The following is a 57671-nucleotide window of genomic DNA, read 5'->3' on the forward strand; positions in this document are numbered from 1 at the left end:
GCTAAGATGGGAGTAGCTCATGTTGGGTTCTCCTGTGAAAAATGGTGTTGTGGTGACTTCCATTTTACACGAATCCATTCATGGGCTTCTTTGTTTTTAGTTGTCGCACTTCATATTACAATCCGTCAAATAAATTCTTCGTAGGATATGCGAAAATATCGAATTATTATGGTTATCGTAAAATGACGTGGAATATAGGGATTACAACTTTTAATTTATGAAAGGAGATTAATATGAATACACAAAATAAAGCACAAAATGCACTGGAAGACATCAAAGTCAGTTCGAAACTGAAGATTGCTACGCTGTGGGCGAGTTTTATGTTTCTCTATATTTATGTTGATTATTTCCACTTATATATGCCGGGCAAAATAGAAGATATTCTGGCAGGAAAAGTATTTACATTTGACATTTCATATGTCTTTCTATTGATAGCACTGATTTTTGTAACAATTCCAGCTCTTATGATTTTCCTTTCTGTTGCCCTGCCGGCTAAAGTAAATCGCTGGGCAAATATCATTATTGCCGCGGTGTATATTCCCTATATGTTGTTTAATTTGGCAGGAGAGGCTTGGGCGCACATGGTGTTTGGCGCTGTTGTAGAAGTCGCTCTTCTTTGTCTAATTATCAGGTATGCATGGAAATGGCCTTCTTCATAATAAAAAGGAAAAATGCTACGCCCCTGAAATTACTTTGACCTATATTCTACTTCATTTTACGATAACCCGAAAATTGCTGAATATTTCGTTGCAGTAGAGCACACATCACGGAATTCGAGAGCACCTTTCTCGGAGATATACGGCTGTGTCAGATACACCCTAGTCAAGTAATCTCTTGGGATGCCTGGGATTGTGGCAGGGGAGGGGCTTGGATCTCCCTTTCTCTTGCTCTATTCTCGAACATGTGGAAGGTGTGCATCAAACGTTAGGTGTTGGTGTGTAAGCAAGTGCTCGTGAACAGATAATGAACGAGTTCCAGTCGCCACTGATGGCATCCGAGAACTTGAACGCATCAGCCATAGTTCTTAATCGTGCTCAGCAATCATTACGAGCCTTTTCCATAAGCTGTTGTGAAATCCGCCATCTGGTAAGTGCGAAGTACGCCATCAATGGTTAATTTTGCCTCGCCCCAGTCAAATTCGCATACATCACCTTGTTCATACGACGCTTTAATCTTGATTTGTATATCGTTATTTTCCAAACGGCTGTCACCGATGTATACACAAAAGGAAACCAGGTAATTGTCGTTGGTACTCCCGAACGAAAGAGGAGCTGTCCTTACGGCAGCTCCACGCTATCGTTCGCCGTTAGTTAATCGATTACGGTTGCCATAGTTCAAACCGATTCCCGTCTGGATCACAAAAACTAAAGTTTGGTCCGCAGGGTCTGTTTTCTGGGATGTCTGATACGATATTCACACCGTTTTTCTTGAAACGATCGTACATTTCTTGAATACGGGGAGTAATGAAACAAGCTACGGCTTGTCGATAACCATCGCCATATGTAAAACCGTAACTCCCGGCTGCTTCTGTTGCAGTACCCAGAAATAAAGCCGGTACCGTACTCCTAAGACCCGCTTCTATTTCGAAATTTCCATTATGATCGGGAAATCTCAAGATAGCTATTTCCATCTCAGGTTCATGTTTGTTGTGATGTGTGTTTTGAACCCCTAAATTTTTTTGATACCATTTAACAGACTCGTAAACATTACTCACCGGAATATAAATACACGTGATGCCTGTTATGTCCTCCAGTCTTTCCTCCACTTTGATTTCTTCATTCTTTTGCATTTTCTCATTTCTCCCTTCTCATTTCACATTAATCTCTAGAAGAATTTCACTTACAATTATTTTGATGCCACATGATGTCGCAAACCTGACTTACTGAAAAAAAATTTATTAATAATTTCGTTTCCACAACCACATTATCCTGCCCGTTACTTCAATGAAGAAGGGAGCAGTTGCCGCGGCGTCTGCTCCCTGTCTAATTCCACTATCGTACCCGATACTTAAGTAAAAAATAAACGGTTATTTGTTTTTATCCTGAACAAATCCATGCATTCTAATCATATTCCCATCAGGATCCCATAGAAAAAACTCATGATAAATCCAGGCAGGGTTTCGAACTTCAGCATCTAATCTTACTCCCTTTTCCATAAGTATTCTGTGGGTATAATATATGTCATCACATTGTAAGTCCAACATCTCATTATTTGAGGAACCTATTTTTTGATCATTCATTTGGGATACACTCAAAGCTAATGTGGTTTTTTCATTAATAGGGAAAAAGTATGCATGGCCAATATTGTCACTACTTTTTATTCCGAACGTATCGGAATACCAATGAACCGCTTTAGGTAAATCTTCCACAAACTGCCACAAAACTACTCGACCATTTAATAATTGATTGGATAAAATTTGTTCACTCATATTGATCCCTTTCCTCCTCAATTATCGTTCATTAAGATAGTTTTTTTTCGAGAATATATGCATAAGTCACAATAATAAGTATGCCGAAGCTATCGTCTCCGTTAGCGTAGCAATTTTTGTTCGTTGAAAGGAGTCTTCCGCAAAATTAACCTTTATTTACGTAACCACCCCATGCTTGGAATCGATTTCCGTCTAAATCATTAAATAAAAATGTTTTACCACAAGAAGAATTTTGCCCCAACATATCCCCAACTTTGACACCTGCTTCTATGAGGTCACTAAACAGTTTATCAATATCCTGAACTAACATTGTAATTGAATAATGTGGATTTTCTTGATAGTTATTACCAGCAAACCAACAACTATCTTGTTCATCGTCAGGTATAAAAAGTGTAATTATCTGCTGTGGGGTAAGTTGCAAGTCAGCCACTCCTGAGATTGGCGCTATTAATTTGCATCCAAGATTTTTTTCATACCATTCTACTGACTTTTGCAAATCTGTTACAGGTATCCCAATGCTCATTTCCTTCACCACAAAATTACTTGAAATAGTTACAGCATTAGTAAGTTCACTCATTTCATAAACCTCCATAACACGGAATAACTACCTATTATGCCAGTTCGCTTTAGTTTCTCAATAATCCTGCCCAATCGCTTAATGGAGTTGCCCACATCGTACCGCAGCAACTCCATGGTGAAAGTGTATTCAGCTCTTGTGCCCTTTAGCGTAATCTATAAACTTGCCTGCCAAATAGTAATACGATTTCCATCGGGGTCATATAACTCAAAGTGCCAACCACATTCGCCTTCCTCAATAATCTCCTCTGTACGAACTCCCTGTTCGTTTAAATACTTGTGATACCCGTTAATGTCATCTGTAAAATAAGCAGTTCTAGGAAGTGCTCTACCGTCTACCATGTTTTGAACCACGGGCGAGTCCGTCCTAAGCAATTGAAGGTCAGGTTGCAATATGGCATGTGTGTCAAACACGAGGTCGGGTTTAAAACCAAGCACCTCTTCATACCACGCGGCGGAACGTCTAACGTCTGTTACCGGAATGTACGTAAAACAAATGCGAGCTATTTTACTAACGACTTTTTCGCGGAATACCTCGCCTAATTTGTTCATGGAGATTACGTCAACAGTCACATCAAACAACTCCTTTTTTAATTTTTCACGGGTCCTTCTTAATCGACTTTCAATGGCCTTCAGTCCGCTTCCGGAATAAACCGGCTCTCGCTAACGTTACATTCAGGTATAAGGTACCGGCTTCATAACCAGCGAATGTATCATTTTTTCGTAATTGGAATATAGACCGAGATCGTTTTATTTCCGTCCTCGCGATCCGCAAAGCGATTATCATAAAGCTCAAAGTCAGCGGCTTCCGCCCATTTGTAACCCGATGAGGCAAACCACTTATCCGAATACTCCCATACTTCACCAATACGATGACCTGTGTAGACAAAGAGAGCATACTCCTGCATCGGAATCGTTCTTCCGACCATTCCATCCGGGATATGATCCAGATTTTGTACGGAATACCCTATAATATAGTTGAAGCTTTCTCTCAGATTTGGGCTATATTCACTCAAACCAAATGCAAAATACGGATCAACCCTATTCATGATTTCATTCTTTCTCCGTCCGAATTCGCGCCATAAACCTCCTCTATCTCCGTTACTTCAATCGCGCATGCCACTAATCGGAATATTCAGAAATATTTCAATAAACCGATAATACTTATAATCATGTCTCACCTACACGACACCACTATAATGGGCATTTTTAATCATTTTCTACGTTTTCCCGCCCATTACTTCAATAAAAAAAGAACAGTCTTATTCTATTAGTTCTATTGCATGCTCTGGATATTCTTGATTAAACTGTTCCATTGCTAATTTGAGCTCCCTAACTGCATCTGGATCAATTTTCCGTAAATACCAAAGTACAGATGCATCATCATTAATAATTTTTACTTGTCGAAACATTTCATGGCGTCCTTCTAATGCTTTTGTAAAAAACGTATCGATATCAAAAACAAAAAAAGGAATCATCAGTACAATTCGGTCTTTCCAATTCGGGCTATCCTTAAATCTGGGTCTCCCGTAAATTTTTATGACTCCCTCAGCGCGTTCGGTATGGGGAATAAATATTTCTCTATTATCAGCTACGTGCTCCATTGCTGTGGGCTCTATAGCGTCGATCGGACTCCAATCACGCTTTATGAATTCAAATGGATGCTGAGGATGTTCCAAACTAAATTGATGCAGAGTTTCTAAAAGAGATTCCAACCCTTCAGGATCAAGTTTTTGTAATACATTATATCCCGGAATCACGATGCGCCGATGGTACAAATCGCTTTTTGTCACTCTTGCCAAAAACGTATCAATATCTTCTCCTGCTATTTTATATTGTTGTTTCCAATTATAAGCACCACTATCAAGCTTGAAATCCTTACCTATCATCGTCTGCGTTTCCCATATATCCAGCATATTGCCGTCGGGATCATATAGCTGGAACTGTCGCCCACATCCGCCTCTGTCACTTATACCCTCAACCTTCTGTCCTTGCTCCAGCATTTGTTTGTGCATCTCACCAAGATCATCCACCGCAACATTGATGATTGAATATAAAGTAGATGGCCTGTCACCCATTACTACATTTTTATGAAAGTTTGTCGTCTGCCCTGGAATCAGAGATCGGTAGAAGCAAATTTCTTCTCCATTCCTCGTCATCGGCCATCCTGAAGCATTCAATACCAAACCGAGCAGCTCCGAATACCATTTGCGTGTTGCCTCCGGATCGCTAGCCGGGAAAAACAGTGCGGATGCTCTGATTAATGCCGGAACTCCATCACGTAAAGCTTGAGTCTTCGTTTCGGGTTGTTGCCGCACCTGAAACTTGTTCCCTTGTGGATCAGTAAAAACAAACGTGATACCCTCATGATCCGAATGCATCGGCTCCAATGGAACTCCTGCATTGGACAAACGTTCATACAACGCTTCAATACAATCCGTTTCAAATCGAACTGCAAACATTTCATAAGGTTTACCCGGAATGTATTCATCCGTCATGAAATTACAGGTAGCCCCTTCTTCATTTGCCTTTTCCCAAAAAACTCCATACTCTCGTGTCCCAGGTGAATTGAAATGCTCTTTATACCAGTTTGCCAATGCTGGCGGATCATAAGCCGGAAGATAAAGACAGATAAATTTATTAAATGCAGATGTAGTGGTTTGTAACATTTTACTCATACAAATCCTCCTCCTCGTCTAATAATTGTTTAATCGTTTTCCTGAAATCGCTTTCTAGATTGGATACTGATTATTTCATCAACTTCCTTTAAATTATCAACTACTCATATGTAGCTTCCGAAAGTCCTTTAGAGAACTTTTCAATGGTTATATAACTACCATTATGGTGAATATATCCATATTACCTCCACCAAACATCTGTTCGATTGTAATGTGTTCACTAAACAATCATTTCTCTTCTTCCTTTCAAAATATATTTCCAATAACTGGATGGGTACACCTATGAGTCGCTACTTCTTCTCATCCCTCCAATAACAATACTATATCCGTCTGGATCCTTAATTCCCGCATCTAAAAAAATCCCATCCATCTTCTGACCATACATATGGTTCCATTCCAATCGTACCGCCTTTTCCTCGCACCTCTTCAATGATTAGAGTTACATCTTCCCATGTGCCGTTATGTATTAATTGAGCTCTTGGATCCTTTAGTTTAATAAATAGAACAACAAAAAATGTTGCATAGACCAATATCTAAGGTTGCCAAATTTCCCACATGTTCCCGTCAGGGTCGATGAAAGTTACATTTGGACCGCAGGTTACCCGTTCGCCTATAATGTTCACTCCATTTTCCTTAAAACGTTCGAAAAGTTCTTTAATATGTGGGGTAACAAAACAAGCAACGGCTTGGCGTTTCCCCCCGTCCTCTGTCCGGTTAAAGCCTAATCGACCGCCTTCTTCCTCCGATTTGAGAAGGAATATCGCGGGAATTGGTCCTGTAGCTGGGTGTGAAGGGTTTCCGTTCTCATCAAGAAACCTCAAAATTGCCATCCTCATCCCAGGCTCAACAGAATGTATTTTTGTAGGTTGGCATCCTAGATTTTTCTGATACCATTTGACGGATTCATAGACATCATTGACTGGAACGTATATACAAGTAATTCCTGTAATGTCCCGCAACCTTTGCTCCACTTTGGTTTCTTCATTCGTTTGCATATCCCATCACCTCTTTAGAAATATTTTCCACAATTTACCTTCTATTTCCGAAATCATTTTCCTGCAACTAAAATAAATGTCTCCGTTAAACTGCTTGTCAGCGGAGTGAGGCCGCCAATCGATTCATCGACAGCCTCGTCATGTTGTATTATTGAGCTCTAGTACCCGTTTAATTTAGTAATTGTTGCTGCGTACTCTTGAATTCGTATTCCTAATCCTCAAACCGTTTGTACCAGTCTTGACAGACTGTAATTTCCGACCGTCCGGATCGTATACATCAAAGTACCGTCCACATCCCGGGTTATCGTATCTTTCACCCACAAGGACATTTTCTTCTTTTAATTTTTTATAAAATTGCTCGATGTCTTTCGTGCCGACTTCAAACCAATGCATCGATAATTCATTCGATTTATCTTTAATATCTTCGATTTGGTGCAGCCAAATTTTAGTACTCTTGTTTATGCGTACTTCTCTCGACCCCGTTTTCTCAAAACCCAAACGATCAACATAAAATTCAAAGGACTTTTCTAGATTGCTGACTGCAAAATTGATAACATGCATTCCTACTGCTCGCGCATTATTTGTTGACGTAGAGTCTAGCATAGATCCCCCGTCCTTCCTGGCACTTCATCGTAATAAACTAACTTAAAACTCCATAATCGATAATACATTTCCGTCCGGATCAGCTACTTTAAAATACTTTGCACAAGGTAAGTTATCAAACCTTTCGAATACATGAACTCCTTCCTTTAGGAGCTGTTCATAAAATTCATCTATATTTTCCGTCCGCAATTCAAAAATGGAACCCATTGATCCGTTACTGTGAGTGTAGTGAATCTTAACTCGGTCAGACGACTCATGAAGAAACACGGTTTGCACTCCGATTTTGATTTGTGAATTTGCACTTCCATCCATAAACCTTTGCGGTTCTCTAACAACTCTGCAACCAAGATGCTTAACATACCAGTCTGTAGAAACAAATACATCGCTCACTGTCAAGTTAAAGCACGCAAATTCGATTACGCGTTTGATTACGTTTTGTTCAAACTCTGTTCGCATAATTAACCTTTCTCCTCCCAGTCGCTTTTTGGATGCTGATTAATTCATCAACTTCCTTCAAATGTCTGCTACTCATATGTCTAACTTCCGAAAATCCTCTAGGGAACTTTCCAATGGTTATATAACACCGTTATGGTAAATGTATCCAAAAGAAATTTTACCAAACATATGTTCGAATGTAAAGTGTACTTTCATTAAACATAACTGCCAGTTAGTTGCGCAAAGACAGCCGGTCATTTCGACTCCCCCTACTTCAGACAATGTGTATTGCCGAATCCCATGCGAATGATGCGATAGTGCAAAAAGAAACCCGCAGGCTTACAGGCCGCGGGCAAATTTATATGAAAAAAGGGGGTCAACTACATCTTAACCGCGGAATGTTAGCGGAATATAAACCGACTGTTACATTTCGATTACACTCCAAATTAAGAGGCCATCGAAGTAATCGAGGTCTTTCTGGTGAAACTATCGTCTCCGTTAGCGCAATCAACGATGGACTATAGAGTATTCGTTTAGAGCCTGCTCAACAAGATTACCAAACCTTTGAATATCAGCAATGTAATCGAAACCATTCTTTCCACCGAATGTCCAGAGACTATTCGTCATTCGAACAACTACCGCTTTATGATTAGGGATAACTGTGCAGGAGCATCCTGATGCTCCAAAGATTTGATATGTTCCTTCAGGAAGATCAGGTCCTATTTCAGAATTTGAAACATTTTTGTCCTGAATCCACCAAAAATATCCTAGCCTTGGTAAATGGACAGGTAGTGTGTTGGGAGTCATTATGGAAGACACACTTTGAAATATTTCCTTAGGCAGAATCTGTTTACCTTTGATGGCTCCCTTATTCAAATGTAGATTTCCCCATAAAGCAAGTTCCCTAGCGGTTATGTATAGATTGCGGTCACTGCCTTCGTTTGATTCAAGCCTTAAGGTGGGATAGCTGTTTGGATCGTTTATATCACATACTAGGGTTTCTTTACCTTCCGTCCTCCACTCTGTTCGGGTTAATCCTAATGGTTTCAACACACGTTCATTAATGATTTCAGCAACTGTTTTTCCTGTTGCATTTTTAATAATTGTGGCGAGTATTTCAGGTTTTTTCCCTTCAAAAGAAGTACCTTCTTCAAACTTCCGTACTACGCCGCCATTACCTTGAAATTGTAACCCTGTTGTTCTTGTAACCAGATGCCTTAAAGTCGTGTTACCTAGAATGTCATTGTTATAAATAGATAGATATTTACTAATTGGATCATCTAGGTTTTGAATTGCACCATCGTTAATAGCGATTGCAGCGGCAAGCCCAACATAGGTAACCCGCGTTGAATAAACGTTAAACTGTGAAGATGCATCTACCTTTCTGGCTCCGCTATGGAAGTGGTGGTTTCCTGAGTACCATTCATGAATGATTTCATTGTCTTTTATAACGCATACTGCCGCTGCTGATGCAGCAATACGATTTTTTATTTGTTCAGTATATTGGTCTAGACTGTTAAAGATATCCACAGGCATCACCCCAATACAGAATATTTGTTCGTATTTTATGATACACCTTTGGTAATTTCTGAAAAGAGTTTTGACTAGTCTGCCCGTTAGTCGAGAATCGGCAGCTGATCGTTCAGACCGGCTGCCGTCATGTATTCATTGAGCTCTTGTGTCCGTTAGTTTAATCGTCAGTTGTCTAACCAAAGCAGCTTTCTAGAGAAATTCTTATGTCTTTGGTGGGATTTTTGAACAAATCCTGTCGGTGGATACCCCCAACTTGACAAGACATCTTGCATTTCAGAACTTTCAATTTCCTCGGTATAGGGTCCTATCATAAATCTACCGCCCTGTTCAACATAGTTCTCTATTAAATGTATAAAGAAAGCCTTTTGCTTGTCTCTTGGCACATAATTCAGTTCTTTGACACAAACGAAGTCAAACTTTCTCTCTGGAGTCCAATGAAAGGCGTTGCCTGTAAATAAACGTTGCTTCCAATGAGGTAATCTGTTTTTTGCAAGTTGTATAAGTTCCTCAGAAATATCAAGACCATAAAACTCTAGACGATAATACCCCAGACTTTGAATCCATTTATCCAATGATTCCAACAAATATCCATTGGCACAGCCAACATCAAGAAAGGTTCCGTTATTATTGATTGCTTCGAGAAGCATAATATGAGAATGGAAGTAGTGATATTCATCTCCAGAATGCCCCGACTGCGCTCTAGGGCTATCGCTGGTTAAATAACTTGTAGTAAAAAACTGTTTATGTATTTCATACCATTGGTCCTCAGTAATTTTCCCTTCGTCTAAAGCTCTCTGTTGCTCCTCTACAAATTGGTAAGCCCGATTCATAATTTTTTTTATTTCCTTGTTAGTCATGACCTTCCACCCCCTTTATTTATCCATATAATACCATACGGAGGAGACGAAAATTGGGGTTGATTAGGTATAATTATATTGTCTGATAATTAAATGATAACTGAGAGCCCCTCATTATTGAACATTACTGCCCTTTACTTCAATGAAGAAGAGAGCAGTTGCCGCGGCGATCTGCTCCCTGTCTAATTTACTAATTCGATAGAACACTTTAAACCAAATAATTGGATTCCCATTCCCTTAAAAATTGTATTGTACGATTGAAATAGTTATCATTTATCCAATCTAATCCCCAAACATCTCCATTACTCATGTGTAAACCCATCCACCACAGTTGTCGTATTAAAACAAACAAAGGGATAACATCCAAATCGATTGCTTTTAAATACTTGATTTCCTTATATCCTTTAAGAAATGCTTCCCATATTTTATCCTCTTCACTATTTGGCTTCCCACTTCTTTTTGTATCCCATCTATATACTGCGATATCATAGCCTCTCCATCCAACTCCACAGCAATCAAAATCAAAGAAAGTCATTTTCTTTTGGTATACATGAACATTTTCATTACCTAAGTCACCATGACAAATACCCCAATCTAAATGATCTAGAGGGAGTTTTAATACTTGTTCTTTAAGTTTCTCTCCAAGACACTCCAAATATGTCCAATCAGACGGACGTTGCTTTAAGAATGGCTTAATGGTTGTGAGAGGTCTATCTATCAAATGCTCTAAATCTAAATAAAATCGATCATAATTACTTTGAAAGTCTTCAGTCAACTTATGAAATTCTGCCACCTTTCTTCCAAATAAATAACTATTCTCCTCATTTACTAAAAAAGGCTTTCCAGGCACAAAGGTAAATAATACAGCAACTCTGTTTATCCCATTTACTTTGACTTCATTTATTAAGGTCCCATCTTTTTTAGGAATTGGTGTGGATAAAGCAAAACCTTTTCTTTTAAGGTGCATTAAAAGTTCCAATTCGAAATTAATTTCAGTAACATTCCTCCACTTTGGTCGATACACCCTTAAAATAAATTGACTACCATTACTAAAAGATACTAAAAAAGTATCATTTAATCCTTGATTAATTAATTGGAATTCATTATCATCCTGAAAGTCATATTCAGACATAATTATTGAAATATCATTTTTATCTAATACCATTATAGATTCCTCCAAAACTTATCTGACCTGATTGAATTGCCTTTTCAACCTCCCGCTCACATCATTACAATTTTACTTTACATACACAATTCAGTACATGAAAGGTAAAGGTTTTCCTAATAGAAGATCTACCGCCACAGTAGTAACTTTTACGTTTCCCCATTAGCGATATCTGCACGTTAGCGCAACGACGGCAGCCGAAAATTTTTGGCCGGCTGCCGTTGTGTAACAATGTTAGTCGTTTATCGCAGGCATAGATTCGACTGAGTAATGCATAACCACTTCTCCATTGTGAATCTTATCTGTTTTGTAGAAGCCTACAGATTCATAAAGCCTTTGAGCTGCTATGTTATCCGGTTTGATTGTAAGCGAAATCAACTTACAGTCTGGTTTCTGGGAAACGATTAATTTGATTATTTCTTTCATTCCAGACTTCCCATATCCGTTTCTTTGATACCTTCTATCAATCATGAACCGCTGAATAAAATAGATACCCGTATCCCCTAACGGGATTTGGTCCCAGAGCAAGAAGCCTACCATTTGATCATCGTTATAGATAGCGAGCGGAATAAAAGAATAGGTATCGGTTTTTAAATAAGCAGCCTGTGCAAGAGAAAAAACGTTAGAGGCCACATATTGTTCTTGTCCTTGATCCAGTTTAAGATTTACACACTCTTCCCAGTTCTCGTGATTAATTCCTACAAGAATAATTGACATTTATTCACACCCTTTGTTTTCTTAATCATATATAGTATTAGGGCAGCATACAGGGATTTATTGGCTATAGTTGATCTATACTGCCCGTTACTTCAGTGAAAATCAAAAAGGAGCTGTCTTTGGGACAGCCCCTGCACTATCGTCTCCATTAGCGAAATCGATTCAAACATAACTGTTCGGTTGAGCCGCTCAGCGGTTCACGATTTGATTGTACGAGTGTACGGTGAGCGCATAATAACCGCAGTAAATCACGATATAAACGAGCATCGCGCTGACGATCGGCACAGTGAGATTTACCTCGGAGACGCTTCCGTACAATGTCGTGACGGCCTTCAGGATGGCGCCGCAGTGCAATAGGCCGATGGCAAGCGGAAGGACGAACACGAAGCCCGTTTGCTTGGCGATTGAGAGACTAATCTCTTTCTTTTTAACCCCGATTTTGCGCAAAATGACGTACCGTTCTTTATCCGAATGCGCCTCCGTCAACTGCTTGAAATAGATGATACTCCCGGTAGCAGCCAAAAAGACGAGCCCGAGGAAGCCGAGAGTGAACAAATTGATGCCTGCCTTCTCCAACCCTTCTCTATATTGCGTGTAATAAGTAGGCACCCGGCGCAGCTCCTCGTCCAGCGCATACAATCGTTCGGTAGACTGCTTCATCGACGCTTCGCGGTCGACTTTATAGGCTTTGAACACGATCGGGGCTGTCTCGCGGGCTATTTCTCCGAACGCCTTGTCGCTGATCACGACCATAAAATCGGGAAAGCTCCAATTCAGCACCCGCTCCTCCGTCATACCGGTAAAGATCAAGCCTCTCGAGCCGCCCGGAAGCTCGAGGGCGAGCCGTTCCCTACATAATCCTCGTTCGTGAAATTCGTATACAACGGTTTGATTCCGAACACTTCCTCTCCGGCCAGCCGCACGTTTCCTTCGCGTCCCAGCTCCGTTACGACCCGGTTATAGGTACTGACCGAAACGAGCTTGATCGGATGATCGTCCCTGCTCGCATATCTCGGGGGAAGAATGTCCGGGCGGGTCATCTCGCCTTTCGCGCGGATGACGGGTATATCCGCCGATAACCGGATCGGATGCTCCGTATCCTGCTCCAGAATGGATCGGACCGCGGAATCGTACGCTTCTCCCTTGGAGATGGCTTGCCTACATTCTCGATCAGCTTGTAGCCAATTCGCTCAAATATACCGATGCCGGGGGGACGTGACGTTTGCCTTGGAAGAAGACGATAGAGGAAAAAGACTGGTCATACGCGATTCGGGAATCGGCATCGCCGCGGAAGATTTGTCCCGGGTGTTCGATAAAGGCTTTACTGGTCAAAACGGCCGAACGCACGCCAAGTCGACCGGCATGGGACTTTATTTGGCCAAACAGCTGGCGCTTAAGCTTGGACACGATCTATCCGTTCGCTCCCGAGAGTGTGAGTTCACCGAGGTTTCCATCCATTTTCCAAAGCTGCACGATTATTATGTACTATGAATGATACGCGGGTACAGATTTCTCCACATGCAGGTATATTGGGGCTCTTCCCGCGACCGATCAGAAGATGCGTGCTTCTGGTCACACAGTATAGCAAAGGCTGCCATTTGTGCCGGCAGCCTATTCTGGTTGTTTATTGAGCCCTCGTATCCGGTTAGTTCAATTATCTTATAGCTCGTTGGTGAAATTTACCTAGTGCAGAAACGACTACTTTATTTATTCTTGTACGTAGAGTGAGAAAACTAAATCAACCCGAGAGAGCTTAATAATCAAGATTCTTGACTCAAATAGTCCAGCAATTTAGCTTTTACGCGTTCCCACTCTTTATCAAGAATACTATATACATTTGAGTCTCGAATGTACCCTTCACGAACCATCATCTCTTGCCTCAACGTTCCTTCGAACTGTGCACCAATTCTCTCGATTGCGCGGTTGGATCTTTCATTTCTTGTATCTGTACGGAACTGCACTCGAACCAGATTCATTTCTTCAAACCCATATTCCAATAGTAAATACTTGCACTCCGTGTTCACCCTGGTTCTCCAAACTTTAGGATTCAACCAAGTCCCGCCTATTTCAAGTTTTCTGTTTTGCAGCGAGATATCCAAATAACTGGTGCTGCCCACAATCTCACTCGTGCTCTTGTCAAAAATCACGAACGGGTATCTAAGTCCCTGCTCTTTTAACCTCATCCACTGATTGATTGTGGCTTCCATGTCTTCTATCTTGCTGATGCTTGATGGACTGTACGTCCATATATCGTGATGATTACTTGCCTTGAGTAAACCCTCGATATGTCCATCTGACACCGGGATCAACCTCACTCGATTGCCTTCGAGTGTAATGTCTCCTTTTATCAACAGCCGTCCCACCTGTTCATTCTTGGAATTCTGGTCCAAACAATTAAACCATTAATTGGAACCCGCCTGTCCGTTAACAATGAAAAAAAGAGCAACTGCCGCTGCAATCTGCTCCTTTTTCCGTTCAGCTATGGCACCCGATAGCGCAACGAAGGCAATAATACTTCAGTATCACCCACCCAAAATGGTAAGGATATCTTTATTTACCTCTGCAATATCCCTAGAACCATTAATAATTTTTAAAATCCCTCGTTCGCTGTAATAGTGAACAAGATTGTTCGTGAGTTCCGAATTCACTCTAAGGCGTTCTTTAACCGTTACTTCTCGATCGTCTTCTCGCTGTACAAGAATACCGCTGCATAAATCACAACGATCCATTACTTTAGGTGGATGACTCGATAGATGAAACGTCTCCCCGCAACCAGAACAAACCCTTCTCCCGGTCAATCGTTCCAAAAGTATACGACTATCTACTTGGATATAGAGGACATGATCCACTTTTTTCCCTCCAGAGGCTAGGTACTTTTCCAGAGCTTCCGCTTGTTCTAAGTTCCGTGGGAATCCGTCGAGTAAAAATCCTTTACCGCAATCGGGTTCATTTAGTCTCTGCTGTGCAATTCCAATTGTCACATCATCAGGAACTAATTCTCCCTTACTCATGTACTCATTTGCAAGTTCTCCGAGTGCTGTTTTTGCCTTATAAGCTTTTCTTAATAAGTCCCCTGTGGAAATATGCGGAATGCTCTGATTTTCTACGATGACTTTAGCCTGAGTTCCTTTCCCAGCTCCCGGCAAACCAAGTATTATAATGTTCATGGTAGCCTCCATATATAAAAGTAAATAAGGAAATTATAGAATACCTATTCATTTTATTCCATTATTTTTGTTCAGATTTAACTCATAGCAATCTCTAGAGGCAAACCATCTATAACAATATACTTTTTCCAGCTGTATACCTTACAATAAGAGTAAGAATACCGAATTGTTTCAAAAAAAAGAACTGACATCGTTCGCGCAACGACGCCAGTTTCAATCCAAGTTACGATTTCTGAATGGAATTCCAAATTTCTATATAATGCGGGCTATGGATCAAGCCAATGATGTTTCCAAAAGGATCTACGACCGATGCCGTAATCCAGTCGACACCACGCTCCGTTAGAGGCTCATACAGTGTAGCGCCCAGTTCCTCTAACTTGTTCAGCATACCGGCAACGTCATCCACATGCCAGTACAACGTCGCTCCTCCCGTTCCAGTCATGGTAGCTGCCTTGGGTGCATACTTCTTATCGATGATGCCAAGCTCATCCTGTAGATCGCCGATCCGATATTCGATATAAGCAGGGTTCTCGGGGCTCGGACTTTGAAAGTACGGCTCCATGCCCAATAGCTTCGAGTACCATGTTTTCGCAGCGCCCAGATCTTCCGCCCAGAAACTCACATTGGCCATGCCTCGTAAAGTAGGTGTGTTTGTCATCGTATTCAAGCTCCTTTGATGTTTATTGGGATTTACTTTTTCTAATAATAGGGGTTGATTGCCATTCCTGTATTACAGAAATCCGCAGACATTTATCGAACAGGCGGGAAACTGGACCCTGCCGGCTTCGAGCAGCATATTACTTTTGAAACCTATGTGCCGCCAGTCAGCCTATCTCCATTCATTAACCATTTTTGGACCATTCGTTGGGCGATCACAACGGGGCAGCCCTACATCTCGGAGCAGGTTATGCACCGCCCCTATGTCGATGTATATGTATCTGCGCACGAATCAGGTATCCAGTGCACCTTCCGGGATAAACGGAATTACGAGGCTGCGGATAGCGGCAGAATCATCGGCGCTCGGTTTAAGCCGGGCGCGTTCCACACTTATTGGCGCAAATCACTGGCAGGCTTACACAACAAGACGATTGAATTACAGCAAGTGTTTGCCGAGGCGGATCAAGCTTTTATTGAACATACGCTGTCCTTACAGGACGACGCTGCCGTCGGCGCCCTTGCCGAGCTTCTGCAAGCGCAAAATCCGAAATATGATCCTAACATCGAGCTCATAAATCGAATCATTACTGCGATCGAGACAGAACGATTGCAGACCGTCGGTGAGATCGCCGAGTGGGCTGGCAAAAGCGAGCGTTGGCTCCAACAGCTTTTCCAGACGTATATCGGTATAGGGACAAAATGGCTGCTCCAAAGGATTAAATTGCTCGAGGCAGCGAAACTTATCCGTGATTGCGATACTCCCGATTGGGCGGATATCGCCTACGATCTTGGCTATAGCAGTCAACAGCATTTCATTACGGACTTCAAACGCGTGCTTGGCGAAACACCCGTACACTACAAGAAAAAACTAAGCTCCCAAGCATCCGAATAACTCATAATGTCCTGCCATCGGCAACAGCGAAATTATAAAATGGTTTGCAATTCCGTTATCGCTTTTTGCAATTGAGCCGCTCTGCTCTTTGCCGATGTTGCCTTCAGAAGCGGAAGGAGAATCGCATATTGTGCGGTCTTATTGAGCCGGCTGTAAGCTTGTTTAGCCTGATCATGGTGTGCAAGCGCTGCTGCAAAATCCTGCGGAATCGCAACGTTCTTCTGCGATTCATAGGCAGCGCCCCATCTTCCATCCGCCTGTGCTCGGTGGATCTCAGCATAGCCCGGTGCTTTCATTCGTCCGGTCGCCATTAATTCCTCTGCTTTTCCCACGTTAACCATGGACCAAGGGCTTTTGGAGCGCCTCGGCGAATACCGTTGCAAGTAATAGGCCTCATCGAATGCTCTACGGTGACTATCGATCCATCCGTAACAAAGAGCTACATCAAGCGCTTCCGGGATCGTCACCGACACGTTTGGCGAACCCTTCTTAGCTATTCTGAGCCACACTTCATCTCGTTGATCGTAGTGGCTCGAGAGCCACTATTCCCAGCCCGCAGCGTCAGTAAAGTCAAGGAATTCCACTGAATTGGTTGTTGCCACCTTGCACCCCCTCCTTAAACTTCCGTTATTATCCCTTCCCCTCCCTTACTATACAAAAGAAAATAAACGCAGTATTACAAAAAACCGCAGTAACCGGTATGGTTGGAAAAGAGTTCCCCTAATGAATTTCCGATTGGGACTCCCTGGTGCAGGAATATTTGAAGCGCGGCGGCTCGCAGTGCTTGGTTACATTTCCGATCCCGAGTACGATGCTTTCAGCAATGCCTGCTGCAAAGTACTTTCGACGACCAGCTTGTCTTTGACCGTTTCACTTAAATCCAGGATGATTTTCGCCAGCTTCGCGCTGATTCCGGTGACGACGGCCTGGCAGCCGAGAAGATTGATTCCCTCGATAATACGGACGATTTTGAGAAACACGTCAGCGCTCGTCAAAGCGGCTCCGGACATGTCAATAAATACTTTTTGAATATTTCGCTTTTCAATTTCTTCCAACATCTTCTCTTCGATCGTATGGATCCGCATCTCGTCCAGAGTACCAATCAAGGGCAGCACGGCGATCTGGTTATAGATAGGGATGATCGGAACGGTGAGCTCGTCGATGATGGCCTGCTTCGATTTGATGACACCGTCCCTGTATTTGGTGAAGACGACGTTAAACTGGATAATAAAATTGTCCAAGGCGTCGTTGATACGTTCGGATAAATCAAACACTTCCTCCGGCGTAATGCCGGCGGCTAAATGATATTGGCGGAGCAGCGACCATATTACCTTTCTCAAAGCATAAAACCACTCCATCTTCGTCATGATCGGCACGTCGGACTTCGCCCAAGCGATCCCTCTTTCTTGAGCCAGCTGTATGATTTCCTGCGTCATACCGTCATGGACGAGCGACAAAATCTGATTCGCATGGTCCAGCAAATCCTGCGTCGATACAAATTTAAGCGAAGCAACGATTTCGAAGCTATTTTGCGCTTCTATTTCCAATGAACGATTGAACAGTTGACGATTGGCCTCAAAAAACTGCCTTACATCCATAGTTTTATCGAAAACCGGCTTCATTTGCTCATGACTCTCCAAACGATCCGTCGTTGGAATCCGAATTGTAAACTTAGTGCCTTGGTTTTCCGTACTATCCACATAAATAGTCGCTTTATGCTCATGAAAGGTACTGTAAACTTGTGATAAGCCGAGCCCGGTACCCGAATCCGTTTTCGTGGTGAAAAATGGGGTCCCCAGCTGCGACAATTTGTCGCTCGGGATTCCTTTGCCCGTATCGCTAATCGAAATACATACGACATCGTTCGACCGGTAATGTTCGACCGTGATTGTTCCATTTCCTTCTATGGCCTCATACGCGTTTTTCAATAAATTAAAGATTGCCCGCTTAAGCTGATTCCGCTTTCCGAAAATTTTGGAACTCGTATTATAGAAACGCTTCTCCACTTGAACCCGGTACATCTCATGATCAAACAGCGACAGCGTATTTTCAAGAATTTCGCACAAATTGACAACTGTAAAATTCTCTTCGTTCGTCTCCGGCTTGGAAACGGATAGCAAGTTTTGTACCGTGGAAATGGCCTGCTCCAATTCGGAGTTGATGATTTCCCAGTAACTGCTTTCGTGCTCCTTCTGCATGAGCTGTAAAAAGCCTTTGACTGATGTGAGCGGATTGCGGATCTCGTGAGCGATACCGGCGGATATTTGACCAATTGCAGATAGTCGTTCCAGGTCGCTTACTCGGTTTATCTGTTCCTTCTTGTCAAACATAGTTGTACCACCTTCCTCTCCAATGTTCACATTTTGTTTTTTACAACAATTTGATTATATCTGTGAACCTATTGGTTTACGAGAGGATTGCTTTCGCCGCTAGGATCATTTCATTGGCGAAAATCATGGCTAGGCGCGAAAACAAAAAAGCTTCTCCTTAGCGGAGAAGCCTTATGTTCAGAACATTTTGTAGCCGCGCACCCGCAGCATCTGAATCGTCTTGCCGCTCAGAATCGCGCCGGCCAGCCCGCTGACAAACAGCAGGTATTCGCCGAATTTGAGCCCGACCAGATGCCCCCATAGCGATTCGGAGTTCCAGGCCCAGTACACCAGCATACCGATGACGGCAGCCACGTACAAATAAATGGGAAAATGGGTCGTTTTCAGCAGCATGTTGAAGATGAAGCCGATCCCGTACATGAGCACGAAGACGAGCACCAGCAAGATGACCAGCTGGATGATGTCGATCATAGTTTGAGCCTCCCGAGCATTGCAAAATCATCACGTCCATTGTAGTGGAAAGCAGCCGCGAAGTAAAGAGAGCTTCGGCAATCGTCAGGAAAACGTCAATTGTTCGAACCCAAAAGCGCAGACAGCGGGATCAGGTGAATGATTTCGCTTCCGGATATTTGCCCTTTGGCAAACGATTCGCTACAATAAATGCGAAATCCGAATTACGGAAGCGGACTTACGAGAGGAGTGGCAACTGTGAGTGAAGCGGTACAAACGTTAGACGGCTGGTATGCCCTGCACGATTTTCGCGCGATCGACTGGAATGCATGGAAGAAGCTCTCTGCCGAGGAGCGCGCCAAAGCGGAGGACGAGCTGTACACCCTACTCGGTCAATGGAGCGAGACGGAGCAGCAGAAGCAAGGCAGCACTGCCTTCTACTCCATCGTCGGCCAAAAAGCCGATTTCGTCTTTATGCATTTGCGTGAAACGCTGGAGGAGCTGAGCGAGCTCGAGAATGCGTTCAACAAGTCGACCTTCGCCCAGTATACGATTCCGGTTTATTCTTATGTGTCCGTCGTGGAACTGAGCAGCTATATGGCGAAACCCGGCACCAATCCGATGGAAGATCCGGAAATTATGGCCAGGCTCAAGCCGATCCTGCCAAAAGCGAAGCATATTTGCTTCTATCCGATGAACAAGCGCCGCTCCGGCAGCGACAACTGGTACATGCTCAGCATGGAGGAGCGCCGCGGCTTCATGCGCAGCCATGGCATGATCGGTCGCAGCTATGCGGGCCGCGTCAAGCAGATCATTACCGGATCGGTCGGCCTCGACGACTGGGAATGGGGCGTTACGCTGTTCTCCGACGATCCGCTAACCTTCAAAAAGCTGGTGTACGAAATGCGTTTTGACGAGGCGAGCGCCCGGTTCGGCGAATTCGGCGCCTTCTACGTCGGCAACCTGCTGGATGCGGACAAATGCAGCGTCATGCTTCGCGTTTGACACTCCACACGGCCTTGAAAGCTAGCACCGCTCATGCGAATATGCAAATAAAGCCCGATCCGCGAAGGATTGGGCTTTTATCTTTTCCTGTCCGGACGTTTCATCCGCCAAGGTTATCGCATCGGAATTTCCAGCTTGCGCTTTTCGATCTCTTTGCGCAAAATCTGGATAAAGTCTTCGTCCAGCTTCCACTGCACCGATTGAATGTAACATTCCACCAGATGCTCATCTTTGAGCAGTCTCATCGTGTACCCTCCCATTGCCAAGCATCCGGATTGCTCTCCATTTCCCGGATGGCCGTATCCGTAATTCGTTTGAACGTTTGTGCTTTTTCCAATATTTCACGGGACATGTTCTGCAGAAACAGATCGCGTTCCCCGTTTTCCGATGACAAGGCAAGTCGATGCTTGTTATTATGCAACACGGTTTGAATCGCGAGTTCAAAGAAACGTTCATTTTCATGATTTACGTCCATCGTTTGTCACTCCCTATCCGGTCATCGTGTAGCAACACATTTGCTTTCACCAATTCCATATTTATACACCTATGTTAACCAAGATTAAGCCGGACGTCAGCGCAAACCTGTTGCATTCGAACGCAAATCGGTTTGCACTCGAATGCAAACCGGCTCCCAGCGCGGGTTCCAAGGGTGGGAATGCCTCCGGGCGCAGAAAACGAATAACGAGCATCCCGCTCACCCGGCAATCGACACAACCGAAAAACGCATGGCAAAAAACAACCTATCGCCCTCGAAAACGCGATATAATGTAACTATGGCATCATTAACGAGCAAAGGATCGGGATAACGATATGGCAAAAGCGGATCAGTTGCTTACCGTGTTATGGCTGCTTCGATCGAGGAGCCGGATGACGGCAGAGCAAATAGCCGAACAATTGGAGACTAGCGTAAGGACGGTATACCGGTACATCGACGCCCTGTGTATGAGCGGCGTACCAGTAGAGGCGGAACCTGGACACGGGGGCGGGTATCGTCTTCCTCCGACATTTCGGGAAGCGCCGCTTTTTTTCAGCATAGACGAACTGAAAGCGATGGTTCATGCGGGGCGTTTTGCGGAGCAGGCCGGCTATCCGTACATCGAGCCGCTTCGGCAGGCTACAGGGAAAATGCAGAGCCGGCTCAGCGAGGAGCAGATGGAGCAGCTCCAGCGGCATACGGCCGGTTTCGAGGTTATGCAGCCCAGCGCCCGGCAGACGGATGAGCGCACCCTGCAGGAGTTGGAACAGTCGGTGGCGGCAGGCCGCACCGTCACGATCCGATACGGGAAGCCCGACGGCTCGGAGCCCGAGGAGCGCAAAGTGAATCCGTACGGGCTCGTGCACCGGATGTTCCGCTGGTACTTGATCGGACATTGTCATCTTCGCGACGATATGCGCATCTTCCGGGCCGACCGCATCGACGGTGTCCGACAGACAGACGATACATTCACGAGGCCCGCTTCGTTCTCGTTGCGCGACTTTGTCAAGGAGCGGTTCGAAAGCGGACCGGAAACGGCGGACGGCGAAACGCTGCTGACGATCCGGCTGCAAGGCGAGGAGCACGCAATCTCCATTTTGGCTGACAACTGGTATATGCGCAGCCGCATCACCGCACAATCGGCTACGGAACTGACGTTTACGCTGGACGAGGCGACCATGAACGGCTTTATCCCGCGTTACCTGCTTTCGTTCGGAACGCAGGTGCGGATTATGGAGCCCTTGGAGCTGCGTAGGCAAGTGGCGGAGCTCGCGCGCGAGCTGGCGGAGTTTCATGGGGATTAGGGAGTTTGAGGCTAATAAAGAAGCCGGGTCCAATGAAGGACCCGACTTGAGCTCAAAATTGCTTATATCCAGTAGCTCATTGTACCTACTTCTTGTTTTTGAACCTTTACTTCGTTGAACAGTTTGTGTTTAATGGCACGTGTTTCTTTCTTCGAAAGAGAGAAGCTTTTGGATACGCTATCAACGTTGATAAGACTGCGTTTGACAGACTTGACAGCACCCATCAAATCTTGCGACCAGACAACCCCTTGCATAGATCCAACCTCCATATATTTATTTACTGTATTAAGTATATCTCAGTCCCTATTTTATTAAAAGATGGAGGATTAGAATGAAGAAGAAAATTTTTGCTGTTATAGTCCTATTTGTTTTAGTCACACAATCTTGGTTTGCTTATTTAATGATAAAATATCCCTATATAGGCGTAAACGTCCAACTGAAGGACGGTCAATGGGTCATTACTACCTTAGATACCGATAGTGGGTCCAAATATTTGGACGTGAGGCTTGGGGATATTGTACTTTCCATAGACGGGCTACTTCCAGAAGAACACTCTACCATCAGAAAATGGGATGCCGTAGAACAAGTTAATTCGTTTGTCGTACAACGAGGAGAGGAGATTCATACCCTCTCTACTTCACATATTGCAAATGCAGTACAGCTCGACATTGTCACTTTATTTTACGAGGTAATTTGCTTCACAATCGCAATTCTACTATACAACAGGGTTTCTTACTCCAAATCGGCTATTTATCTTGCACTTGTATTCTACAATATAGGCATAACGTTTATGGGAATAAGTGCTTCAGTTAGAGGTGATGTATTAGGGAAGTTGCTCGTCACCAACTCCCTCCTACTTATTCCTATTGTTTTTTTGAATTTTTTGATCGTTTTTTTCAAAGAAAGAAAACTTGTTTCAATATCTGAAAAACCGATACCTTACTTGTATTTTGTGACTTTGCTTGGATTTACAGCAGAGCTTATTATTTGTTACTTTAATGATTCGATAGCAAAAAACACGTACGCGATTATGAGAAATTCCAGTCTTATTCTATTCCTGGGAGGAATACTGGTCAATTTTGGCATTTTAACAAAATTATACTTCAAGCATAGAAATACCTTGTCCGATGAATCTACTGTCTTACGTTCAGTCTGGATTGCTTTGTTCGTGTCGTTTTTCCCAATCATTTTCTTGTCGTTTATCCCCAAGATTTTGTTCGATGAAGAGTTTATATTTTCAATTTATACAGGATTCTTTGTATTGTTTTTCCCTCTAACTTTTGCCTATTTAATAGTTTCGAAAAAGCTTTACGATATTGACTTTATTTTTCGTAGAATGCTATTTACCGTCATTGCCTCACTATTACCCAGTGTTTTAATAGTCGCCGTTGTCCTGGCTATTTTCAATAGCAGTGTTTTCCATAAACAGACGCTATTTATGTTTGCTGCCATTGTAATTATTTTAAGTTTTGTCCTCTATTCTATAGAACACATGTACACACGATTGGAAAGATTCATGTTTCCTCGAAAGCACACCCTACAAGCCGCGTTGAAACGAATATCCAAAGACCTTACCTCCACATCCAGCTTTCGTGAGTTGAAGGACTTGATTCTATTAGATATCGTCAACACCCTTCAGGTATATGGAGGAGCGATCGTATTCAAATACAGAGATAGCACAGAAGTTATTAGCGAGGGAGAAATCGACCGAGCCAAGATCGAGAAAACGATCGGTTTGGATCAGGCTGGCGAACACTCCGAGCTGATGTTCTTTGAAATTACGAACCACGAGGAGTATACAAGCTTTCTCGTCATGACCCGCAAAAAATCGAATACCCGGCTCGGGCTCGAGGAAGTGCAGTGGCTCAATCTGATCATTTCGTATCTCGCCGTCAGTCTCGAGAACGTCTACTTGATCCGGAAGCTAACGGACAAGCTTAACAGTCTCGCCTCGCATCTTCCCGGCGAACAGGGTGCGAGCGACTTCAACTGGTTCCGCAAGCTCTCGTTCGAGCTGCAGGAGCGCGAGCGGGTGCGCATCGCCACCGATCTGCATGATACGACCATGCAGGATTTGTTCTTCCTGAAGCGCAAGCTGAAGGCGCTCGGCGAGAAACACACCTTGTCTTCGGAAGTGAATGACGGCATACAAAGCTTGATCGAATATATCGAGATCATTAACGTCAATTTGCGGCAAAACTGCTTCGATCTACATCCTTATTTGCTTCAAGAAATCGGGCTCGTGCGCACGATCGAGAAGATCGTCGAGCGAGAATCGTACTCTTGCCCGTTTCAAATCCGTTTCGACGCGGTTGGCGTGCAGATGATCGAACGGAAGGATTTGGAATTTAAGAGGCATTTATTCCGAATCGTACAGGAATTGCTTAATAACGCGAAGAAACATTCTGAAGCGACACTTGTGAGCATCCGGTTAACGGCCAGCATGGGGTATTATGTGCTGCATTACAGGGACGACGGCGTCGGCTTCGACCCTTCCAAGCTCGCCGCGCCCGATATAGGGACCCCAGGTGTCGGGATGGAGCAACTGCGCAGCCGTATTCTACACATGGGAGGGCATCTCGAGCTGGCAGCCGCTCAGGGCTCCGGCGTCGATATCCGCATCTCGTTTCCGATGAAGGAAGGGTTGATTGCATGAAGAATACGGGGATTATGGGGGTGTACAGTGAAGAAAAAAAATGTCGGAATCCCGCGAGGGTTTCCGACACCGTAATACTAAATTCCAGCTTCTTTGCGATGGTCTTACATCCAATGACTGAGTACTTCTACCTTTTGTGCTTGTGCTTTGTTGGGTACGCCAGCTACGAGAGCTTTCGTTTCTACTATTGAAAGAGATGACCCATTGATGTTTCTCTTAGATGTATTTTCATTTTTGAATTGCTTTACAGCTTCCTTAAGATTACTCGACCAAACGATACCCTGCATCCTTCAGTCCCCCTCAGAAAAATGATCTTACTATAGTAAGTATAATCCATTTTTCCTATTAAATGAAGGTGGTAGAATGCAGCAATGAATAAAAAAATACGTTCATTATTTCTATTGGTATTCTTTATAGTAGCTCAAAGCTGGTTTCTAATCGTGTTGATTAAGTACCCGTATATAGGTATAAATGTCCAGTACGATAACGGCCAATGGGTTATAAAAAATTTGGACATAGACAGCGGTTCTACACGACTCGACTTAAATGTCGGAGATATTATTGTGGAAGTCGACGGCAAACCGCCGGAAAAAAACGTTTTAGTAAGAAAATGGGACACGGTCGAACAAGCATTTTCACTTGTCATAAAACGAGACGGAATTTCTAATGCCGTTGATATATCCAAGACTAGGAGCGCCATCCAGCTTGATCTGATTCCCATCGTTTACGAGATTATTTGCTTTACGATCGCCTTACTGCTCTACAATAAAGTTGCAAATTCTAGATCGGCTAATTACTTAGCCTATGTTTTTTATGTAATTGGCGTAACGTTTATGGCCTTGAATCCGTCAGTTCGAGGCGATACTCTAGGAAAAGTGTTGATCGCGAACGGGCTACTACTCGTCCCTATCGTGTTTTTGAATTTTTTGATCGTTTTTTTTAAAGAAAAAAGGATCGCCAACATTTCGTCAAAACCGTTAAAGTACATCTATTATTCTATTTTGATTGAGTTCTGCTTATGCAGTGCAATCATATTCCTATCTGACAATTATATCGCCAAACAAACTTATTTCTTTTTGCGGTTTACTTGCCTGCTTCTTTTTTTAATTGGTATTTTGTTCAATTTTGTTATTCTGACCATACTATATTTCAAACACCGAAAGAAAGTATCCGACGAGTCCACAGTCCTTCGTTTTGTGTGGATTTCTTTGTTTGCCTCTTTCTTTCCGATTCTGTTCCTTTCATTTATACCAAAACTATTAATCGGTGAAGAATTATTTCTGTCAACATATTCAGGATTTTTCGTGCTCCTATTCCCGTTAACCTTTGCTTATTTGATAGTATCCAAAAAACTTTACGATATAGATTTTATGCTTCGCAGACTTCTTTTTACCGTTATTATATCCATTTTGCCGAGCTTCGTCGTGGTTATGGCCGATATTGCTGTTTTTCAAAAAGAAATGTTTCATAGGCACACGTTATATATGTTTATCATCGTACTGATCATTCAAACGATCGTTCTATTCTCTGTCGAGCACATGTATACCCGGCTCGAACGCTTCATGTTCCCTCGTAAGCATTTGCTGCAAGCCGCTCTTAAAAAAATATCAAAAGATCTGATGTCGACGTTCAGCTTTCGCGAGCTGAAAGACCTCATCCTCCTCGATATCGTCAACACGCTGCAAGTATATGGAGGGGCGATCGTTTTTAAATACAGAGACAGCACGGAGATTATTAGCGAGGGAGAAATCCATCAAGCCGAAATCGAGCGATTGATCGGCCAGGCTTATCCTGAAGAACACCCCGATCTGATGTGCTTCGAAATTAACCGCCACGAGGAGTATACGAGCTTTCTCGTCATGACTCGCAAAAAATCGAATACCCGGCTCGGGCTCGAGGAGGTGCAGTGGCTCAATCTGATCATTTCGTATCTCGCCGTCAGTCTCGAGAACGTCTACTTGATCCGGAAGCTAACGGACAAGCTTAACAGTCTCGCCTCGCATCTTCCCGGCGAACAGGGCTCAAGCGACTTCAACTGGTTCCGCAAGCTCTCGTTCGAGCTGCAGGAGCGCGAGCGGGTGCGCATCGCCACCGATCTGCATGATACGACCATGCAGGATTTGTTCTTTCTGAAGCGCAAACTGAAGGCGATCGGCGAGAAGCACGCCCTGTCTCCGGAAGTGAGTGACGGCATACAAAGCTTAATCGAATATATCGAGATCATTAACGTCAATTTGCGGCAAAACTGCTTCGATCTACATCCGTATTTGCTTCAGGAAATCGGACTTGTGCGTACGATCGAGAAGATCGTCGAGCGGGAATCGTACTCTTGCCCGTTTCAGATCCGTTTCGACGCGGTCGGCGTGCAGATGATCGAACGGAAGGATCTGGAATTTAAGAGGCATTTATTCCGAATCGTGCAGGAATTGCTTAATAACGCGAAGAAACATTCTGAAGCGACACTTGTGAGCATCCGGCTGACGGCCAGCATGGGGTATTATGTGCTGCATTACAGGGACGACGGCGTCGGCTTCGACCCTTCCAAGCTCGCCGCGCCCGATATAGGCACCTCCGGGGTCGGGATGGAGCAACTGCGCAGCCGTATTCTGCATATGGGAGGGCATCTCGAGCTGGCGGCGGCTCAGGGCTCCGGCGTCGATATCCGCATCTCGTTTCCAATGAAGGAAGGGTTGACTGCATGAAAACATTCAAGACGATCATCGTGGACGATCACCCTGTCGTAGCCCGTGCGACCAGGCACATTTTGGAGCAAATCGAGGGGATCGTCATCGTAGGCATCGCCGGAAACGGAGAAGGCTGCCTGGCGCTTGTCGAAGAGCATCAGCCTGACCTGCTGTTTCTCGATTACCATCTGCCGGACCATTATGGCAGTATCGTGGCGGAGCGGGTCAAACGGATTTCGCCGCATACGCATATCGTCATCTTTACCGGCATCGACGTGGCCGACATGTACAACCATTTGATCGAAATCGGCGTCAGCGGCATTTTGTCCAAAGAATCCGGCGAGACGACCATTCAAAATATCGTTCGCTGCATCCTGGACAACCACACGATGATTCCGCTCCCGATCTACCGGCAGATGAGGCTGGCGGGCCGGCAGATCGGCCCGGACGATGCGGAGCATATCGAGCTGTCCGCCGACGAGGTCGTCATCATGACGCTGCTCGTCAAAGGTTATACGCACGAGCAAATCGGCGAGCATATTCATGTCAGCAAACGGTCCGTGGACAATTATTTGAAAAAAATATACGACAAGCTCGACGTTCCGACCCGCATCCAGGCTATCGAAAAATTCGTGCGGAGTCCGCTATACACCGAGCGGCAGGAGGACCATTAATGCAGGCAACGCTGTTGCATGAAATCGAACAAACGATCGATCGTCTCGTCCCGGTGCCTTCGTTTAACGAATTGCTCAAAACATTCGTCCGCGACAAAGCCGGGGAAACGTCGCGCTGGGGCGAAATGACGCGGCACGTCCATCACATGTTCGGCGGCTCCTCCGCCTATATCGACCGGGTTGCCGCCCTAACCGAGCTGCTCGTGCTGGCGCTGGACATCGCCGACGACTTGCAGGATCAGGATAACGCCGAGAAAAGCTGGATGAATTGCCCGCCGGGGCTGTCGCTTAACGCCGTCATGGGTCTGCTGATGGGAGCTGTTGGCGAACTGGGACGTCTTCAGCAGGAGTATCCTGAACAATCGTTTCCTTCGCCTGGCGAAGTCGGCCTTATCGTTATGAACGCGGTTAACGGACAGTACCGCGACCTGGTGGGCGACATCGTATCCGAGCAGGATTATATCTCCGTCGTTCAGCAAAAGTCCTGCATGCTGCTGAAGCTGGCGTATTATATGGGCTATGGCGGGCTGCCGGACGCCCCTGCCATCGAACCGCAGATGGACCTCCTGGCCGGTTATATCGGCGTCGTTTCCCAACTCTCGAACGATCTCCGCGACGTTCTCCGGTACGACGTCAAGAACGATCTGCTGCACAAGAAGCAAACGCTCCCGATCTTGTATTTGCTTGGCGACGAAGAAGACGAATTTACGCTTATCCGCGATTATTACCAAGGCCTGGTTGAACGAGATGTCTTCCTGAAAAACAAGATCGCGTGCCTGGATTACATTCGGGAATCGGGCTGTGTGGAGTATACCGAAGTGATCAAATCGCTATTCCTGCAAAAGGCCGAGGAAACGTTCGATTCGATCGACGCCCCCGATCCGGAATGGAAGGAACGGTTCCGCACGCTCATTCTGGGCAGCCGGGAAGCGGAGCTGGCGACGGAAACCGCAGAAGCCGAAGCAGCCGCCTCCCGTGAGGTGGCGGGTGGCGAGTGATCCGCTTCGCAAAGTAACGGCGTACATAACGGCGAGGCGGGCGGGTACACGCTCGCTGCTCGTCTTCGAAGAAGAAGGCTACGAGCATCTCGGGCTGCAAGTGCCCAGAGGAACGGTTAACGAGGGCGAATCGCTCGATAGCGTCGTGCTGCGGGAAATCCGGGAAGAATTTACCGCCCGATCAGTAAATCCGCATAACCGAAGGGGCGGGCTCATGCCTGCTATCCCTGTACTCCGTAGGTGTGCCCCCGACGAGCCGTTTGAACACTTTGGCGAAATAGCCGGGCGTCTCGAAACCGGTCAAACGGGCGATATCGGCAACGGGGAGCGAGGTCGTCGACAGCAGCGAGACGGCCTCCTCCATCCGCACTTTGTTCAGATACGCGATCGGCGACATGCCGATTTTGCGGTGAAATTGTTTACAGAAGTGATATTTGGACAGCTTCTCTTCGTTCGCGATGTCCTCCAGCGTAAGCGGCCGGTGATACTGTTCGTTCATGAATAAAACGGCTCGCGGAAAAACAGCCTCATGATGTGGCAGCTCGGGCTTGCCCGGCCGGGCGGCTTCGTCCCACACATGCAGCAGCCACTCGTAGATGCGCACCGACTGATCGACCGCCCCTCCCAGCCTCCCGCCTTTGACGTCCCCGTACAATTGAAACAGCAGCCGAATCGGCTTGCTGTCCCTCTCGAACGAAAGTACCCGTCCGCGGTTGCATAACTGCTCCCAATAGGTAGCCGCCAGCTCCCCGCCGAAACGAATCCAGAGCACCTCCCACGGCTTGCCGCTCGAAGGCTCGTAATAATACCGGTGATCGCCGGGAATCTCAACCAGAAAAGCTCGATCCTTCGGAACCGGAAACAGCCGTCCCTCCGCCTCCAAATAACCGCTGCCGGAAAGCGTGTATTGAAACAACATCCCTTCCGCGTTTCGGCGCAAGCCGTGAAAATCGTAGCCCGGTTCCTTCACGACCTGATAGCCGATCGAATAAATGCGCAGCAGCCCCGGAACGGGATCCGTGTAACGAAATCCGAACGATGATAGCACAATATTTTACCCCTTTATGACGAAATATCGTTCTCTTGTTTGCCGCATCGATGTTTCATACACTTTCCTTATCGGCTATATGAGCAATATTTTAGCATAAAGGCGGGGATTATACATGAAGTTTACAGCTTCTTTACCAAGCTACGCTGACTATGAAGACGGGATTCTGGCGGTCGGCAATTCGCGGATCGAACGAAAATGGGCGCTCCGGCCAAACGGCGTTTATCCGTTATCGCTTGTGGATCGTAAGCGCAATACGGAATGGCTGGACGTCAAAACTGCCGGTGCGGCGACGTCGTTTCGCCACCCGGCGCTCCAGGAACGAGCAGACGCGTATTCCAATTACGCCGTCCGGCAGCAGAACGTCTCGGCATCGGGACGAACGCCCGAGCATCTGCTCGTCGAGGTCTCGGCCGACAACGGTCCTGTTCTCGTCAAATGGCAGATTCGCATTTATCCGGATATTCCGGTTATTCGCCAAACGATGTATTACAAAGCTTCGACGCGCGGGAGCGAGCCTTCCTCCGGCGATGCTGCTGCTTCCGGCGAATCCGCTCCAAAAGCGAAGCACCCGGCGGACTACGCCGACTATATTCCGCTTGCCGCGCTGCACTGCCGCTGGCAGTCCGCAGAGCTGCTCGACGTGACGGATACGCATAACAATCTCGTCCGCCTCGAGGACGGGCTGCTCTATACGGACGGCGAGAAGCATTCGCCTTCCGGCAACTTTATGACGGTCCGCAACAATCTAAGCCGGGACGGACTGCTGCTCGTCAAAGATAGTCCGACCCCGTTCGGTCAGCTGAACCGGACGGACGGCGACTATTTCATAGCGGGCAAACGGTTCTGGGTGACCGGCTCCGGTATTGCCGCAGAGGATCTCGCCCACGGCGAATGGGTGCAAAGCTACGGCAGCGCAGTCGGCGTCTATCACGGCGGGGAGCTGGAGCAGTGGCGGCTTATCCGGCAGTACCACGAATGCCTGGAGGTACGCCAGGGAGCCGGCGATACGTTTGTTATGAGCAATACGTGGGGCGACCGTTCCCGCGACAGCCGGGTGACGGAAGCTTTCATGATGCTGGAGCTGGAGCAGGCTGCCCGGCTCGGCATTACCCACGTCCAGATCGACGACGGCTGGCAAAAAGGCACGACCGCCAACTCGTTCATAACCGGCGGAACGTGGGCCGATTATTACTCCAAAGTGGCCGACTTCTGGGAGGTTCATCCGGAACGTTTCCCGAACGGGCTGAAGCCGGTCGTGGAGCGGGCTAAGCAGCTTGGCATCGAGCTTGGTCTATGGTTTTCCCCCGACTCGACGAACGATTTCACATACTGGCAGACCGATCTCGAGCTGCTGAAGAGCATGTGGGACAAGTTCGGCATCCGCTCGTTCAAGCTCGACGGCATCTCGATTCGCAGCAAGCTAGGGGAGGCACGGTTTCTGCGCATGTTGGATGAGATGACCGCGCACGCATCCGGCGACGTTTATTTCAATCTCGACACGACGAATGGACAGCGGCTCGGATACTTATACCACACGTCGGGCGGCAACCTGTTCCTCGAGAACCGCTATTCGGACTTCCGCAGTTATTACCCACATTGGACGCTGCGCAACATCTGGATGCTTGCGCCGTACGTACCGGCCGGCAAGCTGCAAATGGAGTTTCTCAACCCGGGAAGAAACGAAGCTCTGTACGGCGACGATCCGCTGTCTCCTTCGGCTTGCGGCATCGCTTACGGCTTTGCGGCGACGCTGTTTACGAGCCCTCTCGCCTGGATGGAGCTATCCGGCTTGTCGGAAAGCGATGTCCGGACGCTGACGCCAATGATCGGCCTGTTCAACCGGCTGAAGGTGGAGTTGAGCGGCGGACACGTCCTTCCAATCGGCGAGCAGCCGAACGGCGCGGGATGGACCGGGCTTCAGTGCATCACCGGCGAGCGGGAGGGCTACCTGCTCGTATTCCGCGAATATACCGAGGAAGCAGCCGGCCTGTTCCGGCTATGGGGGGACAGCTTCGGGGCGATCACACTGGAGAGCCTCGTCCGTTCCGAAGGAAAGGAACGGTTTGATTTTGCCGCAGAAACGATCCGTCTTACACCGGATTCCGCCGGACGCGTGAGCGTATCGCTGCCTAAGCCGCTTAGCTTCGGCTTGTTCCGGTACATGCTGGAACGGTAACCAGCTCTAACACAAGACAACCCCGAGCTCCGACGCTAATGCAGCCGGGCTTGGGGTTTCTCTTACATTCCCCATTTCCTAAGCGCCATATTGCCCGCAAACGCGATCAGCCCGAGACATATGTTCAACCAACCGATAAAGCGGCATACGCCCCGCTCTTTGACCATCCCTGTCAACTCGTAAATTTTGACGTCAATCCACAACATGGCGACCCCAGTAACGAGCCATAGACTCACCGCGTAACCCAGAAAACCGACATAACCTACTCCGCCCATAACAGGCAAGCCTCCTCCGACGTACACCGCCTAAATCGCCTTCATCCCGACCCTGCGAATGCGGACATCGACCTTCACATCGATGGAAACGTCCTTGTACATTTCCTGCCATTTCTCTTTCGTCTTGACGTGCTCGTTCCAAAATTTCGATTGTTTCGCCCGCACATACTCGCCGAAGCCGAAAATGTCGGCTCCTTTTTGCTGCGTTTGTTTAATCAAGCCTTCATGAAATTTTGTAGACCATTTCTCGTCCTCTTGTTCGATTTTGCGAATCATATCGGAAGTGTTGATCGGAAAACGCTCGTTCATTTTCTCCTCGATATTCAAATCGATTAAGATAGAAACCGTAAAATGCGGGAGACCGTCCTTAATATCCACCTCGATTTTCGACTGGCGGCTGGACGCATACAAGGTAATCGTATCGGACGAACCGTCCAGGCTGATAATTCCCCGATACCCCGCTTGCTTGATTCCTTTGACGCCCATATAGGCGCCGATCTCTATCGGTTCCGTCGTACCGATCATTTTGTCTCCTTTAAAATAAGCAATCCCCATAATTTCGACGTTTTGTTCCTTCATAATCCCGACATAAGGAAGAAAACCTTCCTTCCCTTTTTTCGACAGATCGCTCCAAAAATTGCCGACGAAATCGTTTGGGAATTTCCCCATTTGGACAGCGCTGTCCATCGTCGAGATGAGGTACAGGGTCGGGACTCGTTCCAATTTCGGCGCGGCCTTCATGATGTCTTCCGCGTTTCCTTTCGCGACGAGCATCCAGGCCATCCGGCGCACTTCCGAATTGCGCCTGAAGTAGTCGTTCACATTTTGCAAGCCTTTCTTCGCCACATCTTCCGAAATGACGATGACGCGCAAATGACCGAAAAACAGCTTGGCCGAAATTTGCTGCTGCAAGTTCATGATCGCGTCGTCGATCGTATGGCCGACTACATTGATCACCCATACCGTTTGCCCCGCGCTGCCTTTACCCCCTCCGGCCTCCCCCGGTCCGAGCGGAATTCTTCCGGGAAGCGCGATTTGCACCGCAACTCGAATCAAATCCTTTTCCGGCGCCGGAAACTTGTTCCGCAGATGGGAAACCTGGTCCTCTTCCTTGACATCCTCGTCAGCCGCCGTATCCACGGAAATGCCCAGCACGACGGCCCGCTCCTCGATTTCCAGACGGTCCCAGCAACCGGTCAAAATCGGCAGTACAAGAAGAAGGACGAGCAGCAGTTTACACGCCGGGGTCCATCGGTTTATCGCCAACAGGATCCCCTCTTTTCTTGCGAATGAGCGAAATCGCCAGCAGCACCGCCGGATATGCGATCGTGATGAACAGTCCGATTCGCCCTACGTTTTGAATGATTTCATACATATGGATCATGTTCTGAGGCAGCATGGCGAGTACAAAGACGATCGGCAGCAGGAAAAAAGAAAACATCCGGTGATCGCGCAAGCGAAACAGCTTGCTCATCGAGTGAATGGTCAAAAAGTAGCTGGAAAACAACGTCGTAAACACGGCGGTTACCCAAACGGCCAAAAAAGCGGCGTCGAGCCGTTCCAAAATGTTTGCGGGGAGCGACGTCGCTTTGGCAAGCTCAAGCGTTGGCCACAACAGCAGCTTGCTCTCTTCGGCACCGAAAACGCTGACCGTCGCCACGACGATCGTAATGTACAGCCCTCCGGCAATGAGCATCCCCCATACGCTTGCCTTCATCGCCTTCTCGGGGCGGCGCATGGCCGGAATGATCATCGTCAGCACGAACGAGCCTTGAAACAAAGCCGCTATCGTAAACATTCCTCCGACCATGCCGCTCGGCTCATTCCCCCAGATCGGCTCAAGATTGATCACCTCGGCATTTTTCAAGGAAAGCGCGACGATCAGCAGACCGGGGCCGAGAAGCGCCGGGAAATAGAAGTTATGGATGTAGGCGAACGTCGTAATATCGTTTCGCGTCGATATGGCTGCGAGCAGCAGCATGACGATAACGGTCACTTCCAGCGGCGTCTTCTTCAAGACGGAGGTAACGACGACTTCCCCGAACTCGCGGGCCGCCAGCGCCGTCAATTCGGCGAAAAAAACGATGATGAACACGCTGCCGATCCAGGCGAGCCATTTGCCGATAATGTCCTCGCTGTATTGGATAATCGACTTGTTCGGAAATCTCATGCCAAGCCAGGCGATCAGAGCCAGGCCGACAAAGGCAACCGCCGTACCGAGCAAAGTAACGAGCGGAGCGCCCGAATCCGCTGCGCGGACGGCAAATAGCGGGAGCGGCAAAACGCCTACTCCGATGATCGTGCTGACGAGTATGGCGGCCGCCTGAATGACGGTGATTTGACGTGATGTCTCCATGCGTCACCGCTCCTTTCTGTATCAGTAATTACTCCTGCCGTCGCTCGGAGTCGTCCGTATACGATTTGAATTTTAACGGGTCCATTACGTTGTCCGGCGGCTGCTTCAATTGATCTACGGTACTGTCGCTCAGCTTCGTCAAGTTGGGTGTATGTAGAAACGATGGGCGATTGGTCATCCACCATAACGGGCCGCGAATGAGCAAATCTTTCATCCCTTGGAAATTGCCGGGTACGAGCGGACTGAGATAAGGAACCCCGAAAGATTTTAAAGAAAGCAGATGGTTGGCGATCAGGATCAGACCGATCATTACGCCGTACAAACCGAAAATGCCGGCCATAATGATGAGCGGAAACCGCAGCAGCCGCAGCGCGAGTGCGGCGTTATAAGCCGGCGTGGCGAACGATCCGATCGTCGTGAGCGCGATGATGACGACCGTGATCGGACTGGCAAACCCCGCGGCGACGGCCGCTTGGCCGATAACGAGCACTCCGACGATGGAAAGCGCGCCGCCGACCTGCTGCGGCAATCGAATCGTCGCCTCGCGCAGCACTTCCATCGCAACTTCGATGACGAGCACCTCGATAATGGCCGGGAAAGGCACCCCGGCTCTGCCGCCGGCGACCGCCACGGCAAACTCCGTCGGAATGAGCTCCGGATTGAACGATATAATCGCCACGTACAGCGACGGAAAGACGAGCGAGAAAACGAGAGCGACGAGCCGCGCAAGCCGAATCGCGCTCATTAGCACAAACCTCTCGGTGTAGTCTTCCACCGTTTGATAGAACTGGCTGAAGACGGTAGGCACGACCAGCGCCAGAGGGGAGCCGTCGACAAGAATGGCCACCCTTCCTTCCAGCAGGTTCGCCGACACCTTGTCCGGCCGTTCCGTGTATTGCACCTGAGGGAACGGGGATAGGTGGTTATCCTCTATAAACTGCTCCAGGTAGCCCGAATCCATGATTCCGTCAATATCGATGGCGGATAGCCGCCGCTTGACTTCTTTAAGCAGATCGGGGTTCGCGATGCCTTCCATGTAGCAGATTGCGACCTTCGATTTCGTTCTGCGTCCGATTTCCATCGTGTTGATGCGCAAATCCGTCGTTTGCAGCCGGTAACGAAGCAGAGCAATGTTTGTCGCAATCGGTTCGATGAACCCTTCGCGCGGCCCGCGAATCACTTGCTCGGTCTGCGGCTGATCGATCGCCCGCTGTTCGATGTTGCGCGTGCCGATGACGAAAGCTTCTTCCATGCCGTCAATGATGACGACCGTTTTCCCGCTTAACACGCTGTGGACCAGTTTGGAAAATTGGATTTCTATCGCCACATCGCTGTGAAAGATCGAATCTTGAAGCAATACCTCTTTCAATCGGCGAAACTCTATGTCTTGTTTTTCCAGATGAAGCGGCACATACATAAACGGCTTTAAAATATGTCCGTTGACCATGGTCTGATCGATCATCGTAGAATAATAGAACATGGCGGCCGGATATCGGCCGAAAACATGAAAACGGCGAATGCTGAAATCATCGTTGCCGCCGCAAAGGCGCATCATCGCATCAATCGTTTCATCCAAACGGCCGTCCAAACTTATATCCTGAAAAGGTTCCGAGGTCCGGTTCGGAATAGGCCGGGTCGAACGTTTTTTGTTTTTTTTGAACCAATTGAAGATCGACATCTTTGGCACCTGCCAATCAAACTTAATATTTAGTAGGTGAAAATAAACAAATCTAGTAACAAGAATTGACAAAAAACAAGCATCTTAAACTACTTGCTTGGAATATTCCGATAGACTTCCTATGGCGATCCAATAGATAGCGGGGAATCGGAGGATCAATGAGGACGAAAAAAAGACCGCTCGGGCACGGTCTGAGGCAGGGGCAACGCCGCCAATACGGGCGACCCTGTACGTTTTCAAATCGAAATAACTCGCAGTGGCGCAGGTTTTGTTCTCCGGAATTAGGCCCGCGCCCTTTTACCCCACGGCTTGTAAACGGACAACACGAATATCGCTGCGAGCGACACGATCTGGCAGACGATTCCGCCGACCAGCATATTCCGGTTCGAGCGGAACACTGCGTCGTGCAGTACGTCCATCCCTTGCGCCGCGGATAAGTCGGCCGTCTTCACCGACCAGATGCCGATGCCGACGATCCCGATGCCGATGGCGACCAGCGTGAGCAGCTCTTTGGCGATAATCCAGTAATAACGCAGCAGTCCCCAGTGGGTCCAGACGGACAGCAGGACTCCGGTAACAACCGTACCGATTGTCGATGCCCGCACCGACGTTTGGGCGAGCACGCGCATAATCGCGAAGCACGATTCGAACAGGCGCGGATCGTTCGTAGTCGCGGCGGTAATGCTCAGGACAAGAAAGATGACCATGCCACCCAACATGATCGCGGAAAAGATCAGATGAGCTGTCACGAGCAGCTTTTTCTGTTTCATTGTGATTGGTTTCACAAGTATCTCCAGCCCCCTTCCTTCCGGAGGGACGGGTACCGACTCTCCCGCTTATAGGTTGAACCGGTACCCGACTCCCCAGATCGTCTCGATATATTGCGGCCTCGACGGGTCCGCCTCGATCTTCTCTCTCAGCTTGCTGATGTGCACCGTAACGGTCGCGATATCGCCGAGCGAGTCGTAGCCCCATAGTTTCAGAAACAGTTCGTCCTTACTGAACACCCGGTTCGGATGCATGAGCAGAAACAGCAGCAGGTCGTATTCCTTCGACGTAAACGCCACTTCCGCCTCGTTCACGAACACCCGGCGGGACAGCTTGTCGATCCGGATGCCGCGCAGCCGAATCTCGTCGGGCTTCGGCTCGCCGCTGCCGACAAGCCGCTCGTAGCGGGCCAAATGCGCCTTCACCCGCGCCACCAGCTCGCCGAGGCTGAACGGCTTGATCATATAATCGTCCGCGCCGAGACCGAAGCCGCGGATTTTATCGATCTCTTCTTTTTTGGCGGAGACGATCAGAATCGGGACATTTAAAACTTCGCGAACTTGCCGGCATATTTCGAAGCCGTCCATGTTCGGCAGCATCAGATCGAGAAGAATCAGATCGTAGCTCCCGTTTAAAGCCATCTTCAGTCCGGCGTCGCCGGTCGCCGCGATATCCGTCCGGAAGCCCCCGGCTTCCAAATAATCGCGCTGCACTTCCGCAATCACCGGATCGTCCTCGATAATGAGCACGCTTTTCATGTCCGTCCTCCTTCCGTATTCGCGGGTGCCGTTCTCGGCAGCGTCAGCGCGATAACCGTCCCTTCGCCCGCCATGCTTTCCGCCCACACCCGCCCGCCATGCTCCCGGATGATCTGGGTGACGATGGCTAGGCCGAGGCCGCTTCCGCCCCCGCTGTCGGTACGCGAAGGATCGGCGCGGTAAAACCGCTCGAAAATAAAAGGCAGCGCCTCCGGCGCGATTCCCGCGCCGTTGTCGCGGACGCGCACGATGACCTCGTGCGGGGCGACCGTCAGCTCGAAGCCGATTCGTCCTACCGGTTTATCCAAATATTTGATGCTGTTGTCGACGATATTTTGCAAGACGCGATGCAGCTTCTCACGGTCGCCGCGCACGTAAGTCCGCTCCCCGCCCGGAGGCGCAAATGAAAATTCGATGCCGGCGTTATTCGGCTGCAGCCGAAGCTCCTCCACATGCTCTAGCAGAAACGAAACCAGCTCCATCGCTTCGAAATGAAACGGAACCCGTCCTAAGTCCAATTTGGAGAACAGGAACAGCTCGTCGATCTGGCGGTCCATATCGGTCGCTTTTTTGTAGATCATCCGCATATACTTCTCCCGCTTCTCAGGCGTATCGGCGATGCCGTCCATAATGCCTTCCACACAGCCTTTGATCGCCGTTATCGGCGTTTTCAGATCGTGGGAAATGCTCGATAGCAGCTCCTTGCGGTTCTCCTCGTACTGAAGCTGCAGTCCGATCGAATGTTTGAGCCGGACCCGCATCTCCTCGAACGCGCCGCCCAGCTCGCCGAATTCGTCATTGCGCGACGCCAGCCTCAGTTCCTGACCCAGATCGCCGTCCTTGATTCGTTCGGCCGCGCGCTTCAGCGCATACAGCGGCCTGATGAAGCTGCGCGACACGATTAGCGTCAGCACGCCGTTCGTAATGACAAGGATGAGCAGCAGCGTTGCGGCCGCAACCGGAACGATTTTCGGCACCAAGCGAGCCATCGGGCTCATATCCGCCAGCAAATAAACGGTGACGCGGCTGCCGTCCGCGAGCGCGCCCTGTTGTCTCGCTACCGAATACTGTATGTCTCCCGAGCGCATATACTCCTCTCCCCCCGGCTTGCCCTGACGCTGGAGCGACATGTCTTCCAGCTTGCCGAAGTCGAGATCGCGCACATAGGCGGACACGAATAAGGGAGTTCCGCTCTTCGCCACGATTAAGCCCGCCTTCAGCTCATCGAGCCGGCTGCCCATCTCCTTCTGAAAGGTGCTGTCCGTCAGCTTCTCCGGTTCGTATTCGGTCAAAAACCGGATGCCCGAAAACAGATCGTCCCTTCTCTGAAACTGCCGGTGGATCGAAGCCAGCCCCCTCGGGCTTTCTCCGTCCTCGCCGTAATATTGCTTGATACCCTGGATGTCCTGCATGAATACGCCGTACAGCAGCATGGTGCATACGAAAAACAAAACGATCGGGATCAGCACCATGCCGAAATTGGATAAAAGCAGCTTTTTGCGAATCGACATCGGCTTTTCTCCCCTCGTTTTGTTTAGTGCGATTTACGTTCGAACATATACCAGCCCGCCGTATAGCTTATTATACAACTGGACAGCAAAAAACCGAATATTTGCAGCAGTTTGCCGGCAGCGGCCGTCTCGCCGACCCACAGCGTATGCCAGTCCGTGTACGTGACGAACGACCAGATAGCCGTGCCGGGAAAGAAAAAGGGCAGCAGCTTCGCGGCCACATACAAGAACACGCACAAGGCCAGCGTGCCTACGCCGCTGCGCAGCCACTGCGCCACGAAGGAAGCGGCCGTGCCGACGGCGCTCATCGCCACGAAAGCGGCGGCATAAGCCGCGATCGAGCCGGGCAGCCCGGCCAGCGTCGCCCCGCCGTCGAGCACAAGTCCGGCTGCGACCGAGACGAGCCAAACGACGGCAAGCAGCGCCGCCAAATAGAGAAGCAGCGCGAGCACCTTGGATGCGAACGCGCCCGCCCGCGAGATCGGCCGCAGCAGCACCAGCTTGATCGTCCGGTCGGCATATTCGCCCGCGAACGATTCGGCAGCCGCCATGAACAGAAACAGCGGCAGCCAGACGGCGGTGAACAGGCCGAGCATCAATTCCGGGAAATCTCGCCCGAGCGAAAGCCCGATCCCCGTCTGGACACGGCCGAGCAGGAATGCCGCCGCCACCGGAACGAGCACGGTCAGCACAACCGTCAATTTCGTTTTCGTTTGGTAAAACAGCTTGGATGTCTCGTTATGCGTGCTCGCATACAGGCTATACAACTGCGCCATGTGCGTTTTCCTCCCTCGCTCTGCGAATTTCGGCCAAATACGCTTGCTCGAGGCCCCCAGCTCCCCTCAGCTCTTCGATCGCCGCTTCGCGAATCAAAGCTCCGCCGTGCATGAAGCCGATCCGGCTGCATAGGCGCTCCATCTCGTCCAGCATATGGCTGGACAGGAGAAACGTCGTGCCGCGGCTTTCAGCCATATGCTGGATGAGCTGCCGCAGCTCGACCGTCCCTTCTACATCCAGTCCGTTCGCCGGCTCGTCGAGAATAACAAGCTCGGGATCGCTCAACAGCACGGCGGCGAGAGCCAGCCTCATCTTCATGCCCAGCGAATAAGTGCCCGCCTTTTCCTTCCGATACGGAGTCAAGCCTACGAGCTCCAGCATTTCGTCGATTCGCGCAGGCCGCAAGTCCGGATAAAAACGCGCGGCCAGCAGCAAGTTCGCATATCCGCTCATATACGGATACACGTCGGCCGATTCGACCATGCTGCCCACCCGTTCCATAGCCGGGACGAATGATTCGTTCAGGCTGTTGCCGAACAAACGGATGTCGCCGCTGTCCGCTCTGCACAGTCCGGTAAGCAGTTTCAACACGGTCGTCTTTCCCGAACCGTTCGGCCCCACCAGACCGAAAATGTCCCCTCGCCGTACCTCGAAACCGACTTCACGGACGCCTCGCCCGTTCCAATACCGTTTATTCAGATCGCGCACCTGCACAATCGCCTCCACATCCGGTCCCCCCTTTCGTTTCCATGACTGTCCGCCGCGTCCGTCCGAATACGCGATTTGGCGGCGCAAGTCCGCCAAATCGCCTTTCCCGCACCCGGGAAGCGGCCGCTTTCTTGCTGTTTTTATAAACAAAAAAGCGAACATTAGTTCCCACTTCTGTGGTATCCTGTATACAGGAGGTGAATATCTTGTTAAGAACGTACAAGTTCCGATTGTATCCTACAAGCGAGCAACAAGAAAAAATTCGCTGCACACTCGAACGCTGCCGCTTGCTGTACAATCGTTTGCTCGCTGAACGCATTCACACTTACAAAACGGAAGGTAAGGCGTTGACCTATGGCCAGCAAGCGAATACATTCCGAGAGCGCAAGCAGCATATTCCGGCGTTGAAAGACGTACACTCCCAGGTGCTGCAAGATGTAGCCAGGCGGCTCGACAAGGCCTACCAAGCCTTCTATCGCCGCGTCAAGAGCGGCGAAAAAGCGGGGTTCCCACGCTTCAAGCCGCAAAGCCGCTACGATTCGTTCACCTATCCGCAAAGCGGATTTGCTTTGGAGGGAACGCGTCTCGAACTCTCCAAGATCGGCCCTGTACGGATCAAATTGCATCGGCAACTTCGAGGGGCGATCAAAACCTGTACGATTACATTAAAAAACGATCGATATTACGCTTGTCTGTCTTGCGAAATCGAAGCGGAGCCACTCCCCCAAACCAACCGTCAAGCAGGCGTAGACCTTGGCGTCAGGCAGCTCGCGGCAACCTCGGACGGATCTATTTTTGAAGCTCCGAAGCCGCTGCGCAAAAGCGAGGCGAAGCTGAAGCGGCAACAAAAGGCGGTGTCCAGAAAACAGCGCGGTTCGAGCCGCAGACGCAAAGCGGTCCTAAGGCTTGCGCGGCAGCATGAACGTGTGGCGAACCAGCGCAAAGATTACGCGCACCAAGTCAGCAGGACGCTGGTGAACCGCTACGACCTGATCGCTTTCGAAGAACTGAACGTGCAAGGGATGGTGAGAAACCATCATCTTGCCAAAACCATTGCGGATGCAGGGTGGAGCGGACTCGTACAATTCGTGACGTACAAGGCTGAAAGCGCCGGTCGTCAAGTGGTGCGTGTCGATCCGCGCTATACATCGCAGTGTTGCTCCACATGCCATCACATCGTGAAGAAAACGCTCGCCGAACGTATCCATCGCTGCAAGCAATGCGGTACAACGCTAGATCGGGATGTGAATGCGGCGATCAACATCCTGGAGCGCGCGAAGCGGCAAGTCTCGTAACCGCACAAAGGTAGACTAGGCTCGGACGGAGCCTTCGGGGAGGGACGAGGTTACGAGTCTCGATGATTCGAGAAGCCCACGGCTTAAGCCGTGAGGAGTCGTCACCGGTTGAAGCGTTCCCGCTCCTTCGGCTTGATCGTCTCTACCGTCTGACCGGTCAAGTCGACGCGATCCGCCTTCGTTCCATTGAAGCCGCCAAGATCGAGCATCACCTGAACGACCAGGCTGTGCGCGGTACCTGCGGCGTCTTTGCCGGACAGGCGAATTTCGGCCGTTTGGCCGTCCATATAGCGGTTCGCGTCTATCACAGCGTCTAGCTTAATGGCGTCGATGCGGATATCTTGCGTCAGCTTCGGAAGTTCCGGTTTCATATCGGGCGTAAACCAGGATTCGAAACCCGCTCCGCCGGCAGGAGAGCCTTTGTCTCCGGCCGCATCGCCGGACACCGGTCCGGCACCAACACCCGCATGTCCGCGTTTGTCTTGGAAGCCGCCGGCATGTCCGATCAGCATCGAGCCGATCGCCTGTACCGCCGTCGGCACTTGGCTGCCGCTCAGGCTGAGCGTTACTCGCTGGCTGCCGTCGGCGTTGTCGGTCAGAGTCACCCGGTCCTTCAAGTTGCCGACCAGCGCGTCGAATACGCGCTCCACGTTCTGAACCATGGCCGGGTCCGGCGTATGATCGGCCCCCCGCTTCGGACCGTGTTTTCCTTCTTCACCCGTACCCTGCTCGACAACCCGGTACACATTGCTGTCATCCGGCTTCAGCACCGTTTGGCCGTCCTGGATGTAGACGTTCATCCCGTGCGCCGCATTTCCTGAGCTCAGCGACAGGTCCGCGCTTGCGGAAGCACCATCTTTCTTGAACGCGGCCTCCGCATCGATGAGCTTCGTCCCGTTGTCGGTGACGACGATACCCGCCTTGCCGGCGAAGCTGGTTGCGGTGTGCGTCTGCTTGACCGCCGTTTTCCACGCCTCGTAACCCGAATTTCCCGCCATGGCGGACAGTCCGCTAACTGTCAGCATGACCGCGCCGATGCCGAGACCGGCTCCCATCGCGATCCATTTCTTGTTCCTTTTCATCTTCATCCCTCCTGCTTAGTACCTGCATATTTAGAATAGCCGGGAGGTCTAAAGCGCCCCTAAATGAAGTGTAAAAAAAGTATAAAATCCGGACGAATGGGAGCAGACATGCCAAAAAACCGGCAGTACCTCAAGGACGGTCGCCGGTCCATATCCCTTATTTATTGCTACCCCCGCTTTTCGTCTTGCCGCACACGGACTTCGCTCAACCGTACTGCAGGCTGTTACTTCAAGTTGCCAAAATCTTTTATGTGTACAACCGCCTCGACTCGGATATCCGCCTTTGCAAATAGATCGCTCCACGGTTTTCGGGTCCATTCCGCGTAGCTCATCTTCTTTCTTGCGTACTGGCCGATTCCGATCGCGTCGGTGCCGTTCTTTTGCATAAACTCGATCAGCGACTGGCATCGCTGGCGGATAACCTCGCCCATCTTCGCTTCTAGCTGCCGCTGCTCGGCGGCGCCTTGTACCGAGCGGTCTCCGGAATACTCCAAAATGGAGCCCTTGATCGTCAGCCGGACCGTCGCTTGTAACGGAGCCCCCTGCCGATTCGCTCCGCCAGACGCGACCGTCACATTCCTCCGGCTCACTAAATGGCTCAAGGCTACTTTATCGTCGGGCTCTCCGTTTGTCGGCAATTCCAGAAACAGCTTGCCCGTATCGACGTCATCGCGGAGCATGCTTAACAGCATCTGGTCTTCCGGCTTCACCCGTGCGATCATTCGATCTTTCCGGAACAAAGCGATGCCGTCGATGGCCAGATTGGTGGCCGAGCCTTTAATAATCATCGCGATCGGCTCGATGCCGTCGTCATAATAGTTCGTGTCCGGCAAATTTTCGGCATGCACGACCGTCCGGATCAGATCGTCAATATATTCGCCGGAGGTGCCGCGGTTCGCAAAGGTTCGACCGAGCAGCGCCTTCGGATCTCCTTCCGTGACGAGCAGGTGGACTCGGCTTCCGAGGGAAGGGTCCCGCATCAGCAAATCGAGATGGTCCCAAACTCCTTTTCTCGCGATCGATTCGCCGAATAACACCTGACGCACCTGTCCCTTTACGATCTCCCGGTCATTTCGCCGGTTAAACACGAGCATTGCTTCTTGCGGCGTTCTCGCGATCGTAGAATGTAACATCGTCTTCTTGCCCGTTGACAGCGGTATGCTTATTGTTACTTCCAGCTTGTCCGGCTCGTCGGCCCCCGCCGTATCGAAGGCGATTGTACGCATGAAGCCGACCTTCTCGAGTATTTTTTCGTCCGCGCAACCCGTCGTCAGCAGGACCGCCGCCAGCGCCGCCAGTATCCGTTTCACGGTTTCGCCTCCCCGCCTTTCTTCCGGTACCGCATGGCAAGCGGGATCAATATAACGGGAAGGGCAAAAGCCAGCGCCATCTCGATTTTGAACATATACCGCAAAAGTTGAATCGATTGTCGTAAAAGTTGGGGGCCCCATCCGACCCCGTACACCATAAGCGTGATCGACGCTTCGAGCACCTTCTCCCTGGCCCCGGGAAATATACGCCGAAGCGTCAAAAGCGCGGCGAAGCAGAACATGACGGCCGATATGAGATTCGAGAAGAGAAAAAAAGTGAACACCAGATTTTCGACGCGATTGACGAACGGAAGCTCGATATATTCAAGCGAGCTAATAAGCGGATATTGGAGCCCCTTCAATTGCTCGAAGCTGAAAAAGCCGAAGCAGACCCATGTCGTCAGCAGCATTACGCCTGCAAAGCTGAGATGTCCGATCATAACCGCTCGGAACAGTTTGCTTTTGCCGTCAACGAACGGGAATAAAAACGCGCACAACTCATAGCCGATAAATACCGAATAAACTTCCGTCCAGTTTTGCAGCGCTCCCCCATCCAAGGCCCCCTTGAACCAAAATCCGGTAAACCGGATCAGCTTCCAATCTTCCCAAAAGTATGCGGTAAGAGCGACCATCCAGACCGACAATACGAAAAAGATCGTGTTCGCCTTGCATATGCCGTAAATCGTTTTCGTTAACAGCGCGTACACCATAAAACAAAACAAAATAAAAATGAGCATCGGGCTTGTTGTTTGAAACGCAATGAGGCGGAAAACGAGCAAAAAATGTTTGCCGATCGACGCCCCGAGACAGATCCAAAATAGGGCAAGCAGCACATAAAACGGGACGAGCATGAATTTCGGCACGGAAGCCTCGAGCAATTCGAAGATGGATGCCCCTCCGCCAATACGGTAGACGATGCGGTAAAGCAGCACATTGATAACGACGACGCCGGAAATCGGAATAAGCATGACCCAGCCGTTCGTACCGAAGTTTTCCGCAACGAGGCGCGGAATGCTGAACGCGGCTACGTCCAGCTCAATCATGTAAATGAGCAGGGCGATATGGAAATGATTTAATTTTTCCTTCACGTGCATCGGCATCATTTCCTCATTTTGTTTTTGATCGTGTTGCTTGAACGGCTTATGGACGGCCGTTTACGGATCGCCCAAAGCGGACCGCGTACGAACGTATCGAGAAAGTCGGTGGAATTTTTCGGCGCAATCGGGGTCAAGTACGATGCTCCCAGATTCGTAATCCCCGCCAAATGGATGATGACGAGACCGATCCCGATGGTGAGCCCCAAATTTCCGAGCATCCCCGCAAGAATGATGAGACCGAACCGGATGAGCCGGATCGAGCCGCTCATCACGTAGCTCGGAATGACGAACGAAGCGATCGCGGACGTGGCGACTGCAATAATGAGTATATTGCTCGTAAAGCCGGCCTGTACGGAGGCTTGTCCGATGACGATACCGCCGACGATGCCGATCGTTTGTCCGATCTTGGTCGGCAATCTCGCCCCCGCTTCCCGCAGCAGCTCGATCGTCGTTTCCATCAGCAATGCCTCCATGAGCGGGGGAAACGGCACTTTGCTCCGCGATTCGGTTAGATTTAACAGCATCGTATGCGGGATCATGTCATAATGAAACGTCGTAACCGACACGTAAAAGGCCGTAAATCCGATCGTAATCATAAAACCGACAAAACGAAGGATACGGACCGCCGTCCCGAGCAGCCAGCGATGGTAATAATCGTCGGGCGAACCGAAAAAGTCAAAAAAGGCGGTCGGACAACAAAAGACGGACGGGCTTCCCTCGACAATGCCGGCGATGCGTCCGCCGATAATTTTGGAAGCGACCGCATCCGGACGCTCCGTCGTCATGAATTGCGGAAAAACGGAGTTCGGATTATCGTCGATCAGCTGGACGAACATATTTCCTTCGAATACCCCGTCGATCTCGATGTCTCGAATCCGCTCCGTCAATGTCCGGACATTTTCTTCATTTGCGATGCCTTCCAAATAGACGAGTACGACTTCCGTCTTCGTCACCTCGCCTACGGTGAGCCGTATCGTTTTCAGATGGGAGCTTCGGATTCGCTGCCGCAGGACGCTCAAGTTTTGCGCGATGTTCTCGACAAAGCCGTCATGCGGACCGGCGATAACGCCCTCTGTTTCGGACTGCTCAATAGACCGGCCGACCGGATGTGCCACATCGACCAAATACGTTTCCTTGGCATAAAAGACAGCTGCTTTGCCGTACAAAACGCCTTCGACGCACATCTTCGCATCATCGACCCGTGTATAGAAAGAGCCGGACAGCAGCCCGGACACCTCCCTTTCGGACATCCGGGAAAAAGGCTCGACGATTTCGCGCAAAAGCTCGTCGTTCCCGACCAGAAAGGTAAAATAAAGCACATTCACACCGTTATTCGGAAAGCTTCGATGCGTAAGATCGGAGCAATCCCGGAACTGGCCGAGGATATGCTCGAACGTCGGCTCCTGCGGTTTATTTTCCGGCTTGACATCCGTTCGTTCCGGCTGTTTCCCGTTCCAGCTCTTCAGCCATGTTTGCCATAATCCCATTATGTGCCTCCTCCCCGAACGATATGGTCTCCTATACTGTTCCCCACCCTTTGGTAAAATAGCCAATAAACTGCATCGGAATTGGCCATACACACCTATGTTTATTCGCAAAAAAAAGATTGAACCGGAGCGGTTAGCTCAGCTCAATCTTTTTCCGTCTTGCCGGCCGGAGCAGCACGAGACTGCTGGCGAGCAGCACGAGGGCTCCGAATACATAAGGAAGCTCGATGCGAATATCGAATAACAGGCCCGCCAGCGCCGGACCGAATATGGTGCCGATGCTCGTATAAGCGTTGCTCATCCCGGCGACGAAGCCCTGCTCCTCCCCGGCATCCTTGGACAGCAGCGTATTGATCGTCGGGCGTAAGATGTTGTTGAACGTAAAGAAAAGCGAGGTGACGGCCATCACATAGAGGAATTGCCCCGAGAACAGCAGACAGACGAGCGATACGGCCGACAGCAGCAGCATGGCGGCTATGATCCGCCTCTCGCCGAATCGCCTTGAAAGCCTCTCGGTCAGCACGATCTGGTTAAACGTGCCGATCAAGGAGCATAGGGTGATCAGCACAGCGATTTCACGTGTTGTGAACCCGTAGCCCTGAACGACGTATAACGGAAAAACCGCTTCGAAGTGCGTAAGGCCAAACGTCATCGCAAATACGATCAGCAGCATAAGAAAATAACGCGACCGAACCGAAAGCGCGATTTGGCGGAACACATGGTCCCGCTTCTCTTTCGCCTCCATTCGCTTCCGCCGCAGCTCCTCCGGCAGCGATTCCGGAAGTATTCGCAGGCTGCCCGCCATGGCCAGCAATCCGATGCAGGCGGAGGCGTAAAACGGCGCCTTGATGCCCCATTCGGCAAGCAAGCCTCCTATGCCCGGCCCGATAATAAAGCCGGACGACATCGAAGCGCCGATCCATGACATCGCTTTGTTTCGCTTCTCGTCCGTCGTAATGTCGGCGGCGTAAGCGATGATCGACGGGACGAGGGCGGCCGAGCCCATCCCGCCGATCAAGCGCGAAACGAACAGCAGCGGCAAGCCCTCCGCGGCGGCTGCCGCCAGATTGGAGATGGCGAACAGGATCAGCCCGATTACGATCATCGGCTTGCGGCCGAAACGGTCGGACAGATTGCCTGCGATCGGCGAGAACAGGAACTGCGTCAAGCCGAAGCAGGAAACCAGATACCCTGCCGCTTGTCCGCCCGCCCCGTACTCCCGGAGAAGATCCGGCATAATCGGAATGACGATCCCCATGCCAAGATTGGCGAGAAACATATTCAGCAGCAGCAGTGGAAAAGCAGATTTGGAAAACATTCGTTACCTCTTCATGTAAGTATCGTGTAGCAGTTACCGTAATTTCGGACGGGCTTTACCGGACCAGCCGGCGCGCCGCTCCGGTTCATTCGGCAGAAGCTTCCGAGACGATTCTCCCCCTGTATAAAACCGCTTCGCGGCTCGCCCGGCGCGCCACCGCCTCCGCCGAGCACGAGGCCCGGACGAATACGGCATCGGCCGCGCCGCCAACGGCGGGCCATACTCTCGCGCCCTCGGCGCTTAGCGGCGTGACGCCGCCCGTGATGAAGCCGAGCGCTTCGGCCAGCGAGCGCTCGTCCACGAACCGGTACAGCTCGGCGAGCCGTCCCGCCTTTTCGAGGCAATCGCCGGTGCCAAACGGAGACCAGTGGTCGGTGATGCTGTCATTGCCGAGCTCGACGCGGACGCCTTTGCCGCGCATCATCGGAATCGGCATAATCGTGCCTCCGAACGGGACGGTCGAGGTGACGGATATGCCGAGTCCGGCGAACCGCTCCGCCAGCTCGGCGGCAGCGGTTTCGTCGCCCGCAAAGCCGAAGGCGTGGCTGGCCGTGACGCGGCCCTGCCAGCCGGCCTCCTCCGTCAGATCGGCGAGCCGGTGCATCGTGGCGATACCGGCTTCGCCGCGGTCATGAATATGGATGTCGACCCCCGCATTCGCCTCGGTGGCGATGTCCATGATCGTTTGCAGCGACTTCCCGATGTCCCCGTCGACGGACGACGGGTCTACGCCGCCGACATGGGTGGCTCCGTACTTCATCGCCTCCCGGACAAGCCCTACCGCATCCGAGCGAAGCAGGCCGTGCTGCGGGAAAGCGACGACCTCGGCCGACAGCTTACCCTCGAAGGCGGCCAGCGCCCGCATCGTTGCTTCGAGATTTTGCAGGCCGACAACCGGATCGATATTGCAATGAGTCCGCACATGGGTGGAGCCGTAGCCGAGCAGCATACGCAGCATTTTCTCCGCCCGCTCCTGCGCCGTCGGCAGCAATTTCGGCAGCAGCTCGCGCTCCTCCGCGATTCTTCCGAAAATGCCGGAGACGGGTCGCACCGCCTGCCACGGACCGCTGTAGTACGTTTTGTCGATATGGATATGCATTTCCTTAAAGGCAGGCAGCATCAGCAGTCCGGCTGCATCCAGCCGCGGAAGGCCATCTGCGGGCTCGCCGCCGCTCGCGGGTACGATAGCGGCCATACGGCCGTTATCCACGAGAACGTGGCACAGCTCCGTTTCGGTTCCGACAATGTCGCCCCCCTCGCGGCAATAGCCGCTTTCCAGGCGGGCGTTCGCCAGCCAATACACCGAATGCGTCATCTCGTCACCCTCTCCAGCGATCCCGACACGACCGCCCCTTTGTACATAACTGCCGGACGTTTCGCTCTCCTGGCGACCGCCTCAGCCGAGCAGCTCGCCTCGGCAAACACCATGCTCGCTTCGTCGCCTGGCTGCGGCCAAACCCGCTGCCCATCCGCCGCAAGCGGCGTTCGGCCTCCCGTAATGAAGCCAAGCGTTTCGGAGAGCGCCGGCTCCGTGCTTCTTCCGAACCGCTCCGCGAGCCGTCCGGCCCGCTCGAGAATATCCCCGTTTCCGAACGGCGACCACGAATCGAATATGTTGTCGCAGCCGACCGCAACCTGTACGCCTCTAGCTTGGAGAAACGGGACCGGCGGTATGGAACGGCCGAGCGGTACGCTTGTAATGATCGTGATACCAAGCCCGGCGAGCACCTTCGCCATGTCCTCCGCTTCCTGCCCGGCCATATCGGCGAGCGCAAACGCATGGCTGACCGAAACGCGCCCCTGCCAGCCCGCCTCCTCCGTCAATACCGCCAGCCGCCTGATCGTATCCAGCCCGGCGCGCCCCCCGTCATGCAGATGCAAGTCGACATCGGCATTCGCTTCTACCGCCAGCTCCATCATCGTTTGCAGCGATCGCTCCATATCGCCGTCAACGGAATGCGGATCTACGCCTCCGACCAGACCGCAGCCCTGCCGCAGCGCTTCCTTCACGAGTCCGGCACTGTTCGTGCGCAGCAGCCCGTGCTGCGGAAACGCAACGATTTCATGCGATAATTTGCCGGCAAAGGAAGCCAGCGCCTCCTGCACCGCCTCCAGGTGACGAAGCCCGGCCTCCGGGTACAAATCCACATGCGTGCGGACGTGTGTCGAGCCGGAGCGGAGCAGGATACCGAGCAGCGTCTCGGCGCGCTCCTTTATTGTGGTCGCCAGCTGCGGCAGCGTGTTTTTTTCGATATCGAACCGCTCGAATATCGAAGCGGCGGGCCGAACAGGGCGCCACCGGTCGCCGAGCAGCGTTTTGTCCAGATGGCAGTGCTTCTCCACAAATGACGGCAGCGCGAGCCAGCCGTTCGCCTCCAGAACGGGCACAGCCGCACCGGCCCCCGCTTCGGTAAGCGGTTCGTTTGCGTCCGTTATATCCGCTATCGTCCCGTTTTCGATCCGCAGATTGAAGAAGCCGGTATTCGTTCCAACAACAGCGCCATCCTCGACCATGTGTCCGGTCTCGAGGCGCACCTGTTTCAGCCAGTATGCTTGTTGCATAGGGTTCCCTCCCGATCTATCGTTCGCATCTATTCGTATGTTACCACTGCGGGACCTATATGAATAATACGAATAAAATTGTACTTTCATATGTTTTTCGTATGATGTATGTACAACAAACAAAAATAGAGGGAAGCACTTGTTGAAACTTTTTTCGCAAACTAAACGAATATACCGATAGAGGACTGGTACAAAGGAGGTAGTGCGGTTGGACGAGCTGCGCCTTATCCACAAAATCCGGCGAAGCGGCGACCGCGCCGCCGCCGATGAACTGGTGCGGCATTACTATGACGAGATGTACGGCTTTGTGCGGAAACAGATCTCGAACGCGGATGTCGCCTTGGATCTGACACAAGAAATCTTTATTTCCATGCTCCGAACAATCGGACATTACGATGTCGGGAAAGGCGCCGGCTTCCGAACATGGCTGTACCGGATTGCCGCCAATAAGGTTGTGGACTGGTTCCGCTCGCGCACCTACCGCACAATGGCCCAATCGATGCCGCTTGACGAGACCGAGCCAATCGATGAAACCGACTTTACACGGCTGCTGGAGAACAGCGATTTCACGGAACGGGTATGCGATTTCGTAGGCGGCTTGCCGCCGGACACGCAGCACATTTTCCGGCTTCACCTCTTCGGCGGATATACGTTCTCCGAAATTGCAGGGATCGTAGGGCTGCCGGAGGGAAGCGTCAAATCCAGGTACTACCGTCTTATTCATCTGCTTGGAAAGGAGTTTGCGGATTATGAATCCTACCGATAAAAACGAAAGCATCGAATTTATCCTGTCGCAAGGTCTAGCGGGGCCGCGGACGGCGAGAGAACGAATGGCGGATATGGTGCGCTCGCTTGGTTTGCGCTTCCTTTTTTGGGATACGGGGTACAGCCTGTTTTTCGCTGCATTAACGCTCGCGGGCGTTTTTGTGCTGTTCAGTCTAACCCCCGACGCCTACCGCTGCACCGCTGCCGTCGCTGCCGCCCCGCTGCTTTTCCTGGCTGCTATTCTGTTTGCCGAAACGTCGGAGCGGCTCGGCGGGTTATACGAGCTCAAGCAAACTTGCCGCTACACAATCCGGCAAATCACCGCTATGCGGGTAACCTGCTATTCGGTCGTCGGCTCCGCCTTTACGGCGGTTATCGCGGCCGTCAGCGCGGACAACGGATACGAGTTCCTCTCGTTGTTCCCGCTTTGCCTGTCCGCCTTGTTTGTTTGCGCTGTCCTGGCTCTCTACGTTCAGCAAGTTCTGCACAGCAATTGGGTACATGCGGCGTTCTCGGCCGCTTGGGTAATCGCGAACGTCGCGCTCCCTTTTGCTCTCGGTGAAAAATGGGAGGCCATACTTCGCGAAATGCCGATTGCTCTATCGTTTGTGTTCTCCGTATTCGGCGCGGCTGCGCTTGCTTGGCAACTCTCAAACATGCTGCGGGAGGTTCAAAAACATGCTATCGCTTAATCACGTAACCAAGAAATACGGCAGCTTCACCGCTTTGGAGGATGTCAGCCTCGACTTTTCAGGCGGCGTGTATGCTTTGCTTGCCCCGAACGGAGCTGGCAAAACTACGCTGATCAAAATGCTCGCTACGCTTATTTTTCCAACGAAAGGCGAAATTTTGTGGAACGGCGATGAGATCGTTGCGCTCGACGCTACGTACCGCGACATCATCGGCTATCTGCCGCAGGACTTCGGCTATTACAAAAATCACACGCCGCGAGAGTTTCTGCTGTATATGTCGGCGCTGAAATGCATGAACCGCGACAAAGCAAAGCGCAAAACCGACGAACTGATTGAAACGGTCGGCTTGGCGGATGTGCGGGATCAGAAAATGCGCAAATTTTCAGGCGGCATGATTCAACGCGTCGGCATCGCGCAGGCCATGCTGAACGATCCGAAAATTCTCATTCTCGACGAGCCTACGGCGGGACTCGACCCGAAGGAACGCGTCCGCTTCCGCAACCTGATCTCGTCGCTGTCCAAAGACCGGATCGTCATTCTTTCGACGCATATCGTGTCGGACATTGAAACGATCGCCAGCCGAGTAGTCCTGTTCAAAAATCGCAGATTGTTTGCAAGCGATTCGCCGGCGTCGATCTGCCGGACGCTGCAGGGCAAAATCTATGAAACCGACGACATAAGCAGCATAACGTCGCCTTATCTGCCGCTTACCGAACGTCAGGAAGGCGGCAAAACCGTGATGCGCTTTGCAAGCGAGCACGACTGCACCCATATGGCCCGGAGCGTCAGCCCGAACCTGGAGGACGTATTTCTTTATATTTATCGGGATGACGCGGTATAGGCAGAGGATGGGAGGTGGGTGCTATGTTATTCGGGTACGAACTGAAAAAACTGGCGTTATCCCCCGTCATTATCGGGTTCGTGGTTTTATGCCTGATCGTTAACGCTATGATTGCAATAACCAGTTATAACGAACCGGGTTCGGATGCCAAAGCGGAAGCTGTCGATATCTTCAAGGATTTTCAGACAAGCGAAATCGCCGAGGGTTATATTCGCAAGTACGGCATCGCAGGCGCAAACGCCGAAAATATCCGAAGCAAATATGAAAAACTGCAACCGGTCGTAGACGAAAAATCCGCAAATGGCGATGCCCTGTCCGTTTATTTCGGCAAGCAAACCCATTATCGCCACAGCTTATTGTTCGAGATGATGTTTATGGCGATCATCGCGGAAAGCTGTCTGCTTGCCCTTTTCACTGCGCTCCTGTCGGTCACTTATGAACATATGCGAGGCACCGAACCGGTCATCTACGCTTCAGCGGTCGGACGGCGAGTGCTCAGGACCAAGCTGTGGGCCTCGATAACGGCAGCCGCCGCCTTAAGCGTCGTAATCATCGGCGTAAGTTTACTGGTGTTTTTTCTCCGATTTGACTTTTCCGGCGTTTGGACGGCTAACGTGTCCAGTATGTTTAACTACGCTATGAATGAGTACGGCAAGCCTTTCATCACCTGGCGTTGCTTCACGGTTGCGGGATATCTGTGGGCTACGATTGGTATCAGTTTTGGGCTAACGCTTTGCTTTTGCCTGCTCGGGTACGCGGTCGGCGTATCGGTTCGCAGCGGATACGGAGCCTTTGTCTCGGCCGCGTCAGTCGTCGGCGTTTTGTTTCTCGCCAAGCCGATCCTGCCCATCGGTTCGGTTTATAGGGGCATTTGGAATCTAACTCCCGTATGGTTATGGAAAAATAGCGGAATGTGGTTCACCGACGGAGGGGCGGATCTGATATGGGCGAACTTTGAGAGCATGGGGCTTTTCGTTTCCCTCGCCGTGCTTTCCGTCGCCGCATTCATGGCCGCTAAATGTTTCGAAAGGAGGGAACTCTATTGAGAATGTTCGCTTATGAGCTCAAGAAGCTATGGAACCTGCGCGTCCTCGCGCTGTTCGCCGCGCTCGCCGTGCTGACGTGGTTCGCGTTTCTGAGCGAAGCCCTGAGCTCGTACGATAGCTTGACCACACATGGCATTTACGGCTCCTATCAGAAAGAGATGTTTGAACGTTATGGCGGTACACTAGAGCCGGAGGAGCTTGCGGACTACGATATCCCCGGCAAAAAGGCGGCCATTTTTTCGGAGCTGGATGCCATTATCGCGGGTGAGACGATTTTCGCCGAACACCATATTCGCAATTACGCCGAATTTCAGGCCTTCGCGGATACCGATTTCAGCAGCCTGAACGAGACGGAACGGAAAAGCTTCTACGATACGACTTCTCAAATGCGGAACAAGCTGGATCGCAGCAGCAGTACGCAAACTCTGGATGAATGGTATGCTTCTCCTCTGATGAGGCTGCAAACGCTCGCTGTGCTTGAACGCACCTACGTCGATTATGAAAGCTCTCTCCGCAGCTATATCGACCGCGACTCCCGTCCGGTAGTCGTCCGCACCGCCGAAAACATACTGCATATGCGCAATGCCAATCTGGTTCGTTACGATTTGTGCAGGGAGTTCTCGCTTTATGCCGCCGTTGTCGGCGTGTTCAGCGCGGTTGCCGTCATCGTCCTCGTTGCTCCTTTACTTACAACCGACCGCATGCAGAAGGTAAACCTGATCCAGTATTCGTCGGCGGTCGGCCGCAGGATTTTGGGGGTTCAATTGGCCGCAACGGCCGTGAGCGCGCTCGTACTATCCTTTCTACTCATCGTCGCGGCGTATACGCCATTCCTTCTTGCGGGCGCAAGCGATTACTGGAACGCGCCGATTTTGTCGTTCACGAGTGGCCATATGCAGCTTTACAATATAACGTTCGGGCAGTACGCGTTCCTGCTGGCGGGAATGATCGTTGTTCTAAGCGTCGGCGCCGGTTGTTTCGCGTTTATCCTTGCGCGATTCAGTACGAATGTGGTCACCATGCTGATTAAAACGGTTCCTGTAGGCATTGCGGTTGCGGGGATAGGCGCGCTTTCGGTAAACATGGCCTTATCGTATAACAACGTCGTTTTCAGTGCGATCTTCCGCGGCAAGTGGGACGCGCCTGAAGTCCTTCTATGCGCTTTTGTTGCGGCTGCCGGTATGATTGGAGCCTCAGTTGTCGTTAGGCGGGAAAAGGGTGCGGATGTTTCTTAGGAATCTCCTCTCGCAGCCGCCTGATCGTCCGCGTCTCCTTCGGATGGCCCGAATGCAGCGGATGCGTCGCTTTCGCTTTGCAGCAGCGCGATGAAGTTTTGCGCCGCCTTGGACAGCTCGTGGTCCTTCAGCCAAATAAGCACGGAGGACGCCGCCAAGGTGGAGCCTTCGATCTCGTACGCTTGTACGTCGTAGCCGCGATGTACGCGCAGCGTCGTTTCGGGGACGATCGTCGCGGCAAAATCGGCCGAGACGAGCTCAAGCAGCATGGCGATATCCGAGCATTCGCAGATGACGTTCGGCTGCAGGCGCCTTCGCGAAAATTCCTCCACGATGTTCTGGTATACGCCTAGCCCGGCTGTGCTCGGCAGGATGAGCGGATGACCTGCAAGCTGCTCGAACGTTACTTTTCCATGTGCCGCTTCGCCGTTTCCGGCCGTAACGAAATAAAACGGCTCGGTTCGCAGATGCAAAATCGAGAACTCCCCGAGCTCAAGCGGGAAGCGGACAAGGGCCAGCTCGATCGCCCGCTCCTTCACCATTTTGCACAGCTGGGCCGATTCGTTCTGCTGAATTTTATACGTTATTCTCGGATACCGCTCGCGAAAAACACGCAGCAGATTCGGCAGCCGTTCGTCGGACAGTGTATTGACTCCGATCGTCAATTGTCCTGTCAGTCCGTTTCCGGTATCCTTCACCTCGATCTGCGACTCTTCCATCAGCTTCACGATGCTGATCGCCCGCTTATACAAAATCGTCCCCGCCCGCGTCAGTTCGAGCTGCTTGCCGCTGCGCTCAACAAGCCTCACGCCCAGCTCCCGCTCCATCGAGCGAAGCTGCTGGCTGAGCGGCGGCTGGGCGATATGAAGCCTTCTGGCCGCGGCGGTAATTTGCCGTTCCTCCGCAATTGCGATAAAGTAGCGGAGCTGTCGTATATCCATTCGCGCACTACTCCTTAGACGTCATACGTTAAAAGTATGGCAAATCTTTTTCGTCGATGTTTAACATATACGCTATCGTAGCATATGCGCTGTGCAAGCGGAAGGCCGGAGCTGCGCTTGGGACATACATAGCCCGCCGGGACCCGGTACGTTAAGCCTTACCGGCCTACTAACACCCATGATCCTTTCCAAAGCCGGAGCATATAAACGAGGCTGACGGAAGCTGCGGTGGTACCTATAAATATTAGTACAATTCCGAACGGATACGCAGCAGGGCCGAAAAAAGCAATCAGCTTCTCCAGCAAGATCAGCACCGCCGGATGAATCAGATAAACGCCGAAAGAGCATACTCCCGCTAGTTTTATTAGTTTCGTTACGCCGTGCGGGCCGCTCCATGAACGGGAGATAAGCAGCAGACTCACCGCAACGCTAAGACAATAGCTGTGAACGATCAGCTCTGTGAGGAGCGGATGCAACGAAATACGGCCGTATACGTCGCCGAGTCGAACCCAGCTGTACAGAACGGTTAATCCTATACATAGACCGTACAAGGCACCTTTACGAGACTCCATCCGCCGCATGATATTCTCGTAATATTGACCGAACCAGCAGCCGAGCACAAAGGATGCGAAATAAGTTGTGAACAAAAACGAGTTGTCTTCG

Annotated in this window: 59 protein-coding genes and 2 pseudogenes (1 of these 61 running past the window's edge); 16 read left to right on the forward strand and 45 right to left on the reverse strand. The window is 50.1% G+C overall.

Annotated features, from left to right (window positions below):
• Positions 1-233: 233 nt before the first annotated feature.
• Positions 234-659, forward strand: coding sequence for a DUF6326 family protein (locus D7M11_RS18915; RefSeq protein WP_120748816.1), 426 nt, complete (start codon positions 234-236; stop codon positions 657-659).
• A gap of 385 nt (positions 660-1044) precedes the next feature.
• On the opposite strand, the gene D7M11_RS36480 is transcribed toward D7M11_RS18915, so the two are convergent.
• From D7M11_RS36480 to D7M11_RS18990, 16 genes and pseudogenes are all read right to left on the reverse strand, one after another.
• Positions 1045-1200, reverse strand: coding sequence for a hypothetical protein (locus D7M11_RS36480; protein ID WP_158606714.1), 156 nt, complete (start codon positions 1198-1200; stop codon positions 1045-1047).
• A gap of 118 nt (positions 1201-1318) precedes the next feature.
• Positions 1319-1789: a VOC family protein gene (locus tag D7M11_RS18920; RefSeq protein WP_120748817.1), complete on the reverse strand. Its 471-nt coding sequence runs from the start codon at positions 1787-1789 to the stop codon at positions 1319-1321.
• A 237-nt stretch (positions 1790-2026) separates the two neighbouring features.
• The gene (locus D7M11_RS18925) at positions 2027-2428 is read right to left on the reverse strand and encodes a VOC family protein (RefSeq protein WP_120748818.1); all 402 of its coding nucleotides are present in this window, start codon (positions 2426-2428) and stop codon (positions 2027-2029) included.
• A gap of 145 nt (positions 2429-2573) precedes the next feature.
• A complete protein-coding gene (locus tag D7M11_RS18930) occupies positions 2574-3005 on the reverse strand; it encodes a VOC family protein (RefSeq protein ID WP_158606715.1) in 432 nt (143 codons plus the stop codon).
• A gap of 155 nt (positions 3006-3160) precedes the next feature.
• Positions 3161-3556 carry a VOC family protein gene (locus D7M11_RS18935; RefSeq protein WP_193556231.1) on the reverse strand — a complete coding sequence of 132 codons (396 nt, stop codon included), beginning with the start codon at positions 3554-3556 and terminating at the stop codon, positions 3161-3163.
• Between the two features lie 161 nt (positions 3557-3717).
• Positions 3718-4089 (reverse strand): annotated as a pseudogene (locus D7M11_RS18940) (GyrI-like domain-containing protein); the annotation flags it as partial.
• Between the two features lie 177 nt (positions 4090-4266).
• Complete coding sequence (locus D7M11_RS18945; RefSeq protein WP_120748822.1) at positions 4267-5682, reverse strand: VOC family protein; 1416 nt, start codon at positions 5680-5682, stop codon at positions 4267-4269.
• A 533-nt stretch (positions 5683-6215) separates the two neighbouring features.
• Complete coding sequence (locus D7M11_RS18950; RefSeq protein ID WP_120748823.1) at positions 6216-6677, reverse strand: VOC family protein; 462 nt, start codon at positions 6675-6677, stop codon at positions 6216-6218.
• A 174-nt stretch (positions 6678-6851) separates the two neighbouring features.
• Positions 6852-7280 (reverse strand): VOC family protein, encoded by a 429-nt coding sequence (locus tag D7M11_RS18955; protein ID WP_120748824.1) that lies wholly within the window; start codon positions 7278-7280, stop codon positions 6852-6854.
• 42 nt (positions 7281-7322) lie between these two features.
• Positions 7323-7736, reverse strand: coding sequence for a VOC family protein (locus D7M11_RS18960; protein WP_120748825.1), 414 nt, complete (start codon positions 7734-7736; stop codon positions 7323-7325).
• Between the two features lie 486 nt (positions 7737-8222).
• The gene (locus D7M11_RS18965; RefSeq protein WP_120748826.1) at positions 8223-9251 is read right to left on the reverse strand and encodes a serine hydrolase domain-containing protein; all 1029 of its coding nucleotides are present in this window, start codon (positions 9249-9251) and stop codon (positions 8223-8225) included.
• A 161-nt stretch (positions 9252-9412) separates the two neighbouring features.
• Positions 9413-10105: a class I SAM-dependent methyltransferase gene (locus D7M11_RS18970; RefSeq protein WP_120748827.1), complete on the reverse strand. Its 693-nt coding sequence runs from the start codon at positions 10103-10105 to the stop codon at positions 9413-9415.
• A gap of 208 nt (positions 10106-10313) precedes the next feature.
• Positions 10314-11270: a phosphotransferase gene (locus tag D7M11_RS18975; protein WP_120748828.1), complete on the reverse strand. Its 957-nt coding sequence runs from the start codon at positions 11268-11270 to the stop codon at positions 10314-10316.
• A gap of 234 nt (positions 11271-11504) precedes the next feature.
• A complete protein-coding gene (locus D7M11_RS18980; protein WP_120748829.1) occupies positions 11505-11987 on the reverse strand; it encodes a GNAT family N-acetyltransferase in 483 nt (160 codons plus the stop codon).
• A gap of 189 nt (positions 11988-12176) precedes the next feature.
• Positions 12177-12797 carry an ABC transporter permease gene (locus D7M11_RS18985; RefSeq protein WP_120748830.1) on the reverse strand — a complete coding sequence of 207 codons (621 nt, stop codon included), beginning with the start codon at positions 12795-12797 and terminating at the stop codon, positions 12177-12179.
• Complete coding sequence (locus tag D7M11_RS18990; RefSeq protein WP_120748831.1) at positions 12794-13027, reverse strand: hypothetical protein; 234 nt, start codon at positions 13025-13027, stop codon at positions 12794-12796. The genes D7M11_RS18985 and D7M11_RS18990 overlap by 4 nt, the downstream gene beginning before the upstream one ends.
• Before the next feature lie 107 nt (positions 13028-13134).
• Between D7M11_RS18990 and D7M11_RS18995 the strand changes: the two are divergent.
• A pseudogene (locus D7M11_RS18995) lies at positions 13135-13478 on the forward strand (ATP-binding protein); the annotation flags it as partial.
• A 269-nt stretch (positions 13479-13747) separates the two neighbouring features.
• On the opposite strand, the gene D7M11_RS19000 reads toward D7M11_RS18995, so the two are convergent.
• From D7M11_RS19000 to D7M11_RS19010, 3 genes are all read right to left on the reverse strand, one after another.
• Positions 13748-14338 (reverse strand): GNAT family N-acetyltransferase, encoded by a 591-nt coding sequence (locus tag D7M11_RS19000; protein ID WP_120748832.1) that lies wholly within the window; start codon positions 14336-14338, stop codon positions 13748-13750.
• Positions 14339-14509: 171 nt separating this feature from the next.
• On the reverse strand, positions 14510-15154 hold the full coding sequence (locus tag D7M11_RS19005; protein ID WP_120748833.1) for an adenylate kinase: 645 nt from the start codon (positions 15152-15154) through the stop codon (positions 14510-14512).
• 223 nt (positions 15155-15377) lie between these two features.
• Entirely contained in the window at positions 15378-15812 is a 435-nt protein-coding gene (locus D7M11_RS19010) for a VOC family protein (protein ID WP_120748834.1), read from the reverse strand.
• A 54-nt stretch (positions 15813-15866) separates the two neighbouring features.
• Between D7M11_RS19010 and D7M11_RS19015 the strand changes: the two genes are divergently transcribed.
• The gene (locus D7M11_RS19015) at positions 15867-16703 is read left to right on the forward strand and encodes a helix-turn-helix domain-containing protein (protein WP_240041201.1); all 837 of its coding nucleotides are present in this window, start codon (positions 15867-15869) and stop codon (positions 16701-16703) included.
• A 32-nt stretch (positions 16704-16735) separates the two neighbouring features.
• Here the strand turns inward: D7M11_RS19015 and D7M11_RS19020 are convergent, their stop codons facing one another.
• The 3 genes from D7M11_RS19020 to D7M11_RS19030 form a co-directional block, all read right to left on the reverse strand.
• Complete coding sequence (locus D7M11_RS19020; RefSeq protein ID WP_240041202.1) at positions 16736-17176, reverse strand: YdeI/OmpD-associated family protein; 441 nt, start codon at positions 17174-17176, stop codon at positions 16736-16738.
• A gap of 315 nt (positions 17177-17491) precedes the next feature.
• Positions 17492-19033 carry an ATP-binding protein gene (locus D7M11_RS19025; protein WP_120748836.1) on the reverse strand — a complete coding sequence of 514 codons (1542 nt, stop codon included), beginning with the start codon at positions 19031-19033 and terminating at the stop codon, positions 17492-17494.
• Positions 19034-19210: 177 nt separating this feature from the next.
• Positions 19211-19504, reverse strand: coding sequence for a YuiB family protein (locus D7M11_RS19030; protein WP_120748837.1), 294 nt, complete (start codon positions 19502-19504; stop codon positions 19211-19213).
• 237 nt (positions 19505-19741) lie between these two features.
• Here D7M11_RS19030 and hemQ point away from each other — a divergent pair, with 237 nt between their 5' ends.
• Positions 19742-20488 (forward strand): hydrogen peroxide-dependent heme synthase, encoded by a 747-nt coding sequence (gene hemQ / locus D7M11_RS19035; protein ID WP_120748838.1) that lies wholly within the window; start codon positions 19742-19744, stop codon positions 20486-20488.
• 113 nt (positions 20489-20601) lie between these two features.
• Here hemQ and sda read toward each other — a convergent pair whose 3' ends face one another.
• Both sda and D7M11_RS19045 read right to left on the reverse strand, forming a co-directional pair.
• The gene (sda, locus tag D7M11_RS19040; RefSeq protein ID WP_120748839.1) at positions 20602-20733 is read right to left on the reverse strand and encodes a sporulation histidine kinase inhibitor Sda; all 132 of its coding nucleotides are present in this window, start codon (positions 20731-20733) and stop codon (positions 20602-20604) included.
• Positions 20730-20963 carry a hypothetical protein gene (locus D7M11_RS19045; RefSeq protein ID WP_120748840.1) on the reverse strand — a complete coding sequence of 78 codons (234 nt, stop codon included), beginning with the start codon at positions 20961-20963 and terminating at the stop codon, positions 20730-20732. The genes sda and D7M11_RS19045 overlap by 4 nt, the downstream gene beginning before the upstream one ends.
• A 335-nt stretch (positions 20964-21298) precedes the next feature.
• Here D7M11_RS19045 and D7M11_RS19050 point away from each other — a divergent pair, with 335 nt between their 5' ends.
• Positions 21299-22267, forward strand: a complete 969-nt coding sequence (locus D7M11_RS19050) for a helix-turn-helix transcriptional regulator (RefSeq protein WP_120748841.1) — start codon at positions 21299-21301, stop codon at positions 22265-22267.
• 62 nt (positions 22268-22329) lie between these two features.
• Here D7M11_RS19050 and D7M11_RS19055 read toward each other — a convergent pair whose 3' ends face one another.
• Complete coding sequence (locus tag D7M11_RS19055; protein ID WP_120748842.1) at positions 22330-22521, reverse strand: hypothetical protein; 192 nt, start codon at positions 22519-22521, stop codon at positions 22330-22332.
• Positions 22522-23864: 1343 nt separating this feature from the next.
• On the opposite strand from D7M11_RS19055, the gene D7M11_RS36485 reads away from it, so the two are divergent.
• Complete coding sequence (locus D7M11_RS36485; protein WP_205127080.1) at positions 23865-24923, forward strand: sensor histidine kinase; 1059 nt, start codon at positions 23865-23867, stop codon at positions 24921-24923.
• Positions 24924-25027: 104 nt separating this feature from the next.
• Here the strand turns inward: D7M11_RS36485 and D7M11_RS36175 are convergent, their stop codons facing one another.
• On the reverse strand, positions 25028-25210 hold the full coding sequence (locus tag D7M11_RS36175; protein WP_147433459.1) for a hypothetical protein: 183 nt from the start codon (positions 25208-25210) through the stop codon (positions 25028-25030).
• Positions 25211-26407: 1197 nt separating this feature from the next.
• Between D7M11_RS36175 and D7M11_RS36490 the strand changes: the two genes are divergently transcribed.
• The 3 genes from D7M11_RS36490 to D7M11_RS19080 are packed head-to-tail and all read left to right on the forward strand — an operon-like array spanning position 26408 to position 29279.
• Positions 26408-27625: a sensor histidine kinase gene (locus D7M11_RS36490; protein ID WP_158606717.1), complete on the forward strand. Its 1218-nt coding sequence runs from the start codon at positions 26408-26410 to the stop codon at positions 27623-27625.
• A complete protein-coding gene (locus D7M11_RS19075; protein ID WP_120748846.1) occupies positions 27622-28281 on the forward strand; it encodes a response regulator transcription factor in 660 nt (219 codons plus the stop codon). Before D7M11_RS36490 ends, D7M11_RS19075 begins: the two co-directional genes overlap by 4 nt.
• Positions 28281-29279, forward strand: coding sequence for a polyprenyl synthetase family protein (locus D7M11_RS19080; protein ID WP_120748847.1), 999 nt, complete (start codon positions 28281-28283; stop codon positions 29277-29279). The genes D7M11_RS19075 and D7M11_RS19080 overlap by 1 nt, the downstream gene beginning before the upstream one ends.
• 181 nt (positions 29280-29460) lie before the next feature.
• Here the strand turns inward: D7M11_RS19080 and D7M11_RS19085 are convergent, their stop codons facing one another.
• The gene (locus tag D7M11_RS19085) at positions 29461-30327 is read right to left on the reverse strand and encodes a helix-turn-helix transcriptional regulator (RefSeq protein ID WP_120748848.1); all 867 of its coding nucleotides are present in this window, start codon (positions 30325-30327) and stop codon (positions 29461-29463) included.
• A 115-nt stretch (positions 30328-30442) separates the two neighbouring features.
• Here D7M11_RS19085 and D7M11_RS19090 point away from each other — a divergent pair, with 115 nt between their 5' ends.
• Positions 30443-32506, forward strand: a complete 2064-nt coding sequence (locus tag D7M11_RS19090; RefSeq protein WP_120748849.1) for an alpha-galactosidase — start codon at positions 30443-30445, stop codon at positions 32504-32506.
• A 62-nt stretch (positions 32507-32568) separates the two neighbouring features.
• Here the strand turns inward: D7M11_RS19090 and D7M11_RS19095 are convergent, their stop codons facing one another.
• The 9 genes from D7M11_RS19095 to D7M11_RS19135 all read right to left on the reverse strand — a co-directional run bounded on the left by D7M11_RS19095 (position 32569) and on the right by D7M11_RS19135 (position 41487).
• On the reverse strand, positions 32569-32781 hold the full coding sequence (locus tag D7M11_RS19095; protein WP_120748850.1) for a CLC_0170 family protein: 213 nt from the start codon (positions 32779-32781) through the stop codon (positions 32569-32571).
• Positions 32782-32811: 30 nt separating this feature from the next.
• A complete protein-coding gene (locus D7M11_RS19100) occupies positions 32812-34047 on the reverse strand; it encodes a Ger(x)C family spore germination protein (protein WP_240041203.1) in 1236 nt (411 codons plus the stop codon).
• Positions 34016-35137, reverse strand: a complete 1122-nt coding sequence (locus tag D7M11_RS19105) for a GerAB/ArcD/ProY family transporter (protein ID WP_120748851.1) — start codon at positions 35135-35137, stop codon at positions 34016-34018. The genes D7M11_RS19100 and D7M11_RS19105 overlap by 32 nt, the downstream gene beginning before the upstream one ends.
• 28 nt (positions 35138-35165) lie before the next feature.
• Entirely contained in the window at positions 35166-36815 is a 1650-nt protein-coding gene (locus D7M11_RS19110; RefSeq protein ID WP_120748852.1) for a spore germination protein, read from the reverse strand.
• Positions 36816-37096: 281 nt separating this feature from the next.
• Entirely contained in the window at positions 37097-37585 is a 489-nt protein-coding gene (locus D7M11_RS19115; RefSeq protein WP_240041204.1) for a DUF2269 family protein, read from the reverse strand.
• A 66-nt stretch (positions 37586-37651) separates the two neighbouring features.
• A complete protein-coding gene (locus D7M11_RS19120; RefSeq protein WP_120748854.1) occupies positions 37652-38341 on the reverse strand; it encodes a response regulator transcription factor in 690 nt (229 codons plus the stop codon).
• The gene (locus tag D7M11_RS19125) at positions 38338-39852 is read right to left on the reverse strand and encodes a sensor histidine kinase (RefSeq protein WP_240041205.1); all 1515 of its coding nucleotides are present in this window, start codon (positions 39850-39852) and stop codon (positions 38338-38340) included. Before D7M11_RS19125 ends, D7M11_RS19120 begins: the two co-directional genes overlap by 4 nt.
• 23 nt (positions 39853-39875) lie before the next feature.
• Complete coding sequence (locus tag D7M11_RS19130; protein ID WP_120748855.1) at positions 39876-40628, reverse strand: ABC transporter permease subunit; 753 nt, start codon at positions 40626-40628, stop codon at positions 39876-39878.
• A complete protein-coding gene (locus D7M11_RS19135) occupies positions 40612-41487 on the reverse strand; it encodes an ABC transporter ATP-binding protein (protein ID WP_240041206.1) in 876 nt (291 codons plus the stop codon). Before D7M11_RS19135 ends, D7M11_RS19130 begins: the two co-directional genes overlap by 17 nt.
• Before the next feature lie 56 nt (positions 41488-41543).
• Between D7M11_RS19135 and D7M11_RS19140 the strand changes: the two genes are divergently transcribed.
• The gene (locus tag D7M11_RS19140; protein WP_120748856.1) at positions 41544-42632 is read left to right on the forward strand and encodes an RNA-guided endonuclease InsQ/TnpB family protein; all 1089 of its coding nucleotides are present in this window, start codon (positions 41544-41546) and stop codon (positions 42630-42632) included.
• A 101-nt stretch (positions 42633-42733) separates the two neighbouring features.
• Here D7M11_RS19140 and D7M11_RS19145 read toward each other — a convergent pair whose 3' ends face one another.
• From D7M11_RS19145 to D7M11_RS19175, 7 genes are all read right to left on the reverse strand, one after another.
• Positions 42734-43714: a hypothetical protein gene (locus tag D7M11_RS19145; RefSeq protein ID WP_120748857.1), complete on the reverse strand. Its 981-nt coding sequence runs from the start codon at positions 43712-43714 to the stop codon at positions 42734-42736.
• Between the two features lie 224 nt (positions 43715-43938).
• Positions 43939-45024, reverse strand: coding sequence for a Ger(x)C family spore germination protein (locus D7M11_RS19150; RefSeq protein ID WP_158606718.1), 1086 nt, complete (start codon positions 45022-45024; stop codon positions 43939-43941).
• Positions 45021-46112 (reverse strand): GerAB/ArcD/ProY family transporter, encoded by a 1092-nt coding sequence (locus D7M11_RS19155; protein ID WP_205127081.1) that lies wholly within the window; start codon positions 46110-46112, stop codon positions 45021-45023. Before D7M11_RS19155 ends, D7M11_RS19150 begins: the two co-directional genes overlap by 4 nt.
• 11 nt (positions 46113-46123) lie before the next feature.
• Positions 46124-47608, reverse strand: coding sequence for a spore germination protein (locus D7M11_RS19160; RefSeq protein ID WP_120748860.1), 1485 nt, complete (start codon positions 47606-47608; stop codon positions 46124-46126).
• A gap of 133 nt (positions 47609-47741) precedes the next feature.
• Entirely contained in the window at positions 47742-48926 is a 1185-nt protein-coding gene (locus D7M11_RS19165; protein ID WP_120748861.1) for an MFS transporter, read from the reverse strand.
• Positions 48927-49011: 85 nt separating this feature from the next.
• Positions 49012-50241 (reverse strand): amidohydrolase family protein, encoded by a 1230-nt coding sequence (locus tag D7M11_RS19170; protein WP_120748862.1) that lies wholly within the window; start codon positions 50239-50241, stop codon positions 49012-49014.
• Entirely contained in the window at positions 50238-51488 is a 1251-nt protein-coding gene (locus tag D7M11_RS19175) for an amidohydrolase (protein ID WP_120748863.1), read from the reverse strand. Before D7M11_RS19175 ends, D7M11_RS19170 begins: the two co-directional genes overlap by 4 nt.
• A gap of 208 nt (positions 51489-51696) precedes the next feature.
• On the opposite strand from D7M11_RS19175, the gene D7M11_RS19180 reads away from it, so the two are divergent.
• Genes D7M11_RS19180 through D7M11_RS19200 form a run of 5 tightly spaced genes read left to right on the forward strand, consistent with a single transcriptional unit; the run spans position 51697 to position 56067 of the window.
• Positions 51697-52254 carry an RNA polymerase sigma factor gene (locus D7M11_RS19180; RefSeq protein ID WP_120748864.1) on the forward strand — a complete coding sequence of 186 codons (558 nt, stop codon included), beginning with the start codon at positions 51697-51699 and terminating at the stop codon, positions 52252-52254.
• The gene (locus D7M11_RS19185) at positions 52238-52945 is read left to right on the forward strand and encodes a hypothetical protein (RefSeq protein WP_120748865.1); all 708 of its coding nucleotides are present in this window, start codon (positions 52238-52240) and stop codon (positions 52943-52945) included. Before D7M11_RS19180 ends, D7M11_RS19185 begins: the two co-directional genes overlap by 17 nt.
• On the forward strand, positions 52932-53786 hold the full coding sequence (locus D7M11_RS19190) for an ABC transporter ATP-binding protein (protein WP_120748866.1): 855 nt from the start codon (positions 52932-52934) through the stop codon (positions 53784-53786). Before D7M11_RS19185 ends, D7M11_RS19190 begins: the two co-directional genes overlap by 14 nt.
• Before the next feature lie 23 nt (positions 53787-53809).
• The gene (locus tag D7M11_RS19195) at positions 53810-54832 is read left to right on the forward strand and encodes a hypothetical protein (RefSeq protein ID WP_120748867.1); all 1023 of its coding nucleotides are present in this window, start codon (positions 53810-53812) and stop codon (positions 54830-54832) included.
• A complete protein-coding gene (locus D7M11_RS19200) occupies positions 54829-56067 on the forward strand; it encodes a hypothetical protein (protein ID WP_147433460.1) in 1239 nt (412 codons plus the stop codon). The genes D7M11_RS19195 and D7M11_RS19200 overlap by 4 nt, the downstream gene beginning before the upstream one ends.
• Here the strand turns inward: D7M11_RS19200 and D7M11_RS19205 are convergent.
• Complete coding sequence (locus tag D7M11_RS19205) at positions 56064-57008, reverse strand: LysR family transcriptional regulator (RefSeq protein ID WP_120748869.1); 945 nt, start codon at positions 57006-57008, stop codon at positions 56064-56066. The two genes, D7M11_RS19200 and D7M11_RS19205, sit on opposite strands and share 4 nt — an antisense overlap.
• Before the next feature lie 158 nt (positions 57009-57166).
• Positions 57167-57671 carry the 3' end of an acyltransferase gene (locus D7M11_RS19210; protein WP_120748870.1) on the reverse strand. The gene runs 548 nt beyond the window's last position, so only the last 505 of its 1053 coding nucleotides appear in the window; its start codon lies beyond the right edge, outside the window; it ends in the stop codon at positions 57167-57169.

Origin of the sequence: Paenibacillus ginsengarvi, from assembly GCF_003626695.1 — a bacterium.
GTDB lineage: Bacteria > Bacillota > Bacilli > Paenibacillales > NBRC-103111 > Paenibacillus_AB > Paenibacillus_AB ginsengarvi.

Bases quoted from the DNA above. Each gene is read 5' to 3' on its own strand.
- D7M11_RS19025 (WP_120748836.1), bottom strand. From the start codon at position 19,033: ATGTTTGACAAGAAGGAACAGATAAACCGAGTAAGCGACCTGGAACGA.
- D7M11_RS18955 (WP_120748824.1), bottom strand. From the start codon at position 7,280: ATGCTAGACTCTACGTCAACAAATAATGCGCGAGCAGTAGGAATGCAT.
- D7M11_RS18935 (WP_193556231.1), bottom strand. From the start codon at position 3,556: ATGAACAAATTAGGCGAGGTATTCCGCGAAAAAGTCGTTAGTAAAATA.
- D7M11_RS19185 (WP_120748865.1), top strand. From the start codon at position 52,238: ATGAATCCTACCGATAAAAACGAAAGCATCGAATTTATCCTGTCGCAA.
- D7M11_RS19045 (WP_120748840.1), bottom strand. From the start codon at position 20,963: ATGGACGTAAATCATGAAAATGAACGTTTCTTTGAACTCGCGATTCAA.
- D7M11_RS19125 (WP_240041205.1), bottom strand. From the start codon at position 39,852: ATGTCGATTCGCAAAAAGCTGCTTTTATCCAATTTCGGCATGGTGCTG.
- D7M11_RS19205 (WP_120748869.1), bottom strand. From the start codon at position 57,008: ATGGATATACGACAGCTCCGCTACTTTATCGCAATTGCGGAGGAACGG.
- D7M11_RS18915 (WP_120748816.1), top strand. From the start codon at position 234: ATGAATACACAAAATAAAGCACAAAATGCACTGGAAGACATCAAAGTC.
- D7M11_RS19005 (WP_120748833.1), bottom strand. From the start codon at position 15,154: ATGAACATTATAATACTTGGTTTGCCGGGAGCTGGGAAAGGAACTCAG.
- D7M11_RS18920 (WP_120748817.1), bottom strand. From the start codon at position 1,789: ATGCAAAAGAATGAAGAAATCAAAGTGGAGGAAAGACTGGAGGACATA.
- D7M11_RS19195 (WP_120748867.1), top strand. From the start codon at position 53,810: ATGTTATTCGGGTACGAACTGAAAAAACTGGCGTTATCCCCCGTCATT.
- D7M11_RS18980 (WP_120748829.1), bottom strand. From the start codon at position 11,987: ATGTCAATTATTCTTGTAGGAATTAATCACGAGAACTGGGAAGAGTGT.
- D7M11_RS19145 (WP_120748857.1), bottom strand. From the start codon at position 43,714: ATGAAAAGGAACAAGAAATGGATCGCGATGGGAGCCGGTCTCGGCATC.
- D7M11_RS18970 (WP_120748827.1), bottom strand. From the start codon at position 10,105: ATGACTAACAAGGAAATAAAAAAAATTATGAATCGGGCTTACCAATTT.
- D7M11_RS18960 (WP_120748825.1), bottom strand. From the start codon at position 7,736: ATGCGAACAGAGTTTGAACAAAACGTAATCAAACGCGTAATCGAATTT.
- D7M11_RS18965 (WP_120748826.1), bottom strand. From the start codon at position 9,251: ATGCCTGTGGATATCTTTAACAGTCTAGACCAATATACTGAACAAATA.
- D7M11_RS18925 (WP_120748818.1), bottom strand. From the start codon at position 2,428: ATGAGTGAACAAATTTTATCCAATCAATTATTAAATGGTCGAGTAGTT.
- D7M11_RS19190 (WP_120748866.1), top strand. From the start codon at position 52,932: ATGCTATCGCTTAATCACGTAACCAAGAAATACGGCAGCTTCACCGCT.
- D7M11_RS18950 (WP_120748823.1), bottom strand. From the start codon at position 6,677: ATGCAAACGAATGAAGAAACCAAAGTGGAGCAAAGGTTGCGGGACATT.
- D7M11_RS19075 (WP_120748846.1), top strand. From the start codon at position 27,622: ATGAAAACATTCAAGACGATCATCGTGGACGATCACCCTGTCGTAGCC.
- D7M11_RS19095 (WP_120748850.1), bottom strand. From the start codon at position 32,781: ATGGGCGGAGTAGGTTATGTCGGTTTTCTGGGTTACGCGGTGAGTCTA.
- D7M11_RS19090 (WP_120748849.1), top strand. From the start codon at position 30,443: ATGAAGTTTACAGCTTCTTTACCAAGCTACGCTGACTATGAAGACGGG.
- D7M11_RS19110 (WP_120748852.1), bottom strand. From the start codon at position 36,815: ATGTCGATCTTCAATTGGTTCAAAAAAAACAAAAAACGTTCGACCCGG.
- D7M11_RS19055 (WP_120748842.1), bottom strand. From the start codon at position 22,521: ATGCAAGGGGTTGTCTGGTCGCAAGATTTGATGGGTGCTGTCAAGTCT.
- D7M11_RS19050 (WP_120748841.1), top strand. From the start codon at position 21,299: ATGGCAAAAGCGGATCAGTTGCTTACCGTGTTATGGCTGCTTCGATCG.
- D7M11_RS18945 (WP_120748822.1), bottom strand. From the start codon at position 5,682: ATGAGTAAAATGTTACAAACCACTACATCTGCATTTAATAAATTTATC.
- D7M11_RS19105 (WP_120748851.1), bottom strand. From the start codon at position 35,137: ATGGAGACATCACGTCAAATCACCGTCATTCAGGCGGCCGCCATACTC.
- sda (WP_120748839.1), bottom strand. From the start codon at position 20,733: ATGAGACTGCTCAAAGATGAGCATCTGGTGGAATGTTACATTCAATCG.
- D7M11_RS19030 (WP_120748837.1), bottom strand. From the start codon at position 19,504: ATGATCGACATCATCCAGCTGGTCATCTTGCTGGTGCTCGTCTTCGTG.
- D7M11_RS19115 (WP_240041204.1), bottom strand. From the start codon at position 37,585: ATGAAACAGAAAAAGCTGCTCGTGACAGCTCATCTGATCTTTTCCGCG.
- D7M11_RS18930 (WP_158606715.1), bottom strand. From the start codon at position 3,005: ATGAGTGAACTTACTAATGCTGTAACTATTTCAAGTAATTTTGTGGTG.
- D7M11_RS36490 (WP_158606717.1), top strand. From the start codon at position 26,408: ATGTTTATCATCGTACTGATCATTCAAACGATCGTTCTATTCTCTGTC.
- D7M11_RS19165 (WP_120748861.1), bottom strand. From the start codon at position 48,926: ATGTTTTCCAAATCTGCTTTTCCACTGCTGCTGCTGAATATGTTTCTC.
- D7M11_RS19010 (WP_120748834.1), bottom strand. From the start codon at position 15,812: ATGACAAACACACCTACTTTACGAGGCATGGCCAATGTGAGTTTCTGG.
- D7M11_RS19080 (WP_120748847.1), top strand. From the start codon at position 28,281: ATGCAGGCAACGCTGTTGCATGAAATCGAACAAACGATCGATCGTCTC.
- D7M11_RS19120 (WP_120748854.1), bottom strand. From the start codon at position 38,341: ATGAAAAGCGTGCTCATTATCGAGGACGATCCGGTGATTGCGGAAGTG.
- D7M11_RS19160 (WP_120748860.1), bottom strand. From the start codon at position 47,608: ATGGGATTATGGCAAACATGGCTGAAGAGCTGGAACGGGAAACAGCCG.
- D7M11_RS19170 (WP_120748862.1), bottom strand. From the start codon at position 50,241: ATGACGCATTCGGTGTATTGGCTGGCGAACGCCCGCCTGGAAAGCGGC.
- D7M11_RS18990 (WP_120748831.1), bottom strand. From the start codon at position 13,027: ATGACCCGCCCGGACATTCTTCCCCCGAGATATGCGAGCAGGGACGAT.
- D7M11_RS36175 (WP_147433459.1), bottom strand. From the start codon at position 25,210: ATGCAGGGTATCGTTTGGTCGAGTAATCTTAAGGAAGCTGTAAAGCAA.
- D7M11_RS19130 (WP_120748855.1), bottom strand. From the start codon at position 40,628: ATGGCGCAGTTGTATAGCCTGTATGCGAGCACGCATAACGAGACATCC.
- D7M11_RS18975 (WP_120748828.1), bottom strand. From the start codon at position 11,270: ATGGTATTAGATAAAAATGATATTTCAATAATTATGTCTGAATATGAC.
- D7M11_RS19175 (WP_120748863.1), bottom strand. From the start codon at position 51,488: ATGCAACAAGCATACTGGCTGAAACAGGTGCGCCTCGAGACCGGACAC.